General features: G+C 73.4%; 52 protein-coding genes and 1 pseudogene (2 of these 53 only partly in view). 26 read left to right on the forward strand and 27 right to left on the reverse strand.

Features of this window, described 5'->3' with window-relative positions:
• Positions 1–710 carry the 3' portion of a serine hydrolase domain-containing protein gene (locus J4709_RS32490; RefSeq protein WP_208246436.1) on the forward strand. Its footprint begins 418 nt before the window's first position, so the window shows 710 of its 1128 coding nt (coding positions 419–1128); its start codon lies off the left edge, out of view; its stop codon occupies positions 708–710.
• A 22-nt stretch (positions 711–732) separates the two neighbouring features.
• Here the strand turns inward: J4709_RS32490 and J4709_RS32495 are convergent, their stop codons facing one another.
• The gene (locus J4709_RS32495) at positions 733–1302 is read right to left on the reverse strand and encodes an SMI1/KNR4 family protein (RefSeq protein WP_208246438.1); all 570 of its coding nucleotides are present in this window, start codon (positions 1300–1302) and stop codon (positions 733–735) included.
• Positions 1303–1615: 313 nt separating this feature from the next.
• Here J4709_RS32495 and J4709_RS53800 point away from each other — a divergent pair, with 313 nt between their 5' ends.
• The 5 genes from J4709_RS53800 (at position 1616) to J4709_RS32515 (ending at position 5512) form a co-directional block, all read left to right on the forward strand.
• Positions 1616–2128, forward strand: coding sequence for a hypothetical protein (locus J4709_RS53800; protein ID WP_232384368.1), 513 nt, complete (start codon positions 1616–1618; stop codon positions 2126–2128).
• 8 nt (positions 2129–2136) lie between these two features.
• The gene (locus tag J4709_RS53805; RefSeq protein ID WP_307801738.1) at positions 2137–3171 is read left to right on the forward strand and encodes a peptidoglycan-binding protein; all 1035 of its coding nucleotides are present in this window, start codon (positions 2137–2139) and stop codon (positions 3169–3171) included.
• Positions 3168–3860, forward strand: a complete 693-nt coding sequence (locus J4709_RS32505; protein ID WP_208246442.1) for an ABC transporter ATP-binding protein — start codon at positions 3168–3170, stop codon at positions 3858–3860. The genes J4709_RS53805 and J4709_RS32505 overlap by 4 nt, the downstream gene beginning before the upstream one ends.
• Positions 3857–5047 (forward strand): ABC transporter permease, encoded by a 1191-nt coding sequence (locus J4709_RS32510; protein ID WP_208246444.1) that lies wholly within the window; start codon positions 3857–3859, stop codon positions 5045–5047. Before J4709_RS32505 ends, J4709_RS32510 begins: the two co-directional genes overlap by 4 nt.
• A gap of 102 nt (positions 5048–5149) precedes the next feature.
• Positions 5150–5512: a hypothetical protein gene (locus J4709_RS32515; RefSeq protein ID WP_208246446.1), complete on the forward strand. Its 363-nt coding sequence runs from the start codon at positions 5150–5152 to the stop codon at positions 5510–5512.
• A 43-nt stretch (positions 5513–5555) separates the two neighbouring features.
• On the opposite strand, the gene efeU is transcribed toward J4709_RS32515, so the two are convergent.
• The 3 genes from efeU to J4709_RS32530 form a co-directional block, all read right to left on the reverse strand.
• The gene (gene efeU / locus J4709_RS32520) at positions 5556–6425 is read right to left on the reverse strand and encodes an iron uptake transporter permease EfeU (protein ID WP_208246448.1); all 870 of its coding nucleotides are present in this window, start codon (positions 6423–6425) and stop codon (positions 5556–5558) included.
• Positions 6426–6588: 163 nt separating this feature from the next.
• A complete protein-coding gene (locus J4709_RS32525; protein WP_372442174.1) occupies positions 6589–7833 on the reverse strand; it encodes a ribonuclease D in 1245 nt (414 codons plus the stop codon).
• A gap of 283 nt (positions 7834–8116) precedes the next feature.
• Entirely contained in the window at positions 8117–8683 is a 567-nt protein-coding gene (locus J4709_RS32530; protein ID WP_208246450.1) for a DUF3000 domain-containing protein, read from the reverse strand.
• 627 nt (positions 8684–9310) lie between these two features.
• Between J4709_RS32530 and hemE the strand changes: the two genes are divergently transcribed.
• The gene (hemE, locus tag J4709_RS32535; protein ID WP_269757483.1) at positions 9311–10321 is read left to right on the forward strand and encodes a uroporphyrinogen decarboxylase; all 1011 of its coding nucleotides are present in this window, start codon (positions 9311–9313) and stop codon (positions 10319–10321) included.
• Positions 10322–10338: 17 nt separating this feature from the next.
• Here the strand turns inward: hemE and J4709_RS32540 are convergent, their stop codons facing one another.
• On the reverse strand, positions 10339–11334 hold the full coding sequence (locus J4709_RS32540) for a DUF4349 domain-containing protein (protein WP_208246454.1): 996 nt from the start codon (positions 11332–11334) through the stop codon (positions 10339–10341).
• 130 nt (positions 11335–11464) lie between these two features.
• A complete protein-coding gene (locus tag J4709_RS32545) occupies positions 11465–12571 on the reverse strand; it encodes a hypothetical protein (protein ID WP_208246456.1) in 1107 nt (368 codons plus the stop codon).
• 116 nt (positions 12572–12687) lie between these two features.
• Here J4709_RS32545 and hemG point away from each other — a divergent pair, with 116 nt between their 5' ends.
• The 3 genes from hemG (at position 12688) to J4709_RS32560 (ending at position 15498) form a co-directional block, all read left to right on the forward strand.
• Entirely contained in the window at positions 12688–14178 is a 1491-nt protein-coding gene (hemG, locus tag J4709_RS32550) for a protoporphyrinogen oxidase (protein WP_208246458.1), read from the forward strand.
• On the forward strand, positions 14129–14833 hold the full coding sequence (gene hemQ / locus J4709_RS32555; RefSeq protein WP_208246460.1) for a hydrogen peroxide-dependent heme synthase: 705 nt from the start codon (positions 14129–14131) through the stop codon (positions 14831–14833). Before hemG ends, hemQ begins: the two co-directional genes overlap by 50 nt.
• A gap of 89 nt (positions 14834–14922) precedes the next feature.
• Positions 14923–15498 (forward strand): hypothetical protein, encoded by a 576-nt coding sequence (locus J4709_RS32560; RefSeq protein ID WP_208246462.1) that lies wholly within the window; start codon positions 14923–14925, stop codon positions 15496–15498.
• 27 nt (positions 15499–15525) lie between these two features.
• On the opposite strand, the pseudogene J4709_RS32565 reads toward J4709_RS32560, so the two are convergent.
• Both J4709_RS32565 and msrB read right to left on the reverse strand, forming a co-directional pair.
• Positions 15526–16086, reverse strand: a pseudogene (locus J4709_RS32565) (TIGR04222 domain-containing membrane protein); the annotation flags it as partial.
• A gap of 34 nt (positions 16087–16120) precedes the next feature.
• On the reverse strand, positions 16121–16522 hold the full coding sequence (gene msrB / locus J4709_RS32570) for a peptide-methionine (R)-S-oxide reductase MsrB (protein ID WP_208246466.1): 402 nt from the start codon (positions 16520–16522) through the stop codon (positions 16121–16123).
• A 64-nt stretch (positions 16523–16586) separates the two neighbouring features.
• Here msrB and J4709_RS32575 point away from each other — a divergent pair, with 64 nt between their 5' ends.
• The 3 genes from J4709_RS32575 (at position 16587) to J4709_RS32585 (ending at position 20492) form a co-directional block, all read left to right on the forward strand.
• Positions 16587–17672: a DNA polymerase domain-containing protein gene (locus J4709_RS32575; protein WP_208246468.1), complete on the forward strand. Its 1086-nt coding sequence runs from the start codon at positions 16587–16589 to the stop codon at positions 17670–17672.
• Between the two features lie 70 nt (positions 17673–17742).
• Positions 17743–18522, forward strand: coding sequence for an MBL fold metallo-hydrolase (locus J4709_RS32580; protein ID WP_208246470.1), 780 nt, complete (start codon positions 17743–17745; stop codon positions 18520–18522).
• Between the two features lie 38 nt (positions 18523–18560).
• Positions 18561–20492 (forward strand): sensor histidine kinase, encoded by a 1932-nt coding sequence (locus J4709_RS32585; RefSeq protein ID WP_208246472.1) that lies wholly within the window; start codon positions 18561–18563, stop codon positions 20490–20492.
• A gap of 72 nt (positions 20493–20564) precedes the next feature.
• Here the strand turns inward: J4709_RS32585 and J4709_RS32590 are convergent, their stop codons facing one another.
• Positions 20565–22550 carry a Xaa-Pro dipeptidyl-peptidase gene (locus J4709_RS32590; protein WP_208246474.1) on the reverse strand — a complete coding sequence of 662 codons (1986 nt, stop codon included), beginning with the start codon at positions 22548–22550 and terminating at the stop codon, positions 20565–20567.
• Between the two features lie 173 nt (positions 22551–22723).
• Positions 22724–24409 (reverse strand): 2-isopropylmalate synthase, encoded by a 1686-nt coding sequence (gene leuA / locus J4709_RS32595; protein ID WP_208246661.1) that lies wholly within the window; start codon positions 24407–24409, stop codon positions 22724–22726.
• A 306-nt stretch (positions 24410–24715) separates the two neighbouring features.
• On the opposite strand from leuA, the gene J4709_RS32600 reads away from it, so the two are divergent.
• Positions 24716–25411 carry a FadR/GntR family transcriptional regulator gene (locus J4709_RS32600; RefSeq protein ID WP_208246476.1) on the forward strand — a complete coding sequence of 232 codons (696 nt, stop codon included), beginning with the start codon at positions 24716–24718 and terminating at the stop codon, positions 25409–25411.
• Here the strand turns inward: J4709_RS32600 and J4709_RS32605 are convergent.
• Positions 25386–27779 carry a HelD family protein gene (locus J4709_RS32605; protein WP_208246477.1) on the reverse strand — a complete coding sequence of 798 codons (2394 nt, stop codon included), beginning with the start codon at positions 27777–27779 and terminating at the stop codon, positions 25386–25388. The genes J4709_RS32600 and J4709_RS32605 overlap by 26 nt on opposite strands.
• Positions 27780–27989: 210 nt before the next feature.
• On the opposite strand from J4709_RS32605, the gene J4709_RS32610 reads away from it, so the two are divergent.
• A complete protein-coding gene (locus J4709_RS32610; protein WP_208246478.1) occupies positions 27990–29663 on the forward strand; it encodes an alkaline phosphatase D family protein in 1674 nt (557 codons plus the stop codon).
• A 27-nt stretch (positions 29664–29690) separates the two neighbouring features.
• On the opposite strand, the gene J4709_RS32615 is transcribed toward J4709_RS32610, so the two are convergent.
• The gene (locus J4709_RS32615) at positions 29691–30782 is read right to left on the reverse strand and encodes an ATP-dependent DNA ligase (protein WP_208246480.1); all 1092 of its coding nucleotides are present in this window, start codon (positions 30780–30782) and stop codon (positions 29691–29693) included.
• Between the two features lie 64 nt (positions 30783–30846).
• Here J4709_RS32615 and J4709_RS32620 point away from each other — a divergent pair, with 64 nt between their 5' ends.
• Positions 30847–31548 (forward strand): dihydrofolate reductase family protein, encoded by a 702-nt coding sequence (locus tag J4709_RS32620; protein WP_208246482.1) that lies wholly within the window; start codon positions 30847–30849, stop codon positions 31546–31548.
• On the opposite strand, the gene J4709_RS32625 is transcribed toward J4709_RS32620, so the two are convergent.
• Complete coding sequence (locus J4709_RS32625; RefSeq protein ID WP_208246484.1) at positions 31530–32252, reverse strand: pyrimidine reductase family protein; 723 nt, start codon at positions 32250–32252, stop codon at positions 31530–31532. The genes J4709_RS32620 and J4709_RS32625 overlap by 19 nt on opposite strands.
• A 155-nt stretch (positions 32253–32407) precedes the next feature.
• Between J4709_RS32625 and J4709_RS32630 the strand changes: the two genes are divergently transcribed.
• Positions 32408–32809 carry a hypothetical protein gene (locus tag J4709_RS32630; protein ID WP_173095175.1) on the forward strand — a complete coding sequence of 134 codons (402 nt, stop codon included), beginning with the start codon at positions 32408–32410 and terminating at the stop codon, positions 32807–32809.
• A 25-nt stretch (positions 32810–32834) separates the two neighbouring features.
• Here the strand turns inward: J4709_RS32630 and glgX are convergent, their stop codons facing one another.
• The 4 genes from glgX to J4709_RS32650 all read right to left on the reverse strand — a co-directional run bounded on the left by glgX (position 32835) and on the right by J4709_RS32650 (position 38046).
• Positions 32835–34925, reverse strand: coding sequence for a glycogen debranching protein GlgX (glgX, locus tag J4709_RS32635; RefSeq protein WP_208246486.1), 2091 nt, complete (start codon positions 34923–34925; stop codon positions 32835–32837).
• Between the two features lie 107 nt (positions 34926–35032).
• The gene (locus J4709_RS32640; protein ID WP_208246488.1) at positions 35033–35563 is read right to left on the reverse strand and encodes a GNAT family N-acetyltransferase; all 531 of its coding nucleotides are present in this window, start codon (positions 35561–35563) and stop codon (positions 35033–35035) included.
• Between the two features lie 94 nt (positions 35564–35657).
• Positions 35658–36221, reverse strand: a complete 564-nt coding sequence (locus tag J4709_RS32645) for a DUF4262 domain-containing protein (RefSeq protein WP_208246490.1) — start codon at positions 36219–36221, stop codon at positions 35658–35660.
• A 76-nt stretch (positions 36222–36297) separates the two neighbouring features.
• Positions 36298–38046 (reverse strand): alpha/beta fold hydrolase, encoded by a 1749-nt coding sequence (locus J4709_RS32650; RefSeq protein ID WP_208246492.1) that lies wholly within the window; start codon positions 38044–38046, stop codon positions 36298–36300.
• Between the two features lie 326 nt (positions 38047–38372).
• Between J4709_RS32650 and J4709_RS32655 the strand changes: the two genes are divergently transcribed.
• The gene (locus tag J4709_RS32655) at positions 38373–38696 is read left to right on the forward strand and encodes a histone-like nucleoid-structuring protein Lsr2 (protein ID WP_208246494.1); all 324 of its coding nucleotides are present in this window, start codon (positions 38373–38375) and stop codon (positions 38694–38696) included.
• Positions 38697–39162: 466 nt separating this feature from the next.
• Positions 39163–39477 carry a Sec-independent protein translocase subunit TatA gene (gene tatA / locus J4709_RS32660; RefSeq protein ID WP_208246496.1) on the forward strand — a complete coding sequence of 105 codons (315 nt, stop codon included), beginning with the start codon at positions 39163–39165 and terminating at the stop codon, positions 39475–39477.
• A gap of 63 nt (positions 39478–39540) precedes the next feature.
• Here the strand turns inward: tatA and J4709_RS55845 are convergent, their stop codons facing one another.
• A complete protein-coding gene (locus J4709_RS55845; RefSeq protein WP_173095170.1) occupies positions 39541–40002 on the reverse strand; it encodes a CBS domain-containing protein in 462 nt (153 codons plus the stop codon).
• A 191-nt stretch (positions 40003–40193) separates the two neighbouring features.
• Between J4709_RS55845 and J4709_RS32670 the strand changes: the two genes are divergently transcribed.
• Complete coding sequence (locus tag J4709_RS32670) at positions 40194–41474, forward strand: ArsB/NhaD family transporter (RefSeq protein ID WP_208246497.1); 1281 nt, start codon at positions 40194–40196, stop codon at positions 41472–41474.
• Positions 41475–41481: 7 nt separating this feature from the next.
• Here J4709_RS32670 and J4709_RS32675 read toward each other — a convergent pair whose 3' ends face one another.
• The gene (locus J4709_RS32675) at positions 41482–42123 is read right to left on the reverse strand and encodes a phosphatase PAP2 family protein (RefSeq protein WP_208246499.1); all 642 of its coding nucleotides are present in this window, start codon (positions 42121–42123) and stop codon (positions 41482–41484) included.
• A gap of 145 nt (positions 42124–42268) precedes the next feature.
• Between J4709_RS32675 and J4709_RS32680 the strand changes: the two genes are divergently transcribed.
• The 3 genes from J4709_RS32680 (at position 42269) to J4709_RS32690 (ending at position 45004) form a co-directional block, all read left to right on the forward strand.
• The gene (locus J4709_RS32680) at positions 42269–42967 is read left to right on the forward strand and encodes an RNA polymerase sigma factor (RefSeq protein WP_208246501.1); all 699 of its coding nucleotides are present in this window, start codon (positions 42269–42271) and stop codon (positions 42965–42967) included.
• On the forward strand, positions 42960–43958 hold the full coding sequence (locus J4709_RS32685; RefSeq protein ID WP_208246503.1) for a CU044_5270 family protein: 999 nt from the start codon (positions 42960–42962) through the stop codon (positions 43956–43958). Before J4709_RS32680 ends, J4709_RS32685 begins: the two co-directional genes overlap by 8 nt.
• Positions 43959–44107: 149 nt before the next feature.
• Positions 44108–45004 carry an LURP-one-related/scramblase family protein gene (locus J4709_RS32690; RefSeq protein WP_208246505.1) on the forward strand — a complete coding sequence of 299 codons (897 nt, stop codon included), beginning with the start codon at positions 44108–44110 and terminating at the stop codon, positions 45002–45004.
• Here the strand turns inward: J4709_RS32690 and J4709_RS32695 are convergent.
• Positions 45001–46206 (reverse strand): MFS transporter, encoded by a 1206-nt coding sequence (locus J4709_RS32695; protein WP_208246507.1) that lies wholly within the window; start codon positions 46204–46206, stop codon positions 45001–45003. The genes J4709_RS32690 and J4709_RS32695 overlap by 4 nt on opposite strands.
• A 73-nt stretch (positions 46207–46279) precedes the next feature.
• Between J4709_RS32695 and J4709_RS32700 the strand changes: the two genes are divergently transcribed.
• Positions 46280–47038 carry a DeoR/GlpR family DNA-binding transcription regulator gene (locus tag J4709_RS32700; protein ID WP_208246509.1) on the forward strand — a complete coding sequence of 253 codons (759 nt, stop codon included), beginning with the start codon at positions 46280–46282 and terminating at the stop codon, positions 47036–47038.
• A 10-nt stretch (positions 47039–47048) separates the two neighbouring features.
• Here J4709_RS32700 and J4709_RS32705 read toward each other — a convergent pair whose 3' ends face one another.
• The 7 genes from J4709_RS32705 to J4709_RS32735 form a co-directional block, all read right to left on the reverse strand.
• Positions 47049–48101 (reverse strand): dienelactone hydrolase family protein, encoded by a 1053-nt coding sequence (locus tag J4709_RS32705; RefSeq protein ID WP_208246511.1) that lies wholly within the window; start codon positions 48099–48101, stop codon positions 47049–47051.
• Positions 48101–49384: a Gfo/Idh/MocA family protein gene (locus tag J4709_RS32710; RefSeq protein WP_208246513.1), complete on the reverse strand. Its 1284-nt coding sequence runs from the start codon at positions 49382–49384 to the stop codon at positions 48101–48103. Before J4709_RS32710 ends, J4709_RS32705 begins: the two co-directional genes overlap by 1 nt.
• A gap of 68 nt (positions 49385–49452) precedes the next feature.
• Positions 49453–50715: an ABC transporter substrate-binding protein gene (locus J4709_RS32715; protein ID WP_208246515.1), complete on the reverse strand. Its 1263-nt coding sequence runs from the start codon at positions 50713–50715 to the stop codon at positions 49453–49455.
• Between the two features lie 41 nt (positions 50716–50756).
• Complete coding sequence (locus J4709_RS32720) at positions 50757–51617, reverse strand: carbohydrate ABC transporter permease (protein WP_208246517.1); 861 nt, start codon at positions 51615–51617, stop codon at positions 50757–50759.
• Complete coding sequence (locus J4709_RS32725) at positions 51601–52593, reverse strand: carbohydrate ABC transporter permease (RefSeq protein ID WP_208246519.1); 993 nt, start codon at positions 52591–52593, stop codon at positions 51601–51603. Before J4709_RS32725 ends, J4709_RS32720 begins: the two co-directional genes overlap by 17 nt.
• A gap of 187 nt (positions 52594–52780) precedes the next feature.
• Positions 52781–53761 carry an aldose epimerase family protein gene (locus J4709_RS32730; protein ID WP_208246521.1) on the reverse strand — a complete coding sequence of 327 codons (981 nt, stop codon included), beginning with the start codon at positions 53759–53761 and terminating at the stop codon, positions 52781–52783.
• The gene (locus J4709_RS32735; protein ID WP_208246523.1) at positions 53758–54720 is read right to left on the reverse strand and encodes a LacI family DNA-binding transcriptional regulator; all 963 of its coding nucleotides are present in this window, start codon (positions 54718–54720) and stop codon (positions 53758–53760) included. Before J4709_RS32735 ends, J4709_RS32730 begins: the two co-directional genes overlap by 4 nt.
• 149 nt (positions 54721–54869) lie before the next feature.
• Between J4709_RS32735 and J4709_RS32740 the strand changes: the two genes are divergently transcribed.
• Positions 54870–55757: an NAD-dependent epimerase/dehydratase family protein gene (locus tag J4709_RS32740; protein ID WP_208246525.1), complete on the forward strand. Its 888-nt coding sequence runs from the start codon at positions 54870–54872 to the stop codon at positions 55755–55757.
• Between the two features lie 10 nt (positions 55758–55767).
• Positions 55768–56205, forward strand: partial view of a mandelate racemase/muconate lactonizing enzyme family protein gene (locus J4709_RS32745; protein ID WP_208246527.1) — the 5' end (the start) only. 606 nt of this gene lie beyond the right edge of the window; 438 of the gene's 1044 nt are visible here — the first part of the coding sequence; it begins with the start codon at positions 55768–55770; its stop codon lies off the right edge, out of view.

Raw genomic sequence — 56205 nt, forward strand, 5'->3', positions numbered from 1 at the left:
ACTACTCGAACGATCCCCGCTTCGACTCCGGTGCCGACTACACCCCCGCGCAGCTCATCGCCCTGAGCGCTGAGCACTCGCCCTACTTCGCGCCCGGCACCGGCTTCTACTACTCGAGCACCAACTACATCGCCCTCGGCGAAATCGTTCACCACGTCACCGGCCACACGACCCAGGACGAAGTGCGGACGCGCCTGATCCGCGCCCTCCACCTGAACGCCACGACCTTCCCCACCACGACCACGATCGCGCCCAGGCAGGCGCACGGCTACGTTTTCGCCGCTCCGCTGCCGCCCCGTTCGGATCCCGCACTCGACGCGACCACCCGGACGAGCGCCGGCGCGGCCGGAGCCGCAGCCGCGATGGTGTCGACCGGCGACGACGTCAACCGATTCCTCGGAGCACTCCTCGGCGGGCGACTCGTCCCAGCGCACCTGCTCACGAAAATGAAGCGGCCCACCCCAGGAGCCGACGCGTTCTTCGCCGCCGCCGGTATCCCCGGAATCGGCTACGGCCTCGGCCTAATGAGCGCCTCGACTCCCTGCGGAACTGCGTACGGCTCAATGGGAGACATCGACGGATACACGTCCACCGTGATGCAACTCGGCCACCGCCGCGCCGCACTCCTCATGAACACCAATTCCCTGCAGCCCTCACTGCGCGGAAAGACGCTCTCCATAGCCGAGCAACAACTCTGCCCCGCCGACTAACCGACGCCAAGAACCCCAGCGCCTACTCGGGCTGTGCGAGCGCCTCGTCCCACACATTTCCGCCGTCTGCCCAGGTCCACAGCCACTGACGCAGGGACGGCGCCGCGTAGCGCAGGCCGTCGTGAGGATCCTGGCCCCAGTCCGGTTCCCAGCCATCGGCGTCCCAGAGCAGCACCGGATGATCGACCGCTATCAGCGAGACGTACCACGCCATGGTGCAGCCACCCCCCGTCAGGAAGAACCACGAGGCCGGCGACTCCCACCCTGGCCGCTGGGCATGGATGGTGGTCGCGCAAGGCCAGTCCGGCACATACCAGTGCGGAATGCGGCGCGGTGTCAACGATGCGAGGCCGCCTTCCGGCCCGAACCCGCCATCACCGATCTCGGTGTAGATGCGCCGGAGTAACTGGGGCAGCCGATACCCGAGCTTCTGTTCTGCGCCCTCTATATCGGCAGTCGTGAGGCGAGGAAAAGGCTTGTCCGGGAGGCAGCCTCGGGCGGGGATCGCGCCTCCTGCTCCCCACGCGAGAGAGTGCAGCCTCTCAAGAAGCAAGTCATCGTCCGAAGCGGTACGGCGAGGCGCATCGGTCACGAACTGGAACTGTAGTATCCCGAGCCGCGAGGTTCACGTGGATCCCAATCGAGTTCCCAACATCGCCTGTTCCGGCGTCTGCTCCACTTCGGTGCGCGGATGCTCCGGCCCGGTGCGTTCCTCATCCCGGACGAGGGCATCACGTGCAGCGGTGCGAGCGACTCCTTCGGACGTTTCTGCTGGTGAGAGGCTCGTCCGGCGACGTCTCCCGACTTACTCCGATCCCGTCAGAGCTAGCGCGGCTAATGCAGGTTTAACGCGGAGGTGGGTTTGGTGGGGGCGCTGGGTCGTGGGGTCCGGCGGAGAGGGAGACATGGGGCGTTCGGTTCGGGTGTTCGTGGTGGTCGGGGTCGTGCTGTTCGGTGGGGCGGCGTGTGGGGGCGGGGGTGACGGGGGCGGGGTGGCGAGTGCCGGGGGAGCGGCGGCCAAGGCGTCGGCGTCGCCGAGCCGGTCGTTGAGTGCGGAGGACGCGCAGCTGAAGTTCGCGCAGTGCATGCGGCAGAACGGTGTGGACGTGCCAGACCCCGGGAGCGGGCACGCGGAGACGATGCGGATCGGGAAAGGGTCCGACAGGGAGAAAGTGCAGGCCGCGCTGAAGAAATGCCAGTCGTGGTTGCAGGCGGGCGGGAAGATGCCGGACCTGAAGGACCCGAAGGTGCGGGACCAGTTCGTGAAGTTCGCGCAGTGCTTGAGAGAGCACGGGGTCGATATGAAGGATCCGGATCCCGACGGGACGATCCGGATTCCGGCGGGGATGGCCGATCCGGCGACGGTGAACAAGGCGCGGGAGGCGTGCAGGGCGCTCGCGCCGGGGGCCGGGAAGTGAGGCGCGCGGTGGCGGCGGGAGGGGCCGCGGCCGTGGTGGTGGCGGCCGGCGGGGGAGCGCTCGCCTGGACGTCGGACGGCGGGCACCGCGCGGAGGCGCGCGAGGTGCGGCTCGGCACGGCGGTCGTGACCAGGGGCGATCTCGTCGACACCGAGAAGGTGGACGGCAAGCTCACCTACGGCGACGAGCGGGAGGTGTGGGCAGGGACGTCGGGGGTCGTGACGTGGGCTCCGGAGCAGGGCGCGACGGTCAGGAGGGGCGGGACGCTGCTGGAGGTCGCGGGGGATGCGGTCGCGCTGATGTACGGCGGTGTTCCGATGTACCGGGTCCTCCGGGACGGCGACTCGGGGAAGGACGTCCGGGAGCTGGAGGAGAACCTGCGGGCGCTCGGGTACGGCGGGATGACCGTGGACGGGGAGTTCACCGGCGCCACCGAAGCCGCGGTCGAGAGGTGGCAGGACGACCGGGGCCTGGAGAGGACCGGGACGGTCGCGCCCGGGCAGGTGGTGTTCCTCAAGGGCGCCGTGAAGGTGAAGGAGGTCAGGGCGCCGGAGGGGAAGCGGGCCGTGCAGGGGCAGCCGGTGCTGACGGTGGCGGGGACGCGGCGGGTCGTGCACATCGACTTGGACGCCGACAAGCAGGACATGGCGCGCAAGGGGGAGCGGGTGCGGGTCGAGCTGCCCGGCGGGACGACGGTGAAGGGGACGGTCGGCGAGGTCGGGAGCGTGGCCGAGACGACGGGGTCGGGGCAGGACCAGAAGACCACCGTGGGCGTCGAGGTGTCGCTCGGCGGGAAGGGGACGGGCCGGCTGGACGAGGCGCCGGTCACCGTGGAGCTGGAGAGCGAGCGGCGGAGGAACGTCCTTTCGGTGCCGGTGGAGGCGTTGCTGGCGCTCCGGGAGGGCGGGTTCGGGGTGGAGGTCGTGGACGGGGCGCGGCGGCGGCTCGTCCCGGTGAGGACGGGGGCGTACGGCGGCGGGCGGGTCGAGGTCGCGGGCGACGGGGTCCGCGAGGGCGCGACGGTGGGGGTGCCGGCCGAATGAGGGTCGAGGGTGACGCCATCGTGGAGCTGGCCGGGGTGACCAAGGAGTACGGGAGCGTCGCGGCGCTGCGCGGCGTGGACCTGGTGATCGGGTCGGGGGAGCTGGTCGCGATCGTCGGGCCGTCCGGGTCGGGGAAGTCGACGCTGCTGCACGTGATCGGGACGCTGGACCGGCCGACGGCGGGACGGGTCAGGGTGGCCGGGCACGACGTGGCAGGGCTGGGCGACCGGGAGCTGTCGGCGCTACGGGCGCGGCACATCGGGTTCGTCTTCCAGCAGTTCCATCTCGCGCCGGGTGTCACCGCGCTCGACAACGTCGCCGACGGGCTGCTCTACGGCGGCGCGGGGCTGAAGGAGCGGCGCAAGCGCGCGCGGGAGGCGCTGGAGCGGGTGGGGCTCGGCGACCGGGCCGGGCATCGGCCGCATCAGCTGTCGGGCGGTGAGCAGCAGCGGGTGGCGGTGGCGCGCGCGGTGGCGGGCGGGCCGGACCTGCTGCTGGCCGACGAGCCGACGGGCAACCTCGACACGGCGGCGGGGGCCGGGGTGCTGGCGCTGCTGGACGAGCTGAACCGGGCCGGCACCACCGTCGCGATCATCACCCATGACCGGGACGTCGCGGCCCGCGCGCCGCGCCGGATCCGGGTCCGGGACGGCCTGGTCGTCGAGGACGAGCCGGCGGGCGCCCGGTGAGCGGGCTCGTCCCGGCGCGGCTCGGGCCGCGGGACGTGGTGCGGGCCGGGTTCGCGGGGCTGCGGGCGCGTCCGGCGCGCGCGGTGCTGTCGGCGCTCGGCATCGCCATCGGGATCGCGACGATGGTGGCGGTCATCGGGATCTCGGCGTCGAGCAGGGAGGACCTGCTGCGGCGCCTGGACCGGCTCGGCACGAACCTGCTGACGGCCAAGCCGGGCAGCACGCTGTTCGGCGACCAGGCGGAACTGCCTTCGACGGCCCCGGAGATGGTGCGGCGGATCGGCCCGGTCACCGGCGTCGGCGCTACCGGGGCGGTGGACGCGACGGTGCGCCGCACCGACCGGATCCCGGTGGAGGTGACGCAGGGCATCGCGGTGCAGGCGGCCTCGCCGGACCTGCTCGCGACGCTCGGCGCCGGCACCGCGAGCGGCCGGTGGCTCGACGCGGCCACCGAGCGGTATCCGGGGATGGTGCTCGGCTCGGAGGCGGCGCGGCGGCTCGGTGTCGACCGGGCGGGCGGCCGGGTGTTCGCCGGCGGCCGGTGGTTCGTGGTGCTGGGCGTGCTGCGGCCCGCCGAACTGGCGCCGGAGATCGACCGGTCCGCGCTGGTCGGCTGGGACGCGGCGCGGCGCTACCTCGGCTTCGACGGGCATCCGACGACGGTCTACGAGCGGTCCACGGACGCGTCGGTCGACGACGTCCGCGACGTCCTGGCCCGCACCGTGAACCCCGAGCACCCCGAGGAGGTCGAGGTCGCCCGGCCGTCGGACGCGCTGCGGGCGAAGGCGGAGGCGGCGGGCGCGTTCACCGGGCTGCTGCTCGGGCTCGGCGCGGTGGCGCTGCTGGTCGGCGGCGTCGGGGTGGCGAACACGATGGTCGTCTCGGTGCTGGAGCGGCGCCGCGAGATCGGGCTGCGCCGCTCGCTCGGCGCCACCCGCGGCCAGGTGCGGACGCAGTTCCTCGCCGAGTCGCTGCTGCTGTCGGCGTCCGGCGGGGCGGTGGGCGCACTGCTCGGCGCCGCGGTGACCGCGGGGTTCGCGGCGGCGAAGGGCTGGCCGCCGGTGCTGCCGGCGTGGGCGCCGGCCGGCGCGCTCGGCGCGACCCTGCTGATCGGGACGGCCGCCGGCCTGTACCCGGCGGTACGGGCGGCGCGGCTGCCGCCGACGGTCGCGCTCGCCGCCGCCTGAAGCGCCGGAGGCCGAGGGGCGGGGCGTCTCTGGCCCCGGTCCGGCGGGCCGGTGCATGATGGGGGCGCCGACGACGTCCTCCCGGGAGGTGCCCGCACAGCCATGCCCGTGCCACGTCCACTGCGCGAGCGTTGCCGCGAGTTCCTCGGAGCCGACGGAGAGATCCGCTACATCTTCCCCGCCATGGCCTACGGCGGCGGGGCGGGCTTCATCTTCGTCGTCACCGACGACCAGATCGCCGTGATCTCCACCGGCTCGCTCGGCCGCAGCACGCTGAGGAGCATCTGGGGCGCCTACCCGCGCGCCACCCGGATCGGGCCGGTGGAGACCGGCGCCGGCGCGTCGTTCGAGTTCGCCGGCGCCGCGTTCGAGGTGGACGACGAGTACGTCCCGGTCGTCAACGCCGCCGACAGCGAGGTCTTCGCCCGCGACAGCCTGCCGCGCGACCCGCTGCCCGACCTGTGACCCGCCGCCCGGCCGCCGCCCGGTCCGCCCGGCCCGTGGGCGGTCAGGAGCTCGGCGCGGGCTCGACGGTCTTCTTGGCGGCGGTCGCCGGGCGGGACGGCCCGGTCTTGCGCAGGAACAGCGCCATCACCGGCACCAGGTAGAGCGCCCACATGGCCAGCTGCAGCCAGGTGATCTGCGGGGTCACGTTCAGCACGCCCTGCAGGACGGTCTGCAGCCAGTCGCCGGGGGTGCCGAGCTTGTCGAAGAACACGTGCGGCTCGAGCGCGATCGAGTTCAGGCCGGGCAGCACGTCGGCCTCCTGCAGGTCGTGGAAGCCGTAGCCGAACACGCCCGCCGCGACGACGATCAGCGCGCCGCCCGTCCAGGTGAAGAACCGGGCCAGGTTGATCTTGAGGCCGCCGCGGTAGAGCAGGTAGCCGAGCACGATCGCGACGACCAGGCCGAGGGCCGCGCCGATGATCGGCTGGGTGGAGCCGCCGGACGAGCTCTGGATGTTCGTCCACAGGAACAGCACGGTCTCGATGCCCTCGCGGCCGACCGACAGCAGCGCGACGGCGGCCAGGGCGAGCGGCCCGACGTTCAGCGCGCCCTCCAGCTTGCCCTCCAGCTCCGACTTCATGAACCGGGCGGTCTTGCGCATCCAGAAGACCATCCAGGTGACCAGGCCGACCGCGACGATCGACAGCACGCCGCCGAACAGCTCCTGGGTCTTGAACTGCATCTCCGAGGAGGCGGCGGTGAGCGCGATCCCGAAGCCGGCCGCGAGCGCGATGGCGATCGCGATGCCCGCCCAGACGGGGACGAGGGCCCGGCGGTTGCCGGTCTTCACCAGATAGGCGATGAGGATGCTGACGACCAGGGCGGCCTCCAGACCCTCGCGCATTCCGATGAGGAAGTTGCCCAGGAGCATCGCTGCCCTCCTCCAGACGCACGTTTGGTTTAGGCAAAGCTAACCTAAGCCAGTCTGTGCCTCCGCGCCGCCCCCCGCAAGCCCCGATCGCGTCACCTCACCCGGCGAGACGCGGCTCACACGCCCGCGCGCGGCCCCCGCGCCGAGCGCGGGGCCGCGCGGGTCACTGCCCGGGGAAGTCGAGCTTCAGGAACGCGCGCGCGATCGGCTGCGCCGTCAGCTCGACCTGCCAGCGGCGCGCGCCGAGCCCGCGCAGCGCCGCGCCGACCGCCGACGCCGACGGCTCGTCCGGCGGCGTCCACGCCAGCCGGCGGACGAAGTCGGGCTGGATGAGGTTCTCCGACGGCATCGAGTGCTCGTCGGCGAGCGCGGCGACGACGGCGCGGGCGGCGGTCAGCCGCTTGGCGGCCTCGGGGTCGCGGTCGGCCCAGCGGTGCGCGGGCGGCGGCCCGTCCCCGGGCAGGTTCGCCTCGGGCAGCTGCCGGTCGGGCACCGTGCGGGACCGCGACACCGCGCGCAGCCACGCCGACTGGTGGCGGCGGGCGCCCCGCCCCCGCATGGTCGGCAGCGCCTGCAGCTCGGCGGGCGTCTTCGGCGGGTTCAGCGCCAGCTCGACGATCGCCGCGTCCTGCAGCACCCGGCCGGGGGACAGGTCCCGCTCGCGGGCGATCTTGTCGCGGGCCTCCCACACCTCCCGGACGGTCGCGAGCGCGCGCCGGTTGCGCACCCGGTGGATCCCGGACGTGCGGCGCCACGGGTCGGGCCGCGGCGCCTTCGGCGGCGTGGTCAGGATCGCCTCGAACTCCTCCAGCGCCCACTCCAGCTTCCCGGCGTCGCGCAGCTCGGCCTCCAGCGCGTCGCGCAGCTCGACGAGCAGCTCGACGTCCAGCGCCGCGTAGCGCAGCCAGTCCTCGGGGAGGGGCCGGGTGGACCAGTCGGCGGCGGAGTGGCCCTTCTCCAGCAGGAAGCCGAGCACGTTCTCGACCATCGAGCCGAGGCCGACGCGCGGGTAGCCGAGCAGCCGCCCCGCCAGCTCGGTGTCGAACAGCCGCCTCGGCACGAGGCCGACCTCCGACAGGCACGGCAGGTCCTGGTTGGCGGCGTGCAGCACCATCTCGGCGTCGGCGAGCGCGGCGTCCAGCGCGGACAGGTCGGGGCAGCCGATCGGGTCGATCAGCGCGGTGCCCGCGCCGGCGCGGCGCAGCTGGATCAGGTAGGCGCGCTGCCCGTACCGGTAGCCGGACGCCCGCTCGGCGTCGACGGCGACCGGGCCGGTGCCCGCGGCGAACGCGGCGATGACGCGTTCCAACTCGGCGGCGTCGACGACGACCGGGGGGACGCCCTCGCGCGGTTCCAGCAGGGGCACGGCCGGGGGCCGCTCCTCACCGGGTGCCGGACCCGGCACCACGGCGCCGGACCCGCCGCCCGCCGGACCCGCCGGACCGGACTCCGCGGGCAGCGCCTTGCCCGGCCCGCCCGCCTTCTTCGCGCCCGCCGGCCGTGCGGCGGCCTCCTCGCCACCGGAGTCCCGGTCGGGACCGGTGGCACGCGTTTCGGACACTCCCACTTTTCCCGTGTTCTCCCCCGCCGCCTCGGTTCCGGACGCTGTGCTCACGTCCCCTACCGTACGTCGCTCTCGATACCTCCCGAGGAGGGACGACCCCCCACGTGCCCGGCCGGCTCCGGCGGGCTCAGGCGCCGGCGCCGGTCGGCCGGTCCGGCAGTGCGGCGACGCCCGCCGGCGGCAGGCCCGCAGTGGTGCACATCACCTCGCACCAGGCCGCCACGTGCCCGGCCAGATCGTCGCCGGTCGGGGACCAGGAGGCGCGCAGCTCCAGCTCGGTGGTGGACGGTTCGTCGCGTTTGTCGCCGAAGCTCTCCGACACCGCGCGGGTGATCGTCCCGGACACGGCCGCGTAGCCGGCCGGCTCCAGCGCCTCGAGCAGCCAGTCCCAGGCGACCGAGCCGATCAGCTCGTCGGCGGCGATGTCGGGTTCGAGGTCGGCGCGGATGTAGGCGACGATCCGGAACCCGTTCGTCCAGCCCTTGGCGCCGTCGGGGTCGTAGAGCACGATCAGCCGGCCCATCGCGACCTCGGTGTCGTCGTCGCGGTAGACGGACCCGGACAGGGCCGCGGCGTACGGGGCCAGGCTCTGCGGGGCGGGCATGTCCTCCAGGTCGAGCTCGGGCCGCGGGCCCGGGCCGTCGAGGATCTCGCGCAGCGTGTCGAGGGCCCGCTGGAAGGCGGGAGGGTTCATGGGCGGACCGGCCTGGGTGCGGGGGCGGGCGTCGTGTCGGTGGTGCCGGGACGGGGTGCCGCCGCGTGCGACGGGAGGGAACGGAGGGGATGCAGGCACAGCACTGTGGGTTTCGTCTCGGGGGCCGCGGCGTTCAGGCCACGGCCCGCGCGGATGCGGCCGGCGAGGAGCCGGCGCGTCTTGGACCCGTCCCGCGAGGGGACGCCGGGGACGCCGCGGCCGGCCGGCCCGGGGGTGCGTGCGCGGGGCCGGGGGACCTCAGCGGCGGGTCGACCAGGACGGCCGCTCCGCACTCGACGCAGACCCGCTCGGGGCACTCCGCGCCGTGCCCGTCGGGGCACGGCGGCTGCTCGAACACACGTTCATCACCGCAGGTGGAGCAGTGCAAGGGGGAACCTCCCTCGGCTATGACACGCATCACGTTCGCACGCGCCGATGACAGAATGCGGGACTTCGCTCGGCGTGTCCGGAACTTCATGGGTCACCGCCGTCCCTTGGGTGTCACCCCGGTGCGTCCGGTGGGTCTTTCCGTGGGACCATCACAACGTGACCGCAGACGCCGCCCGCCCCGACGACACCGCCGCGAACCCGCCGGAAGAGTCCGGTCCGCTCGCGGAGAGCCCGTTCCTGCTCGCGTGCCGCCGCCGGCCCGTGCCGCACACCCCGGTGTGGTTCATGCGCCAGGCGGGCCGCGCGCTGCCAGAGTATCTGCGCCTCCGCGAGGGCGTGCCGATGCTGGAGGCGTGCGCCCGCCCGGACATGATCGTGGAGATCACGATGCAGCCGGTGCGGCGGTACGGCGTGGACGCGGCGATCTTCTTCAGCGACATCGTGGTGCCGCTGAAGGCCATCGGCGTGGACCTCGACCTCAAGCCCGGCGTCGGCCCGGTGATCGCCGACCCGATCCGGGACGCGGCCGGCCTGGAAGTGCTGCGGCCCCTCGTCCCCGACGACGTGCCGTACGTCACCGAGGCCGTCCGCGGGCTGCTGGGCGAGCTCGGCGGCACGCCGCTGATCGGTTTCGCGGGCGCGCCCTTCACGCTCGCGGCCTACCTCATCGAGGGCGGGCCGTCGAAGAACCACGAGCGCACCAAGGCGATGATGTACGGCGAGCCCGAGCTGTGGGACCGGCTCATGGGCCGCCTCGCCGACATCACGATCGCGTTCCTGAAGGTGCAGATCGAGGCGGGCGCGAGCGCGATCCAGGTGTTCGACTCCTGGGTCGGCGCGGTCGCGCCGGAGGACTACCGCGCCTCGGTGCTGCCGCACACCCGCCGGATCTTCGCCGAGATCGAGGCGCTCGGCGTGCCGCGCATCCACTTCGGCGTCGGCACCGGCGAGCTGCTCGGCCTGATGGGCGAGGCCGGCGCGGACGTGGTCGGCGTCGACTGGCGCGTCCCGCTGGACGAGGCGGTCCGCCGCGTCGAGCCGGGCAAGGCGCTGCAGGGCAACCTCGACCCGGCGGTGCTGTTCGCGCCGTGGGAGACGGTCGAGCGCCGGGCGCTGGACGTGCTGGCCCGGGGCCGGACCGCCGAGGGCCACATCTTCAACCTGGGCCACGGGGTGCTGCCGTCCACGGACCCGGACGTGCTGACCCGCCTCGTCGACCTGGTCCACGAGACGGGCTCCGGGGACTGACCCCCGGGCGGTTCCGCCTATCCGGCGGGCGGCGCCTCGTCGCCCGCACCGGCCGGGCCGCTCGCGCCGACCGCGACGGGCGGCTCGTCCCCGGACTCCGGCTCGGCGGGCCTGCGGGCGCGGCGGCGGTTCCGGTACGCCACCACCGGCGCGGTGATGACGGCGGCCGTCACCAGGAACGGCAGCAGCCAGCCGAGCACGACTGCGGCGCCGCCGAGGAACGCGGTGAACGCGTGCCATCCGTCGGCGAGCGCGCCGACGAACCCGCCGCGGTCGTGATGCCGCCGCGCGGGCGCGGCCTGCGCCTCCAGCGAGACCGTCACCGTCGCGTACTGCGTGCTCTGGCTCAGCGCCTTCTGCCGGGCCTGCAGCGACTCCAGGTCCGCCTCGCGCGAGGCGATCTCCTGCTCGACGTCGATGATCTCGCCGACCGTCGTCGCCTTGTCCAGCAGCTTGCGGAACGAGGCCAGCGCCGCCTTCGCGGACCGGACGCGGCTGTCGACGTCGGCGACCTCGCCGGTCACGTCGTCGGCCTGCTGGGACAGCGACAGCTTCGTGCCGAGCTGCCGGGTCAGCTGGTCCAGCACGCCCGCGTACCGGTCCGACGGGATCTTCAGCGTGACCGTCGAACCGGGCGGGTCGCTCGACCCGGACTCGTGCTCGACGTAGCCGCCCGCCGCGCTCACCAGCTGCTTCGCGCGGGTCGCGGACGCGTCCACGTCCTTGGCCCGGATCCGCATCGTCGCGGTGTAGACGACGGCGCGGCCGGCCGGCAGCTGCGGCTGCGCGGCCGTCCGCCCGCTCCCGCCGGCGCCGGACGCCCGCTTCTTCTGGGCCTCGGCCCCGCCCGACGTGGCCGCCGGGGCGGCGGCGCCGTGCGGCGCGCCTCTCTGCGCCGAATCGGACGATCCTCCGCCACCGCCGCACGCCGCGAGCGTCCCGCCCAGCAACCCGGCCAGGAAAAGAACGATCAGTGCGTACGGGACCTTCCTGACGCTTCTGGCGTTCAGCATGCAGCTTGGACGGAGTGGCACAGATCACCGTTCCAGCGGGCGCGTCGCGATCCGGCCACGGCCCGGACGCGCGCCGATCACGGCCCGGCCCCCGCGGGCGGGCCGTGATCGGGGTGTTCGCGGCCGCCGGTCAGCCGTCGGTGAGGACGACCGGGCCGCCGATGTTGACGGTGCCGAGCGTCCAGAGTGCGCCGGTGCCGGGAACGACCGCCAGTGCCGTCGCGTAGATGTTGCTCCGGTTCGGGACGGCGCTGGTCGGCACCCGCGACCACGTCCCGCCGCTGTAGTGGAGCAGCCCGGGCTTGGCGGGCTCGTCGAGCGCGTGCCCGAGGGCCCACAGGTCCCCGTCGACGCCCTTGATGATCCTGGTCAGCGCGTTGAGCCCGGCGGGGACCGCGGCCTTCGTCCAGGCCGTCCCGTCCCAGTGCATCAGGACGGCCGCGGCCGGCGACGTCCCGTAGTCCGTGCCGACGGCCCACGCGTCCGTGGGGGACAGGGCGACCATGTCGGCGAAGCCGAAGCCGGTGCCTAGACCGTCCGCGTGGACGGGTGCGTTCTTCCAGGACTGCCCGTCCCAATGCTGGGCGACGAGGGACCGGTCGGTCCCGGTGCTCCTGCTGAGGCGCCACATGTCGTCGTCCGCCCGGACGTAGGACGTGTCGAGGTCGATCTCAGGGAAGGCGGCGACGTGCGTCCACCTGTCCGTCCAAATGTCGCCGGTCCAGCGGTACAGGTCGGTGAGCGTGCTGAGCCAGACACCGGACGCGTCCGCCTGCAGCGTCGTGGCGGTGGTGCCCGGGGGCAGCGTCACCTGGTTGAACGCCGAACCGCCGAAGTGCGCCACGTAGGGCTTCTTCGAGTCGTAGTCCGAGCCGTTGATCCACACGTCCTCGGGGCCGACCGCGTCGACGTCGTTGATCCCGCCGTGGCCCGGCAGGCCCAGGAGGTCGTACTCCACCCAGTCGCCGTTCTGCCACCGGCGCACGACCGGGTTGCCGGGGATCGTGCTGCCCGTTCCGGGGATCGGGCCGGGGACGGTGATCTCGCCTTGGGATCCGGTGATCCAGACGCTGTCGGGCGAGGCGGCGTCGACGTCGCGCAGGGTGTTGCTGGGCCAGAAGAACGGCAGCGACACGCGCTTGAAGTCGCCGCGGGTCGCGGCGGAGGCGGGGGCGGCCAGGCCGGCGGCCAGGACGGCCGCCGTGGCGGCGGCGAGCGGAACTCTCCAGAGCTTCATGCGCGCCAGTATTTACTGGCAAGGTCTTCGAGATCTTGTCACTCCGGGATAGAAAACGCGCCGCGCTCCGGCCGCCCCGGTGCGGGGTTCCGCGGGGCGTCTGGAAGGCTGGACGCATGACCCCGTCCCCATCCGCGTCCCACGCCGTCGTCGTCGGAGGCGGCATCGCGGGCCTCACCGCCGCGCGCGCGCTCGCCCGCGCCGGCGTCCGCGTGACCGTGCTGGAGGGCTCCCCGCGGATCGGCGGCAAGCTCCGGGTCAGCGAGATCGCCGGGATCCCGGTGGACGAGGGCGCCGAGTCGATGCTGGCCCGCCGCCCCGAGGGCCTCGGCCTGGTCCGCGCCCTCGGCCGCGGCGACGACCTGGTGAACCCCGGCACGACCTCGTCGGCGATCCTCAGCCGCGGCGCGCTGCGCCCCATCCCGGCCGGCCAGGTGATGGGCGTGCCGTCCGACCTGAAGGCGCTCGCCGCCGCGCAGGTGCTGTCCCCGGCCGGGCTCGCCCGCGTGCCCCTCGACCTGGTGATGCCCGAGACCCAGCGCGGCGACGACGTGTCCGTCGCCGACTATATCGGCGCGCGGATGGGCCGCGAGGTCGTCGACCGGCTCGTCGAGCCGCTGCTCGGCGGCGTCTACGCCGGGCGCGCCGAGCGGCTGTCGTTCGACTCCACGCTGCCCGCCGTCGCCGCCGCGGCGCGCGCCCACCGCTCGCTGATCAACGCCGTCCAGGGCATCCGGGAGGCGGCGCCGAAGGACCCCGGCCCGGTGTTCGCCACCCTGCCCGGCGGGCTCGGCTCGCTGCCGCCGCTGGTCGCCGCCGACGTCGAGGCCGCCGGCGGGACGGTCCGGGTGAACGCCACCGTCCGCGAGCTGCGGCGCCGCGAGGGCGGCTGGCGGCTCACCGTCGGCTCCGCCCGCGACCCCGAGCACCTGGACGCCGACGCCGTCGTGATCGCGGTGCCCGCCGCGCCCGCGTCCCGGCTGCTGAACGACGAGGTCCCGGACGCCGGACGCGCGCTCGCCGGCATCGAGTACGCGAGCATGGCGATCGTCACCCTCGCCTACCAGGCCACCGCGTTCCCCAAGCCCCCGGACGGCAGCGGATACCTCGTCCCCGGCGTCGAGAGCGACACCGAGGCGGGCGGCCGGGGCGTCAAGGCCGTCACCTTCAGCTCGGTAAAATGGCCGCATCTGCGCGACCGCGACCCCGGCGTGATCGCCGTCCGGTGCTCCATCGGGCGGTTCGGCGAGGAGCACCTGCTCCAGCGGGCCGACGAGGAGCTGAAGGCCGCCGCGATGGCGGAACTGGCCGCCACGTCCGGCGTCACCGAGCTGCCCGTCGACGGCCGGGTGACCCGCTGGGGCGGCGGCCTGCCGCAGTACAACGTGGGCCACGCCGACCGCGTGGCCGGGGTCCGCGCCGCGGTCGCCCGCGAGCCGGGACTGGCCGTCGCGGGCGCCGCCTACGACGGCCTGGGGATCCCCGCCTGCATCGCCTCGGCGACCGCGGCGGCCGACCGGGTGCTGGACCATCTGCGCAGTCGAGGAGGAACGAACGATGTCAGGGACGGAGCCGGCGGCCAAGCCGAAGGCACGCGAACTCAATAACGTCATCCGCTACACCATGTGGTCGGTGTTCCGGGTGCGCGACACCGGCGCGCTCGGCGAGCAGGACGCCGCCGAGGTGCAGGACCTGCTCGCCCAGATGGGCGAGAAGGACGTCACCACCCGCGGCTCCTACGACGTGGCGGGCCTGCGCGCGGACGCCGACTACATGTTCTGGTGGCACGCGCCCACCTCCGACGACCTCCAGGAGGTCTACACCCGGTTCCGCCGCACCGCCGTGGGCCGCGCCAGCGAGCCGGTGTGGTCGCAGATGGCGCTGCACCGGCCCGCGGAGTTCAACAAGAGCCACATCCCGGCGTTCCTCGCCGACGAGGAGCCCCGCAACTACGTGTGCGTGTACCCGTTCGTCCGGTCCTACGAGTGGTACCTGCTGCCGGACGAGGAGCGCCGCGCCATGCTCGCCGAGCACGGCAAGATGGCCCGCGACTACCCCGACGTGCGCGCCAACACCGTGTCGTCGTTCGCGCTCGGCGACTACGAGTGGATGCTCGCGTTCGAGGCCGACGAGCTGCACCGCATCGTCGACCTGATGCGGCACCTGCGCGGCGCGCGCGCCCGGCTGCACACCCGGGAGGAGATCCCGTTCTACACCGGCCGCCGCAAGCCGATCGCCGAACTCATAGCCAACCTCCCGTAACCGGAGCATTGGGGATCTTGCCCAACGGGAACGTATAGATCCCAAGGATCCGCCCAGAATCCGGACGCAACGGCAGTAAAGTGCCGCCCGTGAACGAGACTCCCGCCGGTGCCTCCCGCGGGCGGCACGCCAAGCCGCCGTCCGAGCTGTCCGCGCGCTGGAACCGGATGCTCGCGGCGGCGTCCGGGCGGCGCAGGCTCGCCGCGGCGGGCGCCGGCACCGCGGCGGCGACGGCCGTGGCCGCGCTCGCCGCGCTGGCGCTGACCGGCGGCACCGGCAGCGCGCCGCGGGCGGCGGCCGCCGCGCACACCGCCCGGTCCGCGCCGTCCTCGGCCGCTGCGACCCTCGCCGCCGGCGACCCCGACGAACTGTCCGACGCCCTGCCGTACCTGCGCTCTAAGGACCCGGGCGGGGAGATCGTCAAGCACGTCACCGACGTCCGGCGCAGCGGGACGTTCGTCCGCGTCTACACCGACCTCGGCGAGGACGACGAGAACTCCAAGCCCGCGATCTCGCTCTGCGAGTGGACGGTCGGCTACCTCAAGGACGGCGGCGAGGACGAGCCGCGCGTCTTCGTGCACGGCAAGAGCAGCGACAACGGCAGCGTCGTCCTCGCCAACAAGCAGAGCGACACCGACGACTGCAAGGTCCCCGACACGCCCTAGGGCCGGGGCGGGGCCGTGCCGGCCCGGTCAGGGCCCGTACTGGGTGTCCGAGAGGTTGCTGGACTCCAGATCGTGGTGGCCGTGCCTCCGGCCCTGATCCAGTTTCAGCGGCTTCGGGTCCCTGGTCAGCAGGATCTCGCGGAACCTGGCGTCCTCGACTCCGTCCGGGCCCAGCGCGGCGCAGCGTCCCGGGGCGTCCGCCGGGACGTCCTCGACGGCCCGGTCCCGCGCCGCCCGGCCGGTGCGGGTGGGACGGAGCGCGCCGCGCAGGCCGCCCCGGACCAGCCCCGCCTCCTTGAGCGCGGCCGCGATCGCGCGGACCTCCTCCGACTCGGCGGTCTCGCGGAGGAGGTCTCCCAGCAGGACGCCCGTGCCGGGGACGCGTGCCAGGAGCGCGGCCTGGACCGGGTCGTCCGCCTCCCGGTTCACGGCCTGGACCCGGTGCGTCCCCCGGGAGACGCGGACCTGCCGCCCTTCGTGAAGGGCGACCAGGGCCGTCTGGGCGACCCGGACGGCGCCGCCGGTCAGGAATGCGATCTCGTAGGGACCGTGCTCGCCCATGATGGCCTCCCGCGGGCGCGTCGTCGTCCGTAGGACGCGCGGAGCGTGCCCGCGGTTGCGGTCATCCGGCGGGTTCGAGGGTGAGGGACACCGAGTTGATGCAGTACCGGTCGTCGGTGGGGGTGGCGTAGCCCTCCCCGTGGAACACGTGGCCGAGGTGGGAGTCGCAGGCCGCGCAGCGCACCTCGGTGCGGACCATGCCGAGCGTGCGGTCCTCGATCAGGGTGACCGCGTCGGAGTCGGACGGCGCGTAGAACGACGGCCAGCCGCAGTGGCTCTCGAACTTGGTCTCCGACCGGAACAGCTCCGTCCCGCAGGCGCGGCACCGGTAGACGCCGACGGTCTTGGTGTCGGTGTACTCGCCGGTGAAGGGCTTCTCGGTGCCCGCCTCGCGGAGCACCCGGAACTCCTCGGGGCTGAGCCGGGCCCGCCACTCGTCCTCGCTCTTGCGGATCTTCTCCATGCTTCGAAGGTACCCGGCGAGGCCCTTCCGGGAGACTGTCGTATCCCTGGGTTAACGTGCAGTCATGGCCTCGCCCTTCATCGAGATCCCGGTAGGGGATCGGCTCGTCAAGGTGACCAATCCCGACAAGGTCTACTTCCCTGAGCACGGCTACACCAAGCGGCAGCTCGTGGAGTACTACATCGCCGTGGGGGAGGGCATCCTGCGGGCCACCCGGAACCGGCCGACGACGCTGGAGCGCTGGCCCGCCGGCGTCTTCGAGGGGGCGAAGATGGCCACCCGGGAGGACTACGCGCGCGGCCAGGCCGGCTTCGGTGCGGGCAAGTCCGACGCGTTCTACCAGAAGCGCGTCCCGAAGGGCGCGCCCGAGTGGGTGCAGACGTCCCGGATCGCCTTCCCGAGCGGCCGGTTCGCCGACGAGGTCCGCCCGACCGAGGTCGCGGTGATCGCCTGGGCGGCGAACCTCGGCACGCTGACGTTCCATCCGTGGCCCGTCCGCGACGGCGACGTCGACCATCCCGACGAGCTGCGCATCGACCTCGACCCGCAGCCCGGCACCGACTTCTCCGACGCCGTCCGGGTGGCGCTCGGCCCGGCCCGCGACCTGCTGTCCGAGCTGGGGATGACGGGGTTCGTGAAGACGTCCGGCAAGGGCGGCGTGCACATCTACGTGCGGATCGAGCCGCGCTGGACGTTCACCGAGGTCCGCCGGGCCGCGCTGGCGTTCGGCCGGGAGGTGGAGCGCCGCGTCCCCGCCGAGGTCACCACGAAGTGGTGGAAGGAGGAGCGGGGCGAGCAGGTCTTCATCGACTTCAACCAGAACGCGCGCGACCGGACGATCGCGTCGGCCTACAGCGTCCGGCCCGCGCCGCACGCGCCGGTGTCGGCGCCGGTGACCTGGGACGAGCTGGCCGACGCCGACCCGCGCGACTTCACGATCGCCACCATGCCGGAGCGGTTCGCCAAGATCGGCGACCTGCACGCGCCGATCGACGACGAGGCGTTCTCCCTCGACGGGCTGCTGGAGCTGGCCGACCGCGACGAGCGCGACCACGGTCTCGGTGACATGCCGTATCCGCCCAACTACCCTAAGATGCCGGGCGAGCCCAAGCGGGTGCAGCCCAGCAAGGACACCGGCAAACCCTCCTGATCCGGGAATTGCGGGCGCCGCCGGTGACGTTCGTGATCGACACGTGCGCGACGATCGGAAGGCGGCCCCCATGCCCGAGTCCCCTGTGCCGGAATCCCTGACCGTTCGGTATCTGGGCGGACCGACGGCGGTCCTGGAGATCGGCGGCGTGCGGCTGCTGGTCGACCCGACCTTCGACGGCCCCGGCGAGCATCCGGTCGGCGACCGGGCGCTGACCAAGACCATGGCCGCGGTCGCCGGCCCGGGCGAGATCGGCCCCATCGACGCGGTGCTGCTGTCGCACGACCAGCACCCCGACAACCTCGACGACGGGGGCCGCGCCTACGTGGAGCGGGCGCCGCTGACCCTGTCCACGCAGGCCGCCGCCGAGCGGCTCGGCGGCGGCGTCCGGGCGCTGCCGAACTGGGAGCACACCGAACTGCCCCGGCCCGGCGGCGGCGCGCTGCGGATCACCGGGGTCCCCGCGCGGCACGGCCCGGACGGCACCGAGCACCTGACCGGCCCGGTCACCGGGTTCGTGCTGACCGGCGACGGGCTGCCCACCACCTACGTGAGCGGCGACAACGCGTCCCTGGACGTGGTGCGGGAGATCGCCGCCCGGTTCGCGCCCTTCGACGTGGCGCTGCTGTTCGCCGGTGCCGCGCGCACGCCGCTGCTGGACGCCGACCTGACGCTCGGCAGCGCCGAGGCGGCCGAGGCGGCGGCGATCCTCGGCGCCCGGCAGGTCGTCCCGCTGCACTTCGAGGGCTGGGCGCACTTCTCGCAGGGCCGCGACACCCTGGCGGAGCCGTTCGCCGGGTTCTCCGGCGGGTTCCATCTCCTCGGGCCGGGGGACCGCGTCACGCTGTAATCCCTGGACAAAGTCCGACGTAACGGTAGATTTCCGCCATGCAGCGTGTGGCGGCCGTCGTCCCGCGGGTGGCGCAGGCCGTCATCGCGATCGTGACGATCGGGTTCTTCTTCGGCGGGTTCGTCGGGATCGTGACGTCGGACCTGGCGCCGTCCCGGCGCGTCGCGCCGCTGCTGCTGCTCGCCGCGCTGCTCGCGCTGCACCTGCGCAACTGCGTGCGGCGGCTGGACGGCGGCCGTCCCGCCGGGTGGCCGTGGACCCTCGCCGCGCAGGCCGTCCTGACGTTCGTCCCGATGATCTGGTACTCGTCGACCTGGTACGGCAACGTCGGGTTCCTCTGCGGCGCGGTGCTGCTGCTCGTCCGGCCCGCGTGGCTCGCCTGGGCCGGGTTCGGCGCGGTGCTCGCCGCCGACCTGCCGCTGACACTGGCCGAGCGGCCGACGCTCGCCGAGGCCCTGTACTTCCTCATCGGGCAGGCCGCGTTCGTCGGCGTCGCCGTCTACGGCATGGCGCGCCTGGCCGACCTGGTGGCCGCGCTGGAGGAGACCCTCCAGGTGCTGCCCGCGGCGCGGGTCACCCGGGAGCGGCTCGCGTTCACCCGGCGGCTGCAGGAGAACATCGGCGTCGCGCTGGCCGGGACCATCGAGCGCGGCGAGCACGCGCTGACGCTGATCGGGCGGCGCCCGGAAGAGGCGCGCGGCCTGCTGGACGACGGGGTGCGCGGCGCGCGGACGGCCCTCGCCACGACCCGCCGCGTCGCCCACGAGTACCTCGCCCGGCTGGACGAGCCGGCCGACCCCGCGCGCGCCCGGACCGTCGCCGGGGACCTCACCTCCCGGACGGTCACGCTGCTCGGCGCCGCGACGCTCGGGCTGATGATCGTCCCGTTCCCGCTGCGGTTCCTGGCGCGCGGCGGCCACGGCGGGTGGGCGGCCGTGCCGTTCGTGCTGCTGCTCGCCGTCTACACCGCGCTGTACGTGTACGGGTGCCTGTGGGCGTATCGGCGTCCGCTGAGCATGGTGCAGCGGTACGGGGTCCTCGGCGGGCTGGTCGTCCTGACGTTCGCGCCGATGCCGTTCTACGGGCCGACGACCTGGGCCGTGCTGCCGTTCCTGCCGGGCGCGGCCGCGGTGCTGCTGGGGCGGCGGCTGCGGTGGCCGGTCGCCGCAGTGCTGGTCTGCCAGGACGTCCCGTTCGCCATCTGGGGCACCGCGCATTGGGGCACCGTCTACTTCGTGGTGTGGACGGCCGAACGCGCGGCCCTGGTCTACGGCCTGGCGCGGATGGCGGAGTTCACCACGGCGCTGCAGGACGCGCGCGACGAGATGGCCGCCGCGGCGGTCGCGCAGGAGCGGCTGCGCTTCTCCCGGGACTTGCACGACCTGCTCGGATACAGCCTGTCCACGGTCGTGGTGAAGAACGAGGTGGCCGCGCGGCTGCTCGCGGACCGGCCGGAGGAGGCGCGCGCCCAGCTCGCCGAGGCGATCGGGATGTCCCGCCAGGCGCTGGACGACCTGACCGGCGTCACCAGCGGCTTCCGGGACATGTCGGTCGCCGCGGAGGCCGGCGCGGCGCGGACGACGCTCGCCGCGGTCGGCATCGAGGTCGCGCACGCGGTGGACGTCCCGGACCTGCCGGCGGACCTGGACACCGTCCTCGCGACCGTGCTGCGCGAGGGCGTCACCAACATCCTGCGGCACAGCCGGGCCGCCCGCTGCTCGATCGAGGCGGCCGTCATCGACGGCGTCGCGCGACTGCGGCTGACCAACGACGGCGTGGACGGCCCGCCCGCCGCCCCCGCCGTCCCCGCGAAGGAGGGCAGGCCCGGCGGCATCGGGCTGCCCAGCCTGGGGGAGCGGGTCGCGGCCCGCGGCGGCGTGCTGACGGCGGAACGGACCGACGGCGGCTTCGTCCTCAGCGTGCAGGCACCGGTGCGCGCGGAGCTGGCGGCCGAGGCCGCCGCACGCTGAAGCCGCCACACGGTGAAGCCGCCGCACCCTCGCGTCCGGGGTGCGGCGGCCTCAGCGGCCTTCAGGCGCGGGTCAGTACAGCTTGCGCTCCTGCCGCGGCAGGACCACGTTCGACGGCCCGTGCCAGGCGGCCTTCGGCGCGGGGACGTCGAGTGCGCTCATCCCGTCCCGCCCGGCGACGACCGGGAAGCGGATCGAGCTGGCCGACAGGTCCACGGTGACCGTGGCGCCGGTGGGCGTCTCGGTGTTGTTGTCGGCGTCGGTCCCGGCGAGGACCAGCGCGAGCCGGTGGCCCTTCTTGAGCATGTACTCCTGGCTGAGCGTCTGCCAGCGGATGCCGTAGTACTTACCGGGCTTCACCGGCTTCGGGTCGCTCAGCGACGAGGCGTTCTGCACGTCGAGCCAGCCGCGCCCGACCACGTTCACGTCCGAGGTGACCGTGGAGACCTTCGTCTGCTTGTAGCAGGCGTCGTCGGCCGGGATGCTCTCGCCGTGGCAGTCCTCGGTGTTCAGCGTCGTGATGCCCGAGCCGTCGCCGAGGTAGTCGACGCGGGTGTCGGTGCCGTAGTCGACGAGCAGCGCGGTCACGTTCGACGTCGGCTTGTCCAGCTTGACCGACAGCCGCACGTCCGGGGTGCCGGACAGCCGCCCCGCCCGCTGCAGCGGGCCCGACGTGAACGCGAGGCGGAACGGCTTCGCGGTGGTCGGGTCGGACACCATGTCGCCCTCGGTGTAGCCCGCGTTCTGCGGTCCGGCGGCGTCGGTGAACGACGCGGACGTGCCCTTCGGGGCGCGCTGCTCACCGAGCGAGCCGTCCGCGCGGGGCCGCAGGACGGTCGTCCGCGCGTCCTTCGCCGGCCAGTCCGCCTGCTTGATCCACTGGTCCGGGCCGACCTCGATGTCGGCGCGCGGCTGCTTCAGCACGTCGTTGGGGACCTTCATCAGCTCGTGGTCGAACCACTGGTGCAGCGTGTTCACCCAGTCGTCGCGGCGGATGTCGAACGGGTCGACGTGCCCGCGCTGGTGCAGCCACACCTTGCGGGTGATGCCGCGCTGCGCGAGCGCCTCCCACCACTGCGCGAACTGCTTGTCCTTGACGTTCAGGTCGTTGACGCCCTGGACGGCGAAGATGCTCGCGTGCACGGCACCGACGTGCGTGACCGATCCGCGCAGGTAGTTCGTCGTCTTCCAGTACGCGTTGTAGTCGCCGGTCGCGTCGTCCTCGCCCTTGTCGAGGCCGGCGTTGACGGCGGCGCACTTGGCGGGCGGGTCGGTATCGACGACGTCGGCGAGGCCCGGCTGCTCGTCCGTCCAGTACTTCACGCCGTTCATGCGGCTGTAGTCGTACCAGCTGCTGATCGCGGAGATCGGGACGATCGTGTCGAGGCCCCGCACGCCGGTCGCCGCGACGCCGTTGGCGAGCGTCCCGTCGTAGGACTTGCCGATCATGCCGGTGTGGCCGGTCGTCCAGGTCGCCTTGACCGGCGTGCCGTCCGCCTTGAACGCCTTCGCGCGTCCGTTGAGCCAGTCGACGACGGCCTTGCCGCCGAGGACGTCGGACGGGCCGCCGCTGACGGGGCAGCCGTCGGAGCGGGTCGTCCCGTCCATGTCGACGGCGAGGAACGCGTAGCCGCGCGGCACGAAGTAGTTGTCGTAGAACAGCGGGAACTTCACCGGGTTCCCGTTGGCGTCGTAGGTCTTCTTCTCGCTCTCGTTGCCGCGCCCGAGGTTGTCGTAGTACGGGCTCTCGTCCATGATGACCGGCACCTTGAGGCCCTGCTGGGTCTCCTTGGGCCGGATGATGTCGACATTGATGCGGTCCGGCTTGCCGTCCCGGTCGCTGTCCACGCTCGACTGGACGTACACGTGCTCGCGGATCGCGTCCTTGTAGGAGAAGACGGGCTGCGTGACGCCGTCCTTCACCACGATCTTGGGGACGGTCCGGGCCAAGGCCGTCGCGCCGCCGCCCGCGGCGCCGCCGGCGGCGGCGACCGCCGCACCGGTGAGCACGGCGAGCGTCGCCGCCCGCCGGGTCCGTCTCAGGGATCGCCTGGCCAACCCGCACCTCCGGGAGATGAGCACATGATCTCTACGGGGGCACACGTTCCTCGCGGATCGGCACCGCGTAAAGGGCGCCGCTTCGGCGAACTCCCGCCTCATTTGGTCACAAACTGCCCTTGCGGCGCGGTGGCCGGGGCGTCCGGCGGGTCCCGGACGCCCCGGCCCGCGCGTCACCCGGCCTTCGCCCGGTTCACCGCGGCCAGCACCGCCTGCACGGACGCGGTGAGCACCGACGTGTCGCGCCCCGCGCCCCAGCACGTCACCCCGTCGACGCGGCACTCGGCATAGGCGACCGCGGGGGAGTCGTGGCCTGATTCGGTCGAGTGCTCGACGTACTGCAGCACGTCCACCTTCACTCCGGCGGCCGCCAGCGCGTCCGCGAGCGCCGCCAGCGGACCGTTGCCCGAGCCGGTGTACTCGCGCTCGCCGCCGTCCACGCGCAGCACGCCGGTGAAGTCGTGCCGGCCGGGGCCGGTGTGCGACGTCCGCCAGCCGGTGAGCTCGACCGGTCCCGTCCGGCCGACGTACTCGGCGCGGAACAGCTCCCACAGCTCGGCGGCGGTGATCTCCTCGCCGCTGCCGTCCGTGGCCTGCTGGACGACCCGGGAGAACTCGATCTGCAGGCGCCGCGGCAGCTCCAGCCCGTACCCGGTGCGCAGCAGGTAGGCGATGCCGCCCTTGCCGGACTGGCTGTTCACCCGGATGACCGCCTCGTAGCCGCGTCCGACGTCGGCCGGGTCGATCGGCAGGTACGGGACCTCCCACGGCGCATCCTCCGCCGGGACGCCCAGCTCCGCGGCCCGCGCCGCGTGATGCGCCATGCCCTTGGAGATCGCGTCCTGGTGGGTGCCGGAGAACGCGGTGTACACCAGGTCGCCGCCGTACGGGTGGCGCTCGTGGACGGGCAGCCGGTTGCAGTGCTCGACCGTGCGGCGGATCTCGTCGATGTCGGCGAAGTCGACGCACGGGTCGACGCCCTGCGCGTGCAGGTTCAGCGCGAGCGTGACCAGGTCGACGTTCCCGGTCCGCTCGCCGTTGCCGAACAGGCAGCCCTCGACCCGCTGCGCGCCCGCCAGCACCGCCAGCTCCGCGCACGCCACGCCCGTCCCGCGGTCGTTGTGCGGATGCACCGACAGGATCACCGCGTCCCGGCGGGCCAGGTTGCGGTGCATGAACTCGATCTGGTCGGCGTACACGTTCGGCGTCGCGATCTCCACGGTCGCCGGCAGGTTCAGGATCACCGGACGGTCGGGGGAGGCGTCCCACAGCTCCGTGACCGCGTCGCACACCTCCAGCGCGTACTCCGGCTCGGTGAAGTTGAACGTCTCGGGCGAGAACTCGAACCGCACGCCCGGCCGGTCCCCGGCGAGGCGCGCGACGTCGGCCGCCCCGTCCAGGATCAGCCTGCGCACGCCGTCGCGGTCCTCCCGCAGCACGACGTCGCGCCACGCCGGCCCCGTCGCGGTGTACAGGTGGACGACGGCGCGCGGCATGCCCTCGATGGACGCGAACGTCCGCTCGATCAGTTCGCGGCGCGCGGGCGTGAACACGACCGGCGTCACGTCGTCGGGGACGGCGCCGGACGTGGCCAGATGCCGGACGAAGTCGAAGTCGGTCTGGCTCGCCGACGGGTAGCCGACCTCGACCTCCTTGAACCCCATGGTCACGAAGAGGTCGAACATCCTTCGCTTGCGCGCCGGGTCCATCGGCTCGGCCAGCGCCTGGTTGCCGTCGCGCAGGTCGACCGGCACCCACAGCGGCGCCCGCTCGATCCGCCGCGACGGCCAGGTCCGCTCGATCTCGGGCACGGGCGACGGCACCCGGTCGTACGCGGCCCGGTAGCGGTGCGACGGCATGGCGCTGCCGCGCTGCGGGTTCCAGAAGGGCGCGCCCGGCCCGGCGGGGCCGGACGGGGTGCGCAGGGTGGGGAAGGTGGTGGCGGTGGGCTCGTTCAAGGCTCGTCCTCGCTGATCGCCGGAACGACCGGCAGCATCGGACCCCGCGGCGGGGTGCCGGTCGGATCAGGCCCCGCCGCGGCGGCCGAGAAGGAGGGCCTGCCACGCCATGCCGCTCACTGTAGCCACACCTCAGCTCCTCAGACAAGCTGAGTTCCTGCGGAGGCGCTAGCGTAGGGACCGCCGACCAGAAGGGGAGACCACCGCATGCCGCTCGGCCCGCTCCGCCGCAGCCCGCTCGTCGAGCAGGCCGCCCAGCGGCTCCGCGACCAGATCGCCGACGGCTCCTGGCCGGTCGGCACCCGGCTCCCCGGCGAGACCACGCTCGCCAGGGAGCTCGGCGTCGGCCGCTCCACCGTCCGCGAGGCGCTGCGCGCCCTCGCCGGCGCCGGACTCGTCCGGGCCCGCCAGGGCGCCGGCGTCTTCGTCACCGCGACCGAACCCGGCGAGGACTTCACCACCCGGCTCCGCCGCGCCTCCGTCACCGACGTCTACGAGATCCGGATGATGATCGAGGTCCGCGCCACCGAGCTGGCCGCCGAGCGCCGCACCGACGCCGACCTCGCCGCGCTCGACGCCGCCCTCGCCGCCCGCGACGAGGCGTTCGCCGGCCCGTCCCTGGAGTCCTTCCTCGACGCCGACATCGCCCTGCACGCCGCGGTGATCGCCGCCGCGCACAACCCCGTCCTGGTCGACCTGCACGCCGAGTTCGTCCCGGTGCTGCGCGCCGGCCTCCTCGACCTGGTCACCCTGGTCGACGTCCGCGCGTCCGACGAGACCCACGGCCGCGCCGCGCACGCCGCCCTCGTCGAGGCGATCCGCGACCGCGACCCCGCCGCCGCGGGCCGCATCATCACCACCGAACTGGCCCAGACCCTCACCCGCCTGCGAGGCTCCCGCTGAGCAGCGGCGGCAGGTCGCCGTCGTGGACGATCGTCAGGCGGCGGGTCGGGCGGGTCAGCGCGACGTACAGGTCCTGGCCGCCCTTCGGCGACTCGGCGAGGACGCCCGCCGGGTCGACGACGACGACCGAGTCGAACTCCAGGCCCTTGGCCTCCTCGGCGGTCAGCACGACGGCGGGGGAGTCGAGGGCCTCGGGGGTCGCGCCGACGGCGGCGTCCGGCAGGACCCCCAGGACGGCCGCGTGCCGGGCCGCCGAGGTGATGACCGCGAGCCGGCCCTCGGCGCCGCCGCCGATCCCGGCCAGCTCGTCGCGGACGAGCGCCGGGAGGCCCGCGACGGGCAGCGCCACCGCGCGGGGCGGCGGGCCGTCGTCGCGGACGGGCTCGGGCGGCGTCTGGTCCGGGGCGACGGCGGCCAGCACGTCGGAGGCGACCCGCATGATGGCGGCGGGCGTGCGGTAGTTGACCATCAGGCGCTGCTCGCGCCACCGGCCCGGGACGTACCGGTCGAGCATCTGGCCCCAGGACGCGGCGCCCGCCGCGCTGCCGGTCTGCGCGATGTCGCCGACGACCGTCAGGGACCGGGTCGGGACGCGCCGCATCACCGCACGCCACGCCATCTCCGACAGCTCCTGCGCCTCGTCCACGATGACATGGCCGTACGCCCACTGGCGGTCGGCCATGGCGCGCTGCGCGGTGGTGAGCGGCGGGCCGCCGTCGCCGTGCCGCTCGGCCAGCTCGCTCGCGGAGATCAGGTCGGCGATCGGGATCATGTTGGTGCCGCCGGTCGACTCCATGACCTCGGCGGCGTACCGCGCCTCCTCCGCCCGGGCCGCGTCGGCGGCGCGCCGACGGGCCCGCTCGGCGGAGTCGTCCTCGCCGAGGTGCTCGGCGGCCTCGTCCAGGAGGGGGACGTCCGAGACCGTCCACGCGGAACCGGGCGGCCGGTGCAGGAGATCGCAGCCGGGAAGGGCGACCTGCTCGCCGAGGCGCGCCAGGACGTCGGGTGAGGCGTAGAGGTCGGCCAGGAGCTGCTCCGGCGTCAGCTCGGGCCACAGCTCGTCGAGGGCCTTGCGGACGGCCGGGTCCTGCCAGAGGGCCTCCTTGGCCAGGCGGAGGTCGGTCTCGTCCAGGAGGGGTTCGTCCTCGGCCTCGTCGATGAGCTCCTGGAGCCACTTCGGCATCTCGCCGGAGCCGGCGAGCTGCTCCAGCGGCTCGTCCATGATGCGCTCGTACTGCTCGGCCCGGTTGGTCGCGAGGGCTTCGAGCATGTCGTGGACGAAGCGGCGCCGCTGCACGTTGTGGGGGAGGCGCATACCGCGGGCCCGGTCCCGGATCTCCTCGCACGTCCCGGCGTCCACGACGAGGGTGAGGCCGTCGGCGTCGACGCGCAGGCCGTCCGAGGGCGTGCGCTGCCGCTCGCGGACCGCCGCCATGACGACGTCGGCCATGCGGAGGTCGCCCTTCAGGACCGCGACCTCGGGGGCGTCCCGCGCGGTCGCCTTGAGGCCCGGGTAGAGCTCGCCGACGGTGGCCAGGGCGACGTCGGTCTCGCCGAGGCCCGGCAGCACCTGCTCGATGTAGCGCAGGAACGTCGCGTTCGGGCCGACGACGAGCACCCCGCGCCGTTCGAGGACGTCCCGGTGCGTGTAGAGCAGGTACGCGGCGCGGTGCAGCGCGGCGACCGTCTTGCCGGTGCCCGGCCCGCCCTGCACGACGAGCACGCCCTGCAGCGCCGAGCGGATGACCTGGTCCTGCTCCTCCTGGATGGTCGCGACGACGTCGCTCATCCGGCCCGTCCGGCCGCGGCGGAGCGTGGCGAGCAGCGCCGCCTCGCCGACGATGCCGCGCCGCTCGGCCTCGTCCAGCCCCTCCAGGTCGAACACCTCGTCGTCCAGCCGGGCGACCTCCCGGTGCCGCAGGTGCAGGTGGCGGCGGCGGGCGAGGGTGCCGGGCGCCCCCGGGGTCGCGGTGTAGAACGGGCGGGCCGCCGCCGCCCGCCAGTCGATCAGCATCGGCTCGCGGTCGGCGTCGCGCAGCCCGATCCGGCCGATGTAGAACGTGTCGCCGGGACCGTCGGCATCGGCGCGGTGGTCGATGCGGCCGAAGCACAGGCCGTGCTCGACGCCGGCGAGCCTGGCGAGCCGGCGCGCCGCCTCCTCGGTCGCGACGGCGCTCTCCACCCTGGCCTGGAAGACGTTCCCGCCGCCCGCGGCCGGCCCCTCGCGCAGCGCCGCCTCGGCGCTGCCGCGCTCCTCGTCGAGCCGCTCGTAGACGCGGGTCACGTACGCCTGCTCGGCGCGCAAGGCGGTGCGGCGCGCCTCCTCGGCCGCGGCGGGCTTGACAGATGCTGCTTGACGACGCCCCATGCTTCGGCTACACTCCTATACATAGGATGGGTTTGTTGTGCGCAATTCGTAAGTCGCCACCCTACCATCGGTTCCGCGTACCGTGCACCGGACGCGTGAAAAGATCACCCCCGTTGCGGTGGACGTCACCCGCGCGGTGCCCTCAGGTCACCGGCCACGGTGAGGATTTCCGGCGATCGCTGCCGGAACCCCCGAAAGGTCACCGCCCCCATGGCCGAACTCGCACGCCCCCTGAGCAGGAGATCCGTCCTCGTCGCCGGCGGCCTCGCGGCCGGCGCCCTCGCCCTCCCCGCCACCGCCCACGCCGCCCCCCGCCCGCGCGCCGCCGCGCCCGGCGACCCGTTCACCCTCGGCGTCGCATCCGGCGACCCCGCCCCCGACGGCTTCGTCCTGTGGACGCGGCTCGCCCTCGACCCGCACGCCGAGGACGGGCTCGGCGGCATGCCGTCCAAGCCCGTCCAGGTGAAGTGGGAGGTCGCCGCCGACGAGCGGTTCCGGCGGATCGAACGGCGCGGCACCGCCACCGCCCGTCCCGACGCCGCGCACTCCGTCCACGTCGAGCTGAAGGGCCTGCGGCACGGGCGCGACTACTGGTACCGCTTCCGCGCCGGCGCCCACGTCTCGCCGGTCGGCCGCGCCCTCACCGCCCCGCGCCCCGACTCGTTCGGACCCGCCCTGACCATGGCGTTCGTCTCCTGCGCCCAGTACGAGCACGGTTGGTTCACCTCGTACCGGCGGCTCGCCGAGGACCACCCCGACCTCGTCCTGCACCTCGGCGACTACCAGTACGAGTACAAGAAGGGCGTCTACAACAGCCCGGGCGGCAACATCCGCGACCACGACGGCCCCGAGACCGTCACCCTGGCGAACTACCGGCAGCGGCACGCCCAGTACAAGGCCGACACCGACCTGCAGGCCGCGCACGCCGCCGCCCCCTGGCTCGTCGTCTTCGACGACCACGAGGTCGAGAACAACTGGGCCGGCTACATCCCCGAAGAGGGCTCCGACACCCCGACCTACGAGGCGTTCCGCGCTCGCCGCGCCGCCGCGTTCCAGGCGTACTACGAGAACATGCCGCTGCGCCGCTCCTCGATCCCGCACGGCCCCGACATCCAGATCTACCGGCGCGTCCGGTGGGGCAGGCTCGCCAACTTCCACATGCTCGACACCCGCCAGTTCCGCGACGACCAGGGCTGCGGCGACGGCTACAAGGACTGCCCCGAGGCGACCGACCCCAAGCGCAGCATCACCGGGGACCGGCAGGAGAGGTGGCTTCTCGACGGCTTCCGCCGCTCCAGCGCCCGCTGGGACGTCATCGGCCAGCAGGTGTTCTTCGCCCAGCGCGACAACACCGCCGGACCCGTCAAGAAGACCTCGATGGACGCCTGGGACGGCTACGCCGCCTCCCGCGACCGCATCACCAAGGGCTGGGTGGACGCCGGCGTCCGCAACCCCGTCGTGCTCACCGGCGACGTCCACGCGCACTGGGCGAGCGACCTCAAGGCGGACTACGACGACCCGGACTCGGCCACGGTCGGCTCCGAACTGGTGTGCTCGTCCATCAGCACCACCGGCGACGGAGCCGACTCCGACCCCGCGAGCCAGCCCTTCCTCAAGATCAACCCGCACCTGAAGTTCTATAACAACCAGCGCGGATACGTGCTGACGAAGATCGGCAAGGGGGAGATGAAGGCCGACTTCAGGACGGTCGCGTCCGTGCGGGCGCAGGGCTCACCGGTGTCGACCAAGGCGACCTTCGTCATCGAGGACCGCGTCCCCGGCGTGCACCAGACCTACCTGCGCCCCTACGCCGCCCCGAAGATGGCCGCGCAGTCGGAGCAGTCGCTCATCGACCAGACCATCCGCAACGAGACCCAGCCCTGAGTCGCGGCGGCCGGGCCCCGCGCCGGTTCACCGGTCGGCGCGGGGGCTGGTCGCCGGGCCGTTGAAAATGTCGTCCAGGTCGTAGGCCACCGGAACCTCCAGCTGCTCGTAGGTGCAGGAGCGGGGGGTGCGGTCGGGGCGCCAGTTGCGGAACCGGGCGGTGTGCCGGAACCGGTTGCCCTCCATCGCCTCGTACGCCACCTCGACGACCAGGTCGGGACGGAGCGCCACCCAGCTCAGGTCCTTCTTGCCGGTCCAGCGCGAGACGGCGCCGGGCATCCGGTCGGCCGTCGCCTCGGACTGCTGGGCCCACTCCGCCCACGGATGGCCGGACAGGTCCTCCATCCGGTACGGCTGGAGCTCCTCGACCAGCTCCGCGCGGCGCTTCATGGTGAACGAGGCCGCCACGCCCACGTGCTGCAGGTTGCCGTCGGAGTTGTAGAGGCCGAGCAGCAGCGACCCGACGATCGGCCCGGACTTGTGCCAGCGGAACCCGGCCACCACGCAGTCGCACGTGCGCTCGTGCTTGACCTTGAACAGGACCCGCTTGTCGGGCTGGTACACGGTGTCGCGCGGCTTGGCGATCACCCCGTCGAGCCCGGCGCCCTCGAACTCCTCGAACCAGCGCAGCGCCAGCTCGTAGGAGTCGGACGCGGGCGTCACGTGGATCGGCGCCTTCGCGCCCGCCAGCGTCTCGACCAGCCGCCGGCGGCGCTCGCCGAGCGGCGTCTCCAGCAGCGACTCGTCGCCGAGCGCGAGCAGGTCGAAGGCGACGAACGAGGCGGGCGTCTGCTCCGACAGCAGCTTGATCCGCGACGCGGCCGGGTGGATGCGCTGCTGCAGGGCGTCGAAGTCCAGGCGGGTGCCGCGCGGCAGGACGATCTCGCCGTCCACCACGCAGCGCTCGGGCAGCTCCCGCTTCACCGCCTCGACCACCTCGGGGAAGTAGCGGGTCAGCGGCTTCTCGCCCCGGCTGGACAGCTCGACCTCGTCGCCGTCGCGGAAGACGATGCACCGGAAGCCGTCCCATTTCGGCTCGTAGAGGACGTCGCCCTGCGGCATGGTCTTGACGGCCTTGGCCAGCATCGGCGGCAGCGGCGGGCTGATCGGCAGGTCCATGCCCACCATCTTGCGCCCCGGGACCGACAAAACGGAGCACCGGGGGCTCGATAACCTGCAGGTCATGCGCCGCCTGCTGCCCGCACCCACCGTCGAGGCCGTCGACCCGTACGAGGCGTACGGGGACGCGCCCGGCCTGCGGCTCGGCATGGTGATGAGCGCGGACGGCTCGGTCACCGACGCCGAGGGCTGGACGGACGGCCTCGGCGGCGACGCCGACTTCCGGGTGTTCCGGACGCTCCGGGCACTGGCCGACGCCATCCTCGTCGGCGCCGCGACCGCCCGCACGGGACGGCTCGGACCGGCGCGCCTGCGCCCCGATCTGCGCGCGCGCAGGGGAGCACCGCCCGCGCCCATCGTCGTGGTGAGCCGCTCGCTCGACCTCGACTGGACGCTGCCGCTGTTCACCGAGGCCGAGACTCCCACGATCGTGGTGACGTCGCGACGTGCGCGCGACCGGGTCCCGGCGGGGATCCGGGTCGTCGCGGCGGGAGCCGACGAGGTCGACCTTCCCGAGGCCGTCCGGGTGCTGCGCGAGGAGTTCGGCCACGAGCATCTGCTCTGCGAGGGTGGGCCGGCATTGGCCACCGCGCTCATCCGGGCGTCGCTGGTGGACGAGCTGTGCCTCAACATCGCGCCCGCGCTCCTCGGCAGCCCGCGCCACACGCGGCTGCTCGGCGTTCTCGACGCGGAGGTGCCCGTGGAACCGGCGGCCCTCTACCTGGACGAGGGCGTCCTTTTCATCCGTTACCGGCTGCGCGCGTAGCGGAGGAACAGGAAGTCGTCCTCCTCCAGCGCGTGCGCGAGGCGGAACTCCGGCGGGACGGGCACCGGCGGGCCGTTCAGGATCCGCGCCGGATGCCCGGCGAGCAGCATCGGGCTCAGCGTCAGGCACAGCTCGTCGAGCAGCCCGGCCGCGACGATCTGCGCCAGCACCCCGGGGCCGCCCTCGCACAGCAGCCGCCGGAACCCGCGCGACGCCAGCTCCCGGACGGCCGTGCCGAAGTCGAGCGAGTCCTCGCCCGCGATGATGACGTCCGCGCGCTCCTGCGCCAGGCGCAGCCGCTCGGGGTCGGCGGTCGCGGTGGCCAGCACGATCGTCGGGACGGCGGCCTCGGTGAAGATCGGCGCGTCGAAGTCCAGGTCGAGGGTGCGGGAGACGACCGCGAGCGGCGGTACCGGGGGCCGCCCGTCGCGGACCGCGCCCCAGCTCTCGCGCGGCTTCACCGGCCCGTAGCCTTCGGCGCGGACCGTCTGGGCGCCGACGATCACCACGTCGGCGAGGCCGCGCAGCAGCAGGAACAGCTCCTGGTCGGCGGCGTTGCCGAGCCCGCCGCTGCGCTCGTCGCGCTGCGCCGCCCCGTCCAGGCTGGCGACCATGTTGGCGCGCAGCCACGTCCCCTCGCCCGGCGGGTAGGCGTAGCGCTCGGCGAGGTCGACGGGCTCGGAGGAGGGCGTCAGGGTCCGCATAGAAGTCACAAGTTACTGCACCGCGGGCAAGGGCGATCTGACCGTTCCGCTTACTCAGCGTACGGCAATATGCACGAATCCGTCATGGCGCGGCGATCGGCACGCGACACTTGGGGCGGGGACGGACCGTAGAACTGCACCGAAAGGAGCGGGGGGTGGAGTTCGCCGCACTTGCCGCGTGGGTCCTCGCCGCCACGGCCGGCGGCTACCTGCTGATCAAATGGCTGACGAGCGGGGGCCGGGGCACGAAGGTGACCCGGTTCCCGGTCCTGGTGGTCATCGGGCATCCGCTGGCCGCCGTGATCGGCCTCTGCGTGTGGATCGGCTACCTGGTGACGGGGCGCGCCGCGTTCGCGTGGGTCGCGTTCGCCGCGCTGCTGGTCGTCATCCTGCAGGGGTTCATGCTGCTGACGCGCTGGCTCGTCGGGGGCGGCGGCCGGCACGCCCGCGGCCGCGACCAGACGTTCCCGGCCGCCGCCGTCGTCTTCCACGGCGTGATCGCCGTCACGACGTTCGTCCTGGTCTTCCTCACCGCGATGGAGGTGAGTCGGACATGAAGAAGGCGGAGCGGGCCCGGCCCGGCTAGCCGCGCTTGAGCACGGTGAGGGACCGGGCGGGGACGGGGATCTCGTCGCGGGACTTGACGCGGGGGCGCTCGCCGGCGGCGGCGGGGTCGGCGGTGTCGAGGACGAACTCCCAGCGCTCGCCGTACTCGCCGCCGGGCAGGGTGAACTCGACGGCGTCGGACCCGGCGTTGACCAGCAGCAGGAAGGAGTCGTCGCGGACGCGGCGGCCGCGCTGGTCGGGCTCGGTGATGGCGTCGCCGTTGAGGAACACGCCGAGCGACTTGGCGAAGCCGACGTTCCAGTCCTGGTCGGTCATGCTCTCGCCGGCGGGCGTGAGCCAGGCGATGTCGGCGGCGGCGCCGGTGCCGGTGCCGGTGAAGAAGCGGCGGCGCCGGAACACCGGGTGGTCGTGGCGGAGCCGGGACAGGATCCGGATGAACTCCCGGTCGCCCGGCTCGTCCCAGTGCACCCAGGCCAGCTCGTTGTCCTGGCAGTAGGCGTTGTTGTTGCCGCGCTGGGTGCGGCCCAGCTCGTCGCCGTGCACCAGCATCGGGACGCCCTGCGACAGGAAGAGTGTGGCGAGGAAGTTGCGGCGCTGCCGGGCGCGCAGTTCCAGCACCTCGGGGTCGCGGGCCGGGCCCTCGTGCCCGCAGTTCCAGGACCGGTTGTCGTCGGTGCCGTCGCGGTTGGACTCGCCGTTGGCCTCGTTGTGCTTGTGGTCGTAGGAGACGAGGTCGGTCAGCGTGAACCCGTCGTGGCAGGTCACGAAGTTGATGGACGCGAACGGCCGCCGCGCGCTGTGCTCGTACAGGTCGGACGAGCCGGTCAGCCGGGACGCGAACTCCGGCATCGTCGCGTACGAGCCGCGCCAGAAGTCGCGGACGGTGTCGCGGTACTTGCCGTTCCACTCCGTCCACAGCGGCGGGAAGTTGCCGACCTGGTAGCCGCCCTCGCCGACGTCCCACGGCTCGGCGATCAGCTTGACCTGGGAGACGACCGGGTCCTGCTGGACGAGGTCGAAGAACGCGGCGAGCCGGTCGACGTCGTGCAGCTCGCGGGCGAGCGCGGAGGCGAGGTCGAACCGGAACCCGTCGACGTGCATCTCCAGGATCCAGTAGCGCAGCGAGTCCATGATGAGCTGCAGCGCGTGCGGGTTGCGGACGTTCAGGGAGTTGCCGCAGCCGGTGTAGTCGAGGTGGTAGCGCTTGTCGTCGTCGCGGAGCCGGTAGTAGGAGGCGTTGTCGATGCCGCGGAACGACAGCGTCGGCCCGAGGTGGTCGCCTTCGGCGGTGTGGTTGTAGACGACGTCCAGGATGACCTCGATGCCCGCCTCGTGGAGGGCGCGAACCATCGCCTTGAACTCCAGCACCTGCTCGCCGGCCTGCCCGGACGCGCTGTAGGCGTTGTGCGGCGCGAAGAACCCGATCGTGTTGTAGCCCCAGTAGTTGTCGAGGCCGCGCGCGACGAGGGCGTGCTCGGGGATCGACTGGTGCACCGGCATCAGCTCGACGGCCGTCACGCCGATGTCGACGAGATGGTCGATCATCACCGGGTGGCCGAGGCCCGCGTAGGTGCCGCGCTGCTCCTCCGGGATGCCCGGATGCAGCTTCGTCAGCCCCTTGACGTGCGCCTCGTAGATCACGCTCTCGTGGTACGGGACGCGCGGCGGCCGGTCGTCCGCCCAGTCGAAGAACGGGTTGATGACGACGTTCTTCGGCATGTACGGGGCGCTGTCGTCCTCGTTCAGCGCGCCGGGGTCGTCGAACCGGTAGGAGAACAGCGACTCGTGCCAGCGGACGCCGCCCTCCACGGCCTTGCCGTACGGGTCGAGCAGCAGCTTCGCGGGGTTGCAGCGGTCTCCGTCGCGGGGGGCGAACGGCCCGTGCACCCGGTAGCCGTAGCGCTGGCCGGGCCCGACGCCGGGCAGGTACCCGTGCCAGACGAACCCGTCCACTTCGGGCAGCTCGCGCCGCGTCTCGGTCCCGTCGGCGTCGAACAGGCACAGCTCGACCCGCCGGGCCACCTCCGAGAACAGCGCGAAGTTCGTGCCGGTGCCGTCCCAGGTGGCGCCCAGCGGGTACGGATCCCCGGGCCAGACCTCCCGCATGTGCTCCCTCTCGTCGACCGACCGATGCCGCCTGCCCCGCAGCGCGTTCCCCGTCGATTCTGGCCTACTCCCGTCCCGCCCGCCCGCCACGGTCCGATATCAGAGTGTCACGCCGGCCGGTCCGCGCCGGGAGTGCGCCAGATCGTCTCACCGTCGGCGGTCTCGGCGGTGGGACGCAGCCCGAGGCGGGACGCGACGGCCGCCGAGGCCCGGTTGCCGGGGTGGATCGCGGCGGTGATCGCCGCGGTGCCGTGCCCGGTGAGCCAGCCGGCGAGCGCGCGGGCGGCCTCGGTCGCGAAGCCGAACCCCTGGTAGGGCATGCCGATCACCCAGGCGAGCGCGGCCTGCGGCCCGCCGGGCGCGGGCGTGACGGTCGCCTGGACGTAGCCGACGGCCTGCCCGTCGCGGGCGCGGCGGACGATCCAGTTGAGCCAGTACTCCTGGTGGAACGGGGCGGGCCCGGCGACCAGGTGCTCGTAGCGGGCGCGCAGCTCGTCGAGGGTGAGGGGCTCGCCGCCGATGTAGGCGTGCAGGCGCGGGTCGTCCAGGACGGGGGCCATCTCGTCGGCGTGGTGGACCGCCAGCGGCTCCAGGACGAGGCGCTGGGTCCGGATGGTCTCGGCGATCGGCCCGTACACCCGCCGATCGTATGCCCTGCCCGGCTCGCCGCGCCCGATCCGCCGTGCGCGATCATCCGCGGCTGATCATCCGTTGCCGGACCGGCGGACCCGGTCAGTCGTGGCCGGCGGTGTGGCGGCGCGTCCAGGCGCCGGCCGGGTGCTGGGTGGGGGCGAGCCACAGCCACGGCTGGGAGTGCCGGAACGGCAGGTCGGTGCCGGGCTGCCAGGGGAACAGGCCCTCGGTGTTGGGCCAGACGACCTGCAGGAACGGCAGCGGCGGGCGGCGGTAGAAGGAGACGGCGCCGCGGAGCAGGCCCTCGTACCAGCGCGGGTCGACGTCGCGGAACGCGGCGGCCTGCCCGCGGACGGCGCCCTCGCGACGCTCACCGCCGGCGGGCGGGCGGCCCTCCGCGGCCTGCCGGCCGAGGGCGTTGAGCACCTCCTCGGTCTCGTACACGTCGCCGCCGAACATCGCCAGCTCGGGCGCGCGGTGGCTGTGCCAGAGGCCGATGGTGTACGCCCAGCCGGGGCCGTCGTCGTCGGGGTGGACGAGGACGACGCTCCACCCGTACTGGGTGATGTGCACGATGGTGCGGAGCTGGAAGTTGTCGAGGCGGTCGCGGTCGCCGTAGTCGCGGCAGATCACGCACGTGCAGGCGGGGCGACCGTCGGGCATGCCGCAAGTTTACGATCATTTCGCCCGCCGGTCCGCCCGCGCGGCGGGCGAACCGGCGGCGGCCCCCGCTACGCGCTCAGCCCAGGGTGGGCAGGGTGAGCACGCCGGGGTCGGCGGGCCCGGTGCGGACGGTGACCGGCAGGACGCCGCGGTTGCCCAGGTAGGACAGGTCGCTCGCGGCGATCGCGACGCGCAGCCGGTGGCCCTTGGCGAACCGGTGCACGATCGAGGGCAGCTGGACGGTCAGCGGCTTGCGGACGTCGTCGACCCGCGCCGGGGAGACGAGCCGGTGGACGAGCGAGATCGAGCCGTCCGGCGCGACGTCGTACAGCTTGGCGAACAGGATCAGGCGCCCGTTGACGCCGGACCGCTGCGACCGGACGGCGGCGGGGGAGTCCAGCCGGACCTTGAGGGTGGGAGAGCCGACGACGTCGGTGTCGGCGGCGAGCGGGGCGCCGGTCCAGGCGACGGAGGTGCCGGGGGCGTCGGCGGGCGGGACGTCGTCCAGGCCGAGCGCGCCCTGCACGGCGGAGACCTCGGAGAACGAGGTGGGGATCCACGGCAGGTTGCCGTAGCTCGCGGCGCCCGCGGCGACGGCCTTGCGGTCGGCGACGAGCTTGTCCTTGCCGGACAGGTACAGCGAGCGGGTGCGGGCGGCGGCGGTGCCGTAGGCGGGCGCCGCGCTGCCCTGGTACTGCACCCAGGGGCGGAAGTAGGCGAACGCCGGGCCGGTGCCGGTGGAGCGGCCCATGAGGTAGTGGTCGAACCAGGCGGCGACGCGCTGCCCCGTGTAGCTGCCGGAGACGTCGGCCAGGTCGCCGTCGCCCGGGACCTGCCCGCCGCTGTGCCCCGACGACTGCCAGATCATCTTCACCGGCGTGCGCTGCGCGGCGAGCTGCTTGTAGGTGGCCGTGCCCTCCTGCAGGTCGAAGAGGCTGTCGGTCTCGCCCTGGACGATCAGCGTCGGCACCTTGATCTTCGGCATGTAGGACGCGACGGACGCGGCCTTCATGTACGCCATGCTCGCCTGCTGCGGCACGCCGAAGATCAGGCTCTCCCCGACGGCCTGGCACAGGATCGTCGGGAAGTTCGGGCAGCCGAGCAGCCGTCCCGGGTCGGCCTTGCCGTTGGTCAGCCCGGCGGACACGCCCTCGCCGAAGAAGCCGAGCGCCCAGACCAGCTTGGTGACGCCGGGGTCGGTGCTCAGCTTCCCGTCCACGACCTGGTTGTTGGGGGCGAGCGAGTAGCGCAGGTCGCGCCAGGTGACCATCGGGACGATCGTGTCGATGCGGCGGTCGACGCCGGCCGCGGCGAACTGGATCTGGCCGCCGTAGGAGCCGCCGACCATGCCGACGCGCGGGTCGCCGGCCTTGTCGAGCCTGACCGCGTCCAGCCGGGTCCCGTCCTTTGCGGCCTTCTTGCCGGCGAGGTAGTCGACGAGCTGGCTCGCGGCGGCGCCGTCCCAGTCGGGGTGGTCCAGGGTGATGCGGCAGCCGCTGCCGCCGAACCCGAGGCCGGAGTAGGAGAGCACGGCGTAGCCGCGCTGGGCGTAGGTCTTGCCGAACCCGGCCTGGTCGTCCTTGGACCCGCCGAACCCGTTGGTGGTGAGGATCGCGGGCACGCGGTGCGCGGCGGACGCGCCGGACGGCAGGTAGAGGTCGCCGACGACGTCGCAGTGCTGGTCGTGCTTCGGGCCGACCGCGACGTCGAAGTGCAGGGTCCGGACCGTGTAGGCGTCGGCCGCGTGGGCCGGGAGGGCGCTGACGCCGCCCGCTGCGATGAGCGCGGCGGCGGCGGTGGACAGGACGGCGCGACGACGCGGCATGGGGCGGCTCCGGGACCGGGGGGAACAGGGGGCTGATCTTTACTACCGTCTGGTAAGGCGGCTGTCCAGATGTGAACGTGAACTTTCCTCGGACGCGTCCGGCCGGGCCGCGACCGGCCGCGCCGCCCCCGGCGGGCGGGTGCCGCGGGTCAGGCGCGCTTGGTGTCCGGCTGACCCGGACGACGGATTCGCCGCCGCGACCATGCGCGCGCATGACGAAATCCTCACTCGTTGAGGAAATACATTAATCGGGGTTCCGCCAATACCGCGGGCGCCGAGCATCTACTATTCTTCGAACTGAGCAATAAACGGAACGGAGAGGGCTCATGGCGCAGAAGGTCCAGGTCTCACTGGTGGATGACCTCGACGGCGGGGCGGCGGTGGAAACGGTGTCGTTCAGCCTTGACGGCAGGGCGTACGAGATCGACCTGAACAAGAAGAACGCGGCCCGGTTGCGCAAGGTCATCGCGCCGTTCCGGGACAGTGCCCGCAAGGTCCGCCCGGCCGGCCGCAAGGCCGCGACGCGCACCGCGAGCAACCGCGAGCGCAGTGCGGAGATCCGCGACTGGGCCAGGTCGGCGGGCATCCCGGTCAACGACCGTGGCCGCATCCCGGCGAACGTCGTCCAGCAGTACGAGGCCGCCCACTGAACCCGCTTCCCGGCCGCCGCGGACGCGTCCGAAGGCGATCCCGCCGCCTTTCCGGCGGCCGCGCCCCGGAACGGTTTCACCGGTGGCCGCCCGCCTAAGGAACTGCGGTCGCCGGCGGCGTCCGCCCGGGAAGTGGCGACCGCCGCAAGGGGCGCCGCCCTTTACGGGCGACGGCCGCGGACCCGAACGCCGCGACGGCGCCCGAAGGTGCGATCCGGCACGCGAGAAGCCGATCGTGCGGCGAGTTCTCCGAGGCGCACGGCGGCCGTGCGGTGATCACCGCATTGCGCCGTTGTAGAAGGCTCGCGGCCGTCGAAAACGGCGGCGGCACGATCGGACGGCCCGGCCGTCCGGCGGGGTCCCCGCATGCCCGCACGGGTCCGTCCCGCGTCCCGGCGCCACCGTTGCTTAGTTGCGCGAATGGGTGAGAGTACGCTGGACCCGCACCGGACCAAGGGAGGCGCTGATGTTGGGGGAGTTCTCGCCGTCGCACTGGCTGATCGTCGCCATCGTGGTGGTACTGCTCTTCGGCTCCAAGAAACTTCCGGACGCTGCCAGGGCGATCGGCCGGTCGATGCGCATCCTCAAGTCCGAGACCCAGGGCCTGCACGACGACCCCGCCCCCGCCCCCGTGGCGGAGGCGATCGGTCCGGCCGCCCCGGACGACGCCCGGGACAGGCTCGACGCCCGGGACAAGCTCGACCGCGCCGCCCGCCTGCGCGAGGAGGCCGCCCGCATCGAGGGCGCCGCCTCGACGGCCCCGTCCGGCAAGGGCGCCTGACCGGACCGCTCCGCCTCCGCGCGCCGGGCCGCGCCGGCGGGCGGGACGTCCCGCCGCCCGGCGTCAGGCCGGCGGGAGCACGCGGGTGAGCAGGTCGGCGACCGTGATGGCGCCGATCATCGGGGCGTCGGTGCTGCGCGGGTCGCCGGAGACCGCGACGACCGGGCTGCGGGCCGCGGCCATCACGCTGGCGATCTCCATGACGGTCGCCTCGGCGTCCACCACGGGCGGCGGCGTCCGGTTCGCGGGGAGCAGGTCGGCGACGCGCTTGCCGGCGAGCCGCTCGCACAGCCGGTCGGCATGCCCCTCGTCGTAGGCGCGGGCGAGCGCCGGATCGTCGCGCACGTACTGCGGGATCAGCGCGCCGAGCAGCTGCGAGCCTGGCAGCACCGCCTTCGGGCGGCGCTGCGCGTCCACCACGATCAGCCCGAGCAGCCGGTGCTCGGCCAGCAGCCGGGCCGCGTCCAGCGCGGTGGTGTCCGCGGTGACGGTCGGGTGGTCCACGGCGAGTTCTCCGGCGCGCACACCCCGACCGTAGCAGGGGCGGGACCGGGCGGCACCGCCGCTGCGCCGCCGCCGGCGGGGCGGGTCCGGCGGGCGGTCCCGGCCCCCGTGCGTGGAAAACGCACGCGAATCCCGTTAGGGTCGGTGAACGGTGAGCCGGGAAGTCTGGTCGGCGTGATGCCGCCTACCCCTAAAGACTTCCAGGAGCCGCCTTGGCCGCCGTAGCCGCAGTCACGATCTTCGTCATCGCGTACGTGCTGATCGCCTCCGAGCGGATCCCGCGGACCGCGGTGGCGCTCGGCGGCGCGGCGATGATGCTGCTGCTGCGCATCACCGACGCCCGCGCGGCGTTCTTCTCCGAGCAGACCGGCATCGACTGGAACGTCGTCTTCCTGCTGCTCGGCATGATGGTGATCGTCTCGGTGCTGCGGCAGACCGGGGTGTTCGAGTACGTGGCGATCTGGGCCGCGAAACGCGCGCGCGGGAAGCCGTACCGGCTGATGGTGATGCTGGTGCTCATCACCGCGGCCGCGTCGGCGCTGCTGGACAACGTCACCACCGTGCTGCTGGTCGCGCCGGTCACCTTCCTGGTGTGCGAGCGGCTCGGGCTGAACGTCGTCCCGTACCTGATCGCCGAGGTGATGGCGTCCAACATCGGCGGCACCGCGACGCTGGTCGGCGACCCGCCCAACATCATCATCGCCAGCCGCGGCGGGCTGACGTTCAACGAGTTCCTGGTGAACCTGGCGCCCCTGGTGGTCGGGCTGATCGCGGTGTTCTGCCTGCTGTGCCGGTGGCTGTTCCGGTCGGCGTTCGTCTACGACGCCGGCCGCGCCGCCGAGGTGATGGCGCTGCGGGAGAAGGAGGCGATCACCGACCGGCGGCTGCTCTGGCAGGGCCTCGTCGTGCTCGCCGCGGTGATCCTGGCGTTCGTGCTGCATCCCGTCCTGCACTACGAGCCGTCCATCGTGGCGCTGCTCGGCGCGGGGCTGCTCGTCGCCGCGACGAAGGTCACCACCGAGCAGGCGCTGGCGGAGGTGGAGTGGCCGACGCTGGTGTTCTTCGCGGGGCTGTTCGTGATGGTCGGCGGGCTGGTCGAGACGGGCGTGATCGCGCACGTGTCGCGGGCCGCCGCCGACGTCACCGGCGGCGACCTCGGCGCCGCGTCGATGCTGCTGCTGTGGGCGTCGGGCGTGCTGTCGGCGATCGTGGACAACATCCCCTACGTCGCGACGATGAGCCCGATCGTCTCCGACCTCGTCCAGCAGCATCCGGGGACCGGCGGGCACGTGCTGTGGTGGGCGCTGGCGCTCGGCTCGGACCTCGGCGGCAACGCGACGGCCATCGGCGCGAGCGCCAACGTCGTGGTGCTCGGCATCGCCGCCCGCAACGGCACCCCGATCAGCTTCTGGCAGTTCACCCGCTACGGCCTGGTCGTCACGGCCGTCACGGTGGCCCTGTGCGTCCCCTACCTGTGGCTGCGCTACCTGTGACCGGCCGCTAGCCCGCGGACGCGGCGCCCGGCCGGGCGGTCAGCAGCGGCGCCAGGGGGCCGTGCCGCAGCCTGCCTACGAGCGGGGTCGCGGCGCGGCGCAGCAGCAGGGCGACGAGGCACGCGACCGGCACCGCCAGGACGATCGAGCCTGCGACGTCGTGCGGGTAGTGGCCGCCGACGTACACGCGGGTGAACGCCTCGAAGGCCGCGAAGACGGCGGCGATGACGCCGAGCCGCCGGTCGAGCAGGAACAGCGCCGCGGCGGCCGCCGCGGCGGCCGTGGTGTGCCCGCTGGGGAAGGCGTAGTCGGACGGCGCCGGGCACGCCTCGACGATGAACGCGTGCGGCATCGCCCGGCACGGCCGCGGCTCCGCGGCGATCTTCTTGACGACCTCCGCGACGGCGAACGCGGCCGCGACGGCGACCGGGGCGGCCAGCGCGAGGGTCATCGCCGCCGCGTCCCGGTGCCGCGCCCGCCACCAGCCGGCCAGCATCAGCACGGCGAAGACGACCAGGCCGGCGTTGGTCCACCACTCCAGCGGGCCGTTGAGCCACCGGGTGTCGCGGGCTAGGTGCGTGACGGCGGTGAAGAGCGGGCCGTCGACGCGGGAGCCGTCGAAGGCCAGGGGTGCCGGGGCGGCGGTCATCCGGTGTCTTCCTGTTCGGTCGCAAAAGAACGTCTACAGCACTGTAGACGCTCATGGGGGGACATTGCGCCCCGGCCCGGAGGGACCCGCGAGCGCCCGGCCGGGCAACAAAGGATGATCAGTCCTTGAACCGAGAGGCCCGCCCATGCCCCCGACAAGCCGGTCGTCGCCGGTCCGCCCCGCCCCGGCGCCCGCACCGGAGCCGACCGATGCGGAGCCGACCGATGCGGAGCCGACCGATGCGGAGCCGACCGATGCGGAGCCGACCGATGCGGAGCCGACCGACGCGGTGCTGATCGCCGCGTCCCGCACCGACCCCGAGCGGTTCGCCGCGCTGTTCCGCCGGCACGCCCCGGCGATCATGCGGTACACGGTGCGGCGCCTCGGCCCGGACCCGGCCGAGGACGTCGTCGCCGAGACCTTCCTGGTCGCCTTCGGCCGCCGCGCGGCCTACGACCCGGCCCGGCCGGACGCGCGCCCGTGGCTGTACGGGATCGCCACCAACCTGATCCGGCGGCACCGCCGCGCCGAGGTGCGGGCGCTGCGCGCGCTCGCCCGCGGCGGCGCAGACCCGGTCACCGAGCCGTTCACCGACGCCGTCGAGGACCGGGTGCACGCCGGCGCCAGGTCCCGTGCCCTCGCCGGCGCGATCGCCGCGCTGCCCGCCGCGCAGCGGGAGGTCCTGCTGCTGGTGACGTGGGCCGAGCTGACCTACGACGAGGCCGCCGAGGCGCTCGGCGTCCCGCCCGGGACCGTCCGGTCCCGGATGAACCGGATCCGCCGCAGGCTCCGCGACGCCCTCGGCGACGCCGCCGACCCCCGCAGGGAGGCCCACGATGGATGAACTGACGCTGGTGGAGCGCCTGCGCTCCGAGGTCCCCGGGGACCTGGACGTGTCCGGCGCCGAGCGGCGGTGGCGCGACCGGGCGCTCGCCGCCCCCGAGGCCGCCCCCGAGGCCGCCCCCGAGGCCGCCCCCGAGGCCGCCCCCGAGGCCGCCCCCGCGCGGCGACGCCGCGTCCGGCGGCCGGTGCTGCTGGCCGGGGTCGCCGCCGCGGCCTGCGCGGGCGCGGTCGCCCTCGTCGCCGTGCCGCAGGGGCAGGACGGCCCGGCCGAGCCGATGGCCAACGTGGCGGCCGTCCTCGACCGGGCCGCCGAGCGCGCCGCCGCCGACCCCGTCCCGCGCCCCGGCCAGTTCGTCTACCAGGACCTCGTCGAGCTGCGCCGGGTCATGAACAACGGGCGCTGGTACAAGGACCGCAACCAGTCCTGGATCTCGGTGGACGGCACGAAGCCCGGTTTCGTCCGGCTGAAGAACTCGATCCGGCCGCGGCCCGGCGAGCACATCCCGCCGGACGGCGAGAGCGTCATCGCGCCCTGCGGGCAGGGGGCGCCGATCGACCGGCCCTACCTCGGCGACCTCCCGGCGGACCCGGACGCCCTCCTGCGCCTGCTGGCGCGCAACGGGGACGGCGGGCGGGCCGAGCGGCAGTGGAACACCGCCACCGACCTGATCGGCCGGCCGGCGCCGCCGCGGGTGCGCGCCGCGCTGTTCCGCGCCATCGCCAAGATCCGCGGCGTCCGGCTGCGGGCCGACTCGGTGGACGCGGCCGGACGGCACGGCGTCGCGATCACCCGCACCCAGGACGGCGTCCGCGAGGAGCTCGTCTTCGACCCCGCGACCCACCGGTACCTGGGCGACCGGGACGTCGTCACCCGTTCCAGCGAGCAGCTCGGGGCGCGGGGCTCGGTGCTGTTCGCCAGCGCCGTGGTGAGCACCGAGATCGTCGACCGGATGCCGAAGCCGCGGCCAGGAACGCAGACCGACGGCTGCTGACGGGGCCCGTGGGCCCGCGCCCGCCGCACGTCCGGAAACGGACGGCGGGCGCGGGCCCGGTTCGTCCGGGAAACGCGCGGATAATGCGAGATGGCGGCGCTATCGTGTCGCCTGACCCCTCGCGCTGACCGCCTCGTACAGGAGCCTCCATGGGCTACCCCCCGCCTCCCTCCCCGCCCGGCCCCGGCGGCCCGTACCAGCCCGGCTACGGGCCGGGAGGCTACGGCGCCCCGGCGCCCGGCGGGCCGCCCGCTCCGCCGTACGCGCCGCAGCAGCCCGCCTACCCGCCGAACGGGTACGCGCCCGCGGCGTACCCGCAGCAGCAGCCCGCGTATCCGCCGCAGCAGCAGGGCGGATACCCGCCCCCTCAGCAGGGCGGCTACCCGCCCCCTCAGCAGGGCGGATACCCGCAGCAGCAGCCGCCCGCGCAGTACGGCGGCGCTCCCGCCGACCTGTACGGCTCGCCGATCCTCGTCTACGACCAGCCGGCGCAGTTCTTCTCGACGGAGGCCAACTACACGATCTGGAGCCCGCAGGGGCAGCCCGCCGCGCACGTCCGGGAGCAGGGCGTCAGCGGGGCGAAGAAGGCGCTGCGCGTCGTCAACCAGGGGAGCCAGACGAAGGCCGAGCGGAAGCTGACGATCTTCCGCCCGGACGGCATGCCGTACTTCCACTTCTACAAGCCGTACGGGTTCATGGGCACGCCCGTGATGCAGGTGCTCGCGGCCCAGGGCGGCCTCATCGGGCACCTGCGCAAGCGGGCGATGCGCGGCTGGGAGATCCTGGACGCGCAGGAGCGGCAGCTCGGCTACTACGAGCTGCTCAGCGGCCGGGTCACCGACTGGCAGCAACAGGAGATCGCCCGCATCCAGCGCGGTTTCGAGGGCATGGGCGAGCTGCTGTCGCAGATGTTCACGGGCGCCGACCGCTACGTCCTGCGGATGTACGCGCCGCTGCAGGAGCCGATGCGGACGCTCGTCCTCGCGTGCCCGCTCGCGTTCGACACCGCCGTCTCGCAGAACCGCAGCATCGGCGGCTGGCTCTAGCCGCAGCGCCCTTCGGCCCGGCCGCCCGCCGCGTCCACGGCCGGTTCCGGGACGGCGCCGGGACGCGTACGCAGGATCCCGGCCGCGGCCGCTGCGGCGACGCAGCACGCCACGGGCAGGAAGAACGTGAGGTTCAGCGGCATCGCGCCGGTCAGCGCCCCGATGGCGGCGGGCCCGGCGAGCATGCCGAGGTAGCCGATGCCCGCGACGCGGGAGACGTTGACACCGGCGGCGTCGCGGTCGGCGTGCCCGGCGGCGCTGAAGAGCTGCGGCACGCATCCGGACAGCCCCGCCCCGAACACCGCCCATCCGGCCAGCGCCGGCGCGATCCACGGGGACAGGGCGGCGGCGGTCATGCCGAGCGCGGCGACGGACGCCCCGTAGCGCAGCACGGCGGCCGCGCCCAGCCGCGCCGCCACCCGGTCGGCGAGCAGCCGGCCGATCGTCATCGTGGTGGCGAAGGCGCCGTAGGCGAGCGCGGCGGTGCCCGGGGACGCGTCCAGGACGCGGCGCAGGTGCAGCGCGCTCCAGTCGTTGGCCACGCCCTCGCACAGCATGATCATCAGGGCGAGCGCGGCGAGCGCCCAGATCCGCCAGGGGACCCGGCGGCGCGCTCGCGCGGCGCCGGCCTCGCGGGCGCGCTCGGGCGGCAGCAGCGCGGGCGCGGCGGCCACGGCGACGGCCGCGCCGAGGACGGCGACGGCGGCGAGGGTGACCGCCGGGCGCACGCCCGCGCTGAGCGTCGCCGCGCCGACCAGCGAGGCGAGCACGCCGCCGATGGAGTAGGTCGCGTGGAACGCCGACATGACGGGCCGCCCGTACCCGCGCTCCACCTGGACGGCGTGGGCGTTCATGCCCACGTTCAGGCCGCCGCCGTTGCAGGCGCCGAGCACCGCCAGCGCCGCCCCGAGCGTCCAGGCGTTCGGCGCCAGCCCCGGCCCGACGACGGCGACGCTGCTCAGGACGGCGCCGGCCGGGACGACGCGGCGCGCGCCGAAGCGGTCGGTCAGCGGCCCGATGGCCTGCATGCCCGCGAAGGAGCCGGCGCCGAGGAGCAGCAGGAGCCGGCCCAGCGCGGCGTGGTCGATCCCCGTCCGGTGCTCGATGCTGGGGATGTGCACGACCCACATCCCGAGCAGGAAGCCGGACAGGCCGAAGTAGACGAAGGTGGCCATCCGGCCCGCCCGTAGCGTTCGCACCATAACGCGAACATAACGAACATTTCGCCGCACCAAAACCTTGTATTCCGAACATCGATGGTGTTCGATCGCGGGTATGGCGGACACGGAGCGGCTGCGGCGGATCACCGAGGCGGTGCGCGACGCCGGCAGCGTCGGCGTCGCGGAGCTCGCCGGGCTCACCGGCGCCTCGGAGATGACCATCCGGCGCGACCTCGACCACCTCGCCGCCCAGGGCGTCCTCGAACGCTACCGGGGCGGCGCGCGGACCCTGCTGCTGCGCGGCGAGGAGCCGCCGTTCGCGGTGCGCGTCCACGAGGAGGCCGAGGCCAAGCGCCGCATCGCCGCCGAGGCCGCCGCGCTCGTCGCCGACGGCGAGTCCGTCGTCCTCGACAGCGGCACCACGTGCCTGGAGGTGGCGCGGGCGCTGGAGCCGCGGCGGCTGACCGTCATGCCGCTGTCCCTGCACGCGGTCAACGCGCTCGCCGCCGCGCCCCGGCTGACGCTGCTGGTCCCCGGCGGCCGGCCGCGTCCCGGCGAGCTGGCGCTCACCGGCCCGCTCGCCGAGGCGTCGCTGCGCGCGCTGCGCTTCGACACCGCGATCATCGGCTGCTGCGGGCTGACCGCGGCCGACGGCCTGACCGCCCACGACCTGGAGGACGCCGCCGCCAAGCGCGCCGCGATCGCCTCCGCCCGCCGCGTCATCGCCGTCACCGAGGCCGCCAAGCTCTCCCGCACCGCGCTCGCGTTCGTCGGCCCCGCCTCCGACCTGGACGCCGTCGTCACCGACGACTCGGCCCCTGGCGACCGCGTCGCGGAACTCGCCGCCGCGGGCGTGACGGTCCGCACCGTGTGACGCCCGCGATCTAGGCGCCGCCGGCGTTGTCGGCGAGCCAGGCGAACGCCGCTTCCTGCATGGGGACGTCGAAACGGTGGGGGGCGTCGAAGAAGGTCCCGGTATAGCGGCCGGGCGCGTCCCGGTAGGACTCGGTGATCTGGTGGTGGGCCCGGCGCATCCCCTCGGCGGGGAAGAGCGGGTCCGCGGCGGCGTAGAGGACCATCAGCGGGCGAGGTGCGCGGGAGGCCACCACGCCGGGCCAGTCGGCCAGCCGGGTCAGGCCCGGCGGGAACAGCATCCAGGAGTGGGCGGCCACGTGCTCGTCGCGGAGGTCCCGGAACGAGGAGACCATCGCGGCCACGGCGACCGCGCCGACGCGGGGGTCGAGCGCGCCCAGCAGCGCGGCCCGCGCCCCGCCGCCCGACAGTCCGATCGCGGCGACGGACGCGACGTCGGCGCGGGACCGCAGGTAGGCCGCCGCCGCGAGATCCTCGGAGGCGAGCACCCCGGCGAACGACGTGCCGAGGACCGTGCACGCCTTCGCGAGGACGTGCTCGTGGTCGCGTGCCGCGCGGTCGTAGCGGCCGGGCTCGGTCGCGTCCGGGCCGGGGGCGAGCGGCAGCGGGAAGCGGCGGGCGCCCCACGCGAAGGCGTCGTGGCACAGCACCGCGAAACCCCGGCGGGCCAGCTCGTTCGCGTAGGCGCGGCCACCGTAGATGTCGCGGCGCAGCCGGACGACCTCGGGCGCGGGCGGGTCCGGACCGTCGGCGATCTTGTCCTTGCCCGCCCACTTCATGCCCGCATGGCAGTGCAGCGCGACGACGCCCGGCAGCGGCCCCGCGGCACCGCGCGGACGCAGCAGGAAGGCACGCGTGCGGGGGCCGAACCCGACCGTCCACGACAGCTCCTCGCCGGCCAGGTCCCCGTCGGTCCACCGGCGCTCGACCCGGACGTCCGAGGCCCGCAACTCCAGGACGCCGAGCGCGTCGCGCAGCCGGACCGGCAGGCCGGGGCCCGGCGGCGGGAACAGGCCGAGGTCCCGCGCGGCGATCCCCGCCAGGCCCGCGAACTCCCCGAGCATCAGCCCGCCTGCCGCGTACCGCCGGCCGTGAGGGCGACGGGGGCGCCGGTCGCCGCGGACCGTCCGGCCGACACGCCGATCATCACGCTCGCGACGCCCGCCCGGTACCCCGCCTGGCGCGCCAGCGGGTCGTCCGACGGGCCGCGGAACACGTCGTCCAGCAGCAGGGCGTCGCCGCCGCCGTGCGCGCCCGCGCCCCGCTCGATCGTGATCTCCTCGGGCTCGCGCCAGTGCCGGTGCAGGACGAGCCGCTCCGACGCGCCCGCGGCGTGCTCCTTCCCGGACGCGGTCGGGTCGATGGCGGCATGCGGCGGCGTCCACGCCCGCTCGACGACGTCCAGCTCCAGCCGCCCGGCGGTCCCGTTGAAGACGGCCCGGTATCCCTCGGCGGGCGCGTGCGCGTTGAGGGAGTAGGTGAGCAGCGCGCCCCTCTCATAGCGGACGAGGACGGCCATGTTGTCGTCGATGGTGATGCCCTCGCCGAACACGTCCTGGTCGCGGAGGTACCCGTCCTCGTGCTCGGCGTCCAGGTAGAGCGCCTTGAGCCGCGGGTCTGCGGACACGTCGAGCAGGAACGGGTCCGTGCCGAGCCCCGGGGCGTCCCGCGCCCTGCCGGGCCGGTCGGTGAGCCCGCGCGCGCGGGCGTTCCCGGCGCCGTAGAAGCGCAGGGACGTCTGCGCGTAGACGGACGCGGCGGCATCGTCGATCCACCAGTTGACCAGGTCGAAATGGTGGGTGGACTTGTGCACCAGAAGGCCGCCCGAGTTCGCCTTGTCGCGGTGCCAGCGGCGGAAGTAGTCGGCGCCGTGGATGGTGTCGAGCGACCAGTCGAAGTGCACCGACGTGACCTCGCCGATCGCACCGTCCGCGATCAGCCGCCGGACGGCGCTGTTGCGCGGCGAGTAGCGGTAGTTGAAGGTGACGACGAGGCGGCCGGTGCCGCGCTCGGCGGCGTCGGCGATGGCCGCGCAGTCCTCGGCGGTGGTGCACAGCGGCTTCTCGACGACGACGTCCTTGCCCGCGTCGAGCGCCGCGACGACGTAGCGGGCGTGGGTCGCGTCGACCGTGGCGACCACGACGGCGTCGGCGAGTTCGAGCATCGCGCCGAACTCCTCCGGCGCGAAGCACGGCACGTCGCGGCCGATGCGGTCGAGGTGGTAGGACAGGCGGGTCCGGTTGGGGTCGCAGAGCGCGGCGATCTCGCCGGTGTCGCTCCACTCGCCGAGCAGCGCGTCGACGTACATCTGCGCCCGGTGGCCGAGCCCGACGAAGGCGTATCGCATGAGCGGGGACTCCCGTGGGGGGTGGCGCCGTGCGGCCCGGCGCGGTCAGCGGGCCGCACGGCTCGGGCCTACTTCGTCAGGGCGCCGTTCGCCTCGGACAGGAAGGTCTTGGCCGCGTCGTCCGGCTTGGCCTTGCCGAACAGCACCGAGTCGGTGGCGCGCTTGAGGATGTCCTCCATCTCCGTCGCGCCCTTGGGCGGGATCACGATCGGGCTCAGCTCACCCTTGATCGAGTCCATGAAGGCCGCCACCTTCTGGTCGGCGGGGGACAGCTTGCCCTTGACCGCGGCGAGGACCTTGGCGTTGGTGGGCAGGCCGCGGTCGCTGAGCACGATCGCGCCGGCCTCGGGGTCGTTGACCATGAAGTCGATGAACTTCGCGGCGGCGGCGGAGTGCTTGGTCCGGGACGAGATCGTGTAGTACATCGCCGGCTGCAGGAACATCCCGGACGCGCTCGCGCCCGGCGCCTTCGGCATCCGCAGCAGCTCCAGGTCCTGGCCGGAGCCCTTGGACAGCGCGTCGAGCTGGTTGCTCCACCAGCTGCCGTACACGCTCTTGTTGGTGGCGAGCAGCGCCTGGTCGGGCTTGGTGCCGGTCTCCAGCATCTTGGCGGCGCCGGGCCCGGCCTTCGTGGCGATGATCTTCTGGAGCAGCGCCCACCAGTCCTTGATGGTCTGCTCGGACAGCCCGACCTTACCGTTCGCGTAGAACGGCTCACCGCGCTGCCCGGCGAAGACCTGCAGGAACGCCGGGTTCTCGTTGTACTCGGTGCCCCAGACCTGCTCGCCGCTCTTCTGCGTCATCTGCTGGGACGCCGCGATGTAGTCGTCCCAGGTCCACGACTTGTCGTCGGGCATCTTCCCGCCCTCCTTCTTCAGGAGGTCCTTGTTGACGATCATCGGCCACGTGTTGACGCCGGTCGGGACCGCGTACTGCTTGCCGTCCAGCTGCCCGGCCTTGAGCACGCTCTGGTCGAGATCGGCCGTGTTCACCTTGCCCTTGACATCGGCCAGGGCGCCGCGCCCCGCGTACTCGGCGAGGCCGCGGATCTCGATCGACATCACGTCCGGGGCGTCCCCGGCCGCGGTCTTGGTGGCGAGCTTCTCGTAGTAGCTGTCGAAGTCGGAGAAGTCGCCCTCGACGTCGATCGCCGGGTTCTTCTTCTCGAAGGCGGCGATCGCCGACTCGGTCAGCTTCTGCCGGGAGTCGCTGCCCCAGTAGGAGAAGACGAGCTTGGTCTTGCCGCCGGATCCGCCGTCGTCGCCGCCTCCGCAGGCGGTGGCCGAGACCGCCACCACGGCGAGGGCGGTGGCCGCCAGGATGCGTTTCATTGTTCGTACCTCCGGACAGGGGGTGGGGAGGAAGCGGGGGGCTATTTGAAACCGGTGGTCGCCATTCCGCGGACGAGGTATTTCTGGCCGGCCAGGAAGAAGCCGAAGATCGGGCCGAGCGAGACGATCGACATCGCGAACATCGGCCCCCAGGACGACTCCCCGCTGGAGTCCAGGAACTGGCGCAGCGCGACGGGCGCGGTGAGGTTGTCGGAATTGGTGAGGTAGAGGTTCTGGGTGAAGAAGTCGTTCCACGTCCAGATGAACGTGAAGATCGCGGTGGTGGCCAGCGCGGGCACGCACAGCGGCAGGATGACCTGCACGAACGTGCGCCAGTGGCCGGCGCCGTCGATCGCGGCGGCCTCGTCCAGCTCGCGCGGCAGGGTGCGGATGAACTGCACCATGAGGAAGATGAAGAACGCGTCGGTGGCGAGGAACTTCGGCACCACGATCGGCCATATCGTGTTGATCCAGCCGATCTTGCTGAACATGATGTACTGCGGCACGACGGTGACGTGGTGCGGCAGCATGATCGACAGCAGCATGACGGTGAACCACAGCTTCTTCAGCGGGAACTCCAGCCGCGCGAAGGCGTAGGCCGCCAGCGAGCAGGCCACCAGGTTGCCGACGACCGCGAGCACGGTGATGACCGCGGAGTTCCACAGGTAGTAGCCGAAGGAGTGCTTGAGCGCGTGCCAGCCGCCGGAGTAGTTCGCGCCGGTGACGTCGTGCGGCAGCAGGCCCGGCTCGCGGAAGATCAGGTTCTCCGGCTTGACCGAACTGGAGATCATCCAGAGCAGCGGGTAGAGCATGAACAGCCCGAACACGATCAGCAGCACGTGCCTGGTCAGTCGCGACGCGGGCCGGAACAGCACCGGCGCGCGCTTACTTTTCGTCGCCATAGAAGACCCAGAATCGAGACATGAGGAAGTTGACGGCGGTCAGGGCCCCGATGATGAGCAGGAGCACCCACGCCATGGCGGCCGCGTATCCCATCTCGTAGTTCTTGAAGCCCTTGATGTAGAGGTAGAGCGTGTAGAAGAGGGTCGAGTCGACCGGCCCGCCGTTCCCGCCGCTGATGACGAACGACTGCGTGAAGGACTGGAACGACTTGATCAGCTCCAGCACCGCGTTGAAGAAGATGATCGGGGTGAGCAGCGGCAGCGTGATCGAGCGGAACCGCCGCCAGCGGCCGGCGCCGTCCACCCGGGCCGCCTCGTACAGGTCCCGCGGGATCTGGCGGAGCCCGGCCAGGAAGATGACCATCGGGGCGCCGAACGTCCAGACGTGCAGGATGATCAGCGTCCACAGCGCGGTGTCGGGGCTGGTGACCCAGCCCTCGCCGTGGTAGCCGAACCAGCCGAGGAACGTGTTGACGATCCCGTCGGTCCCGAAGATCTTCTTCCACAGGATCGAGATCGCCACGCTGCCGCCGAGCAGTGAGGGCAGGTAGAAGACCGACCGGTAGAACGACAGCCCGCGCAGCCCCTTGTCCAGCGCCATCGCCAGCCCGAGCGCGAAGGCGAGCTGGAGCGGGACCGAGACGACGACGTAAATCGTCGTGACCTTGAGGGAGTGCACGAACCGGTCGTCGGCCGTGAACATCTTGTCGTAGTTGTGCAGGCCGACCCAGTGCGGCGGCGTCAGCATGCTGTAGTCGTTGAACGACAGGTAGAGCGTGGCGAGCATCGGGCCGAGCGTGATGGCGAACAGCCCGATGAACCAGGGGGCCAGGAACAGGTAGCCGGCCCATGCCTGCGACCGCGCGCGGGAGCTCTTGCGGCGGCGGGGGCGGCGTCCGCCCGCCCGCTCGGCGGACGTGACCGAGGGCTCGGCCGTCCCCGTCGCCGTACTGGCCTCAACGGGCCTCAGCGTCATCACTGGCCCTTCGGTCGTCGGGTGGGTGTGAGATAGCGCTTTCTTATAGCCATCTCGGCGATGACGTCAACCCTTTGCAGTGAGATGCCTCACGTCCGCAGTCGAACCGCAATCGAATAAGACAAGGTCAGAGCACGTTTGGCCGCAAAGCATCGCTGCCAGGACGGACTGACCTGTTCACTCGTTACTACAACCGATTGCAGTCGTGGGCATGGCTGAAGCGGTAGGTGGTGACCGACACGCGCTCCTCTCCGGGCCGCAGCACCGCCGACGGGAACGCCGGCCGGTTCGGCGCGTCCGGGAAGCGCTGGGTCTCCAGGCACAGGCCCGCGAACGGCCCGAACGGCGTGGCGACGCCGTCCAGCATGTGCCCGGTGTAGAACTGGACGCCCGGCTCGGTCGTCGCGACCTCCATCGAGCGGCCGCTCGCCGGGTCGCTCACCCGCGCCCCGCCGCGCAGCACGAAGCAGTGGTCGTAGCGGCCGTCGCGGCGCGCGTCCACCCGGGTGGGGACGGTGAAGTCGAACGGCGTCCCGGCGACCGGCGCCAGCTCTCCGGTCGGGATCTTCCCCTCGTCCACCGGCAGGTAGCGGTCGGCCTCGATCGCCACCACGTGCCGGCGCACGTCGCCGGACCCGGCCAGGTTGAAGTACGAGTGGTTGGTCAGGTTGACGACGGTCGGGGCGTCGGTCGTGGCCCGGTACTCCAGCCGCAGCGCGTCGCCGTCCAGGACGTAGCGGACCCGCGCCGCCAGCTCGCCCGGGTAGCCCTCCTCGCCGTCCGGGCTCACCAGGCTCAGCTCCACCTCCGCGGGGCCGGCCGACTCGGTCCGCCACACCCGCTTGTCGAAGCCGCGGACGCCGCCGTGCAGCGCGTGCTCTCCGTCGTTGGCGGCGAGCCGGTGCTCCCGGCCGTCGAGGGTGAACCGGCCGCGGGCGATGCGGTTGCCGTACCGCCCGACGACCGCGCCGAAGTAGCGGCTGCGGTGCAGGTAGTCATTGAGCGTGCCGAGGCCGAGCACGACGTCGGTGCCGTCGGCGACGCGCAGCCGCTGGAGCGTCGCGCCGTAGGTGAGGACGGCGGCGCGCAGCGTTCCGTTGTCCAGCACGTGCCGTTCGACCTTCTCGCCCGCGGGGGTGATGCCGAAGGCGGTGTCAGGCAGCGTCATGGCGATCCTTTCGGGGGTGCGGTGGACTCGCGTACCACGAGGTGGGTGTCCAGGACGGTGGCGGCGCTCATCGACCGGACGAGCAGGTCGACGGCCATGCGCCCGGCGTCGGCCGTGGGCATGGCGACCGTGGTGAGCTTGGGCCGGTGCAGGCGGCCGGTGACGCTGTCGTCGATGCCGATCACGCTGACGTCGCCGGGCACCCGGACGCCCCGCTCCTCCAGGCCCTCGATGAGGCCGATCGCGACGAGGTCGTTGTAGGCGAGCACGCCGGTCACCCCCGCGTCGGCGACCTGCCCGGCGACGGCGACGCCGCCCTGCTCGGTGGGCGCGTTCGGGCCGAAGACGACCGTCTCGACGCCGGGCATGTCGGTGGCGGCCCGGCGGATCTCGCCGCTGGTCCAGGACCCGGCGGGCCCCGACACCAGCGCGACGCGGCGGTGGCCGAGGCCGGCGAGGTGCTCCATCGCGGTGCGGGCGCCGTGCGCGACGTCCATGACGACCGTCGGCACCCCGCGCATCCGCCGGTTGACCAGCACGAACGGGATCGTCTCGGCGAGCTTGCCGAGCGCCTTGTTCGACAGCCGGGGGCTGCACAGCACGATGCCGTCGACCTGCTTGGAGAAGGCGAGCACGAGGTCCTGCTCCTCGGCGGGGTCCTCGTCGGTGTCGGCGACGAACAGGTGGTAGTCCTGGGCGCGGGCGGCGGCCTGCGCGGCCTTGATCAGCGGCGGGAAGAACGGGTTCGCCAGGTCCGCGACGATCAGCCCGAGGTTGCCGGTCCGGCCGGTGGTGAGCGACCGGGCCGCCCGGTTCGGCCGGTAGCCGAGTTGCTCGGCCGCCGCGAGGACCCGGGTCCGGGTCTCGGCGTTCACCATCTGCGGCGCGGAGAACGTCCGCGACACCGTCGACACGTGCACGCCGCAGGCATGGGCGACGTCCCGGATAGTCACTGCCATGTCACACACCTTAACGCAACCGTTTGCACAATATCGATGATCGCTGCCACCGTTTGTCCTGGTCGAGCGCCGTTACCTTGACGGGACGGCCCAGCGAGGGCGATTGTTTGCTGCAACTGTTTGCAGCACCCCCTCAGGAGGTTCGAGCGGTGAGCAGAGTGCTCGTCACCGGAAGCGCGGGCCGGATGGGCCGCAGCGTCGTCGGCGCGCTGGCGGCCGCCGGACACGAGGTCGTCGGCGTCGACAGCGCCCCCGGCACCCCCCGGGACGCCGCCGAAACCCTACCGGCCGACCTCACCGACCTGGGCGAGACCCACTCGGCCATCGCCCGGTTCCGGCCGGACGCGGTCGTCCACCTCGCCGCCATCGCGGTGCCCTTCGGCCGGACGGACGCCACGATCTTCCGGGTCAACACCTCGCTCGCCTTCAACGTCTGCGCCGCCGCGGTGGCGCTGGGCGTGCCGAAGCTCGTCGTCGCGAGCAGCCCGACCGTGATGGGCTACGGCGCGCCCGGCGGCTGGACCCCCGGCTACCTCCCGCTGGACGAGGAGCACCCGCCGCGGCCCTGGAACGTCTACAGCCTGTCCAAGCTGGTCGCCGAGCAGACCATGCAGGCGTTCGCGCGGGCCGGATCCGGCACGCGGATGGCCGCGGTCCGCCCGTGCTTCATCGTCGCGCCGGAGGAGTGGGAGGGCGCCCCGACCCAGTCGGGGCACACCCTCCGCGAGCGCCTCGACCGGCCCGAGATCGGCAGCGTCTCGCTGTTCAACTACCTCGACGCCCGCGACGCCGGCGAGTTCGTCGGCGCGCTCCTCGCCCGGCTGCCCGACCTGGAGCGCAACGGCGAGGTGTTCTTCGCCGGCGCCGGCGACGCGCTCGCCCGCGAACCGCTCGCCGAGCTGCTGCCCCGCTTCTTCCCCGAGACCGCGGCGGCCGCCGCGGCCCTCACCGGGACGTCGCCGGCGTTCTCCTCCGCCAAGGCCGAGCGGCTGCTCGGCTGGTCCGCCAAGCGCAGCTGGCGCACCGAGCTCGCCTGAGGAGGCCGCCGTGATCAAGGACCTGTCGGTGCGGTCGCGGCCGGTGCCGCTGGCCCGGCCGTGGGGCCCGGACGTGCCCGCCAACCACGTCCTGCTCGTCACGCTCACGCTCGACGACGGACGGACCGGCACCGGGATCTCCTGGACCCCGCGGATCGGCGCCGCCGCCGTCGAGGCGCTGCTGGAGCACGACATCCGCGACGCCGTGACCGGGCTACCGGCGCATCCCGGCGCGGTGTGGGACCGGCTGTCGGCCCGCCTCGGCGAGGCCGGACGGTCCGGGATCGTCCCGATCGCGATGGCCGGCGTCGACCTCGCGCTGTGGGACCTGGAGTGCGGCGGCCGGTCGCTCGTGGACGTGCTCGGGGCGCGGCGCGACTCCGTCCCCGTCTACGGCAGCGGCGTCAACCTGCACTACCCGCTGGACGAGCTGACCGCGCAGGCCGCG

The sequence above is a fragment of the Actinomadura violacea genome (assembly GCF_017573465.1).
Classification (GTDB): domain Bacteria; phylum Actinomycetota; class Actinomycetes; order Streptosporangiales; family Streptosporangiaceae; genus Spirillospora; species Spirillospora violacea.

Coding starts and splice junctions, on each gene's coding strand:
- J4709_RS32615 (WP_208246480.1), bottom strand. CDS start 30,782: ATGGACCTGCCGATCAGCCCGCCGCTGCCGCCGATGCTGGCCAAGGCC.
- J4709_RS32530 (WP_208246450.1), bottom strand. CDS start 8,683: ATGAACCCTCCCGCCTTCCAGCGGGCCCTCGACACGCTGCGCGAGATC.
- J4709_RS32730 (WP_208246521.1), bottom strand. CDS start 53,761: ATGACGCTGCCTGACACCGCCTTCGGCATCACCCCCGCGGGCGAGAAG.
- J4709_RS32675 (WP_208246499.1), bottom strand. CDS start 42,123: ATGACCGCCGCCCCGGCACCCCTGGCCTTCGACGGCTCCCGCGTCGAC.
- J4709_RS32600 (WP_208246476.1), top strand. CDS start 24,716: ATGCCGCTCGGCCCGCTCCGCCGCAGCCCGCTCGTCGAGCAGGCCGCC.
- J4709_RS32540 (WP_208246454.1), bottom strand. CDS start 11,334: ATGCTGAACGCCAGAAGCGTCAGGAAGGTCCCGTACGCACTGATCGTT.
- J4709_RS32720 (WP_208246517.1), bottom strand. CDS start 51,617: ATGGCGACGAAAAGTAAGCGCGCGCCGGTGCTGTTCCGGCCCGCGTCG.
- glgX (WP_208246486.1), bottom strand. CDS start 34,925: ATGCGGGAGGTCTGGCCCGGGGATCCGTACCCGCTGGGCGCCACCTGG.
- J4709_RS53800 (WP_232384368.1), top strand. CDS start 1,616: ATGGGGCGTTCGGTTCGGGTGTTCGTGGTGGTCGGGGTCGTGCTGTTC.
- J4709_RS32655 (WP_208246494.1), top strand. CDS start 38,373: ATGGCGCAGAAGGTCCAGGTCTCACTGGTGGATGACCTCGACGGCGGG.
- J4709_RS32575 (WP_208246468.1), top strand. CDS start 16,587: ATGGCCTCGCCCTTCATCGAGATCCCGGTAGGGGATCGGCTCGTCAAG.
- J4709_RS32735 (WP_208246523.1), bottom strand. CDS start 54,720: ATGGCAGTGACTATCCGGGACGTCGCCCATGCCTGCGGCGTGCACGTG.
- hemG (WP_208246458.1), top strand. CDS start 12,688: ATGACCCCGTCCCCATCCGCGTCCCACGCCGTCGTCGTCGGAGGCGGC.
- J4709_RS32580 (WP_208246470.1), top strand. CDS start 17,743: ATGCCCGAGTCCCCTGTGCCGGAATCCCTGACCGTTCGGTATCTGGGC.
- J4709_RS32645 (WP_208246490.1), bottom strand. CDS start 36,221: ATGCCCGACGGTCGCCCCGCCTGCACGTGCGTGATCTGCCGCGACTAC.
- J4709_RS32625 (WP_208246484.1), bottom strand. CDS start 32,252: ATGCGGACCCTGACGCCCTCCTCCGAGCCCGTCGACCTCGCCGAGCGC.
- J4709_RS32650 (WP_208246492.1), bottom strand. CDS start 38,046: ATGCCGCGTCGTCGCGCCGTCCTGTCCACCGCCGCCGCCGCGCTCATC.
- J4709_RS32690 (WP_208246505.1), top strand. CDS start 44,108: ATGGGCTACCCCCCGCCTCCCTCCCCGCCCGGCCCCGGCGGCCCGTAC.
- J4709_RS32610 (WP_208246478.1), top strand. CDS start 27,990: ATGGCCGAACTCGCACGCCCCCTGAGCAGGAGATCCGTCCTCGTCGCC.
- J4709_RS32505 (WP_208246442.1), top strand. CDS start 3,168: ATGAGGGTCGAGGGTGACGCCATCGTGGAGCTGGCCGGGGTGACCAAG.
- J4709_RS32685 (WP_208246503.1), top strand. CDS start 42,960: ATGGATGAACTGACGCTGGTGGAGCGCCTGCGCTCCGAGGTCCCCGGG.
- J4709_RS32725 (WP_208246519.1), bottom strand. CDS start 52,593: ATGACGCTGAGGCCCGTTGAGGCCAGTACGGCGACGGGGACGGCCGAG.
- J4709_RS32700 (WP_208246509.1), top strand. CDS start 46,280: ATGGCGGACACGGAGCGGCTGCGGCGGATCACCGAGGCGGTGCGCGAC.
- J4709_RS32585 (WP_208246472.1), top strand. CDS start 18,561: ATGCAGCGTGTGGCGGCCGTCGTCCCGCGGGTGGCGCAGGCCGTCATC.
- hemQ (WP_208246460.1), top strand. CDS start 14,129: ATGTCAGGGACGGAGCCGGCGGCCAAGCCGAAGGCACGCGAACTCAAT.
- J4709_RS32710 (WP_208246513.1), bottom strand. CDS start 49,384: ATGCGATACGCCTTCGTCGGGCTCGGCCACCGGGCGCAGATGTACGTC.
- efeU (WP_208246448.1), bottom strand. CDS start 6,425: ATGCTCCTGGGCAACTTCCTCATCGGAATGCGCGAGGGTCTGGAGGCC.
- J4709_RS32680 (WP_208246501.1), top strand. CDS start 42,269: ATGCCCCCGACAAGCCGGTCGTCGCCGGTCCGCCCCGCCCCGGCGCCC.
- tatA (WP_208246496.1), top strand. CDS start 39,163: ATGTTGGGGGAGTTCTCGCCGTCGCACTGGCTGATCGTCGCCATCGTG.
- J4709_RS32605 (WP_208246477.1), bottom strand. CDS start 27,779: ATGGGGCGTCGTCAAGCAGCATCTGTCAAGCCCGCCGCGGCCGAGGAG.
- J4709_RS32620 (WP_208246482.1), top strand. CDS start 30,847: ATGCGCCGCCTGCTGCCCGCACCCACCGTCGAGGCCGTCGACCCGTAC.
- J4709_RS32715 (WP_208246515.1), bottom strand. CDS start 50,715: ATGAAACGCATCCTGGCGGCCACCGCCCTCGCCGTGGTGGCGGTCTCG.
- J4709_RS32545 (WP_208246456.1), bottom strand. CDS start 12,571: ATGAAGCTCTGGAGAGTTCCGCTCGCCGCCGCCACGGCGGCCGTCCTG.
- J4709_RS32705 (WP_208246511.1), bottom strand. CDS start 48,101: ATGCTCGGGGAGTTCGCGGGCCTGGCGGGGATCGCCGCGCGGGACCTC.
- J4709_RS32515 (WP_208246446.1), top strand. CDS start 5,150: ATGCCCGTGCCACGTCCACTGCGCGAGCGTTGCCGCGAGTTCCTCGGA.
- msrB (WP_208246466.1), bottom strand. CDS start 16,522: ATGGAGAAGATCCGCAAGAGCGAGGACGAGTGGCGGGCCCGGCTCAGC.
- J4709_RS32695 (WP_208246507.1), bottom strand. CDS start 46,206: ATGGTGCGAACGCTACGGGCGGGCCGGATGGCCACCTTCGTCTACTTC.
- leuA (WP_208246661.1), bottom strand. CDS start 24,409: ATGCCGTCGCACCGCTACCGGGCCGCGTACGACCGGGTGCCGTCGCCC.